Origin of the sequence: Shewanella sp. Isolate7, assembly GCF_022398425.1 — a bacterium.
Lineage (GTDB): Bacteria > Pseudomonadota > Gammaproteobacteria > Enterobacterales > Shewanellaceae > Shewanella.
This window is the reverse complement of sequence record NZ_JAKEVJ010000003.1, coordinates 1-57,671: the sequence shown is the minus strand read 5'-3', so window position 1 is coordinate 57,671 and position 57,671 is coordinate 1. Positions and strand designations below refer to the sequence as shown.

49 protein-coding genes and 1 pseudogene are annotated in these 57,671 nt (G+C 55.4%); 19 read left to right on the top strand and 31 right to left on the bottom strand.

The genetic code is table 11. The annotated features are described in order from the left end of the window. Window positions 1-670 precede the first annotated feature (670 nt). On the top strand, window positions 671-1,597 hold the full coding sequence (gene rarD, locus L1D47_RS01325) for an EamA family transporter RarD (RefSeq protein ID WP_239882286.1): 927 nt from the start codon (window positions 671-673) through the stop codon (window positions 1,595-1,597). On the opposite strand, the gene L1D47_RS01320 is transcribed toward rarD, so the two are convergent. Next, entirely contained in the window at window positions 1,517-2,152 is a 636-nt protein-coding gene (locus L1D47_RS01320) for an alpha/beta fold hydrolase (protein ID WP_239882260.1), read from the bottom strand. The two genes, rarD and L1D47_RS01320, sit on opposite strands and share 81 nt — an antisense overlap. A 106-nt stretch (window positions 2,153-2,258) precedes the next feature. Here L1D47_RS01320 and L1D47_RS01315 point away from each other — a divergent pair, with 106 nt between their 5' ends. Beyond that, the gene (locus L1D47_RS01315) at window positions 2,259-3,272 is read left to right on the top strand and encodes a class I SAM-dependent methyltransferase (RefSeq protein ID WP_239882259.1); all 1,014 of its coding nucleotides are present in this window, start codon (window positions 2,259-2,261) and stop codon (window positions 3,270-3,272) included. 467 nt (window positions 3,273-3,739) lie between these two features. Further along, window positions 3,740-4,909, top strand: coding sequence for an MFS transporter (locus L1D47_RS01310; protein WP_239882258.1), 1,170 nt, complete (start codon window positions 3,740-3,742; stop codon window positions 4,907-4,909). Here L1D47_RS01310 and L1D47_RS01305 read toward each other — a convergent pair. The 3 genes from L1D47_RS01305 to L1D47_RS01295 all read right to left on the bottom strand — a co-directional run bounded on the left by L1D47_RS01305 (window position 4,906) and on the right by L1D47_RS01295 (window position 7,818). Continuing rightward, window positions 4,906-5,586, bottom strand: a complete 681-nt coding sequence (locus L1D47_RS01305; protein ID WP_239882257.1) for a cation:proton antiporter — start codon at window positions 5,584-5,586, stop codon at window positions 4,906-4,908. The two genes, L1D47_RS01310 and L1D47_RS01305, sit on opposite strands and share 4 nt — an antisense overlap. A gap of 168 nt (window positions 5,587-5,754) precedes the next feature. Further along, window positions 5,755-6,285 carry a cation:proton antiporter gene (locus tag L1D47_RS01300; protein ID WP_239882256.1) on the bottom strand — a complete coding sequence of 177 codons (531 nt, stop codon included), beginning with the start codon at window positions 6,283-6,285 and terminating at the stop codon, window positions 5,755-5,757. 93 nt (window positions 6,286-6,378) lie between these two features. Further along, window positions 6,379-7,818 carry an MBL fold metallo-hydrolase gene (locus L1D47_RS01295; protein WP_239882255.1) on the bottom strand — a complete coding sequence of 480 codons (1,440 nt, stop codon included), beginning with the start codon at window positions 7,816-7,818 and terminating at the stop codon, window positions 6,379-6,381. Window positions 7,819-8,241: 423 nt separating this feature from the next. Between L1D47_RS01295 and L1D47_RS01290 the strand changes: the two genes are divergently transcribed. Together L1D47_RS01290 and L1D47_RS01285 are read left to right on the top strand one after the other, a co-directional pair. Next, a complete protein-coding gene (locus tag L1D47_RS01290) occupies window positions 8,242-10,185 on the top strand; it encodes a GGDEF domain-containing protein (protein WP_239882254.1) in 1,944 nt (647 codons plus the stop codon). A gap of 153 nt (window positions 10,186-10,338) precedes the next feature. Further along, entirely contained in the window at window positions 10,339-11,544 is a 1,206-nt protein-coding gene (locus L1D47_RS01285) for a GGDEF domain-containing protein (RefSeq protein ID WP_239882253.1), read from the top strand. Here the strand turns inward: L1D47_RS01285 and L1D47_RS01280 are convergent. From L1D47_RS01280 to L1D47_RS01255, 6 genes are all read right to left on the bottom strand, one after another. Further along, window positions 11,528-12,304 carry a Crp/Fnr family transcriptional regulator gene (locus tag L1D47_RS01280; RefSeq protein WP_041509915.1) on the bottom strand — a complete coding sequence of 259 codons (777 nt, stop codon included), beginning with the start codon at window positions 12,302-12,304 and terminating at the stop codon, window positions 11,528-11,530. The genes L1D47_RS01285 and L1D47_RS01280 overlap by 17 nt on opposite strands. 122 nt (window positions 12,305-12,426) lie before the next feature. Beyond that, on the bottom strand, window positions 12,427-12,879 hold the full coding sequence (locus tag L1D47_RS01275) for a copper chaperone PCu(A)C (RefSeq protein WP_041509914.1): 453 nt from the start codon (window positions 12,877-12,879) through the stop codon (window positions 12,427-12,429). Between the two features lie 20 nt (window positions 12,880-12,899). Continuing rightward, window positions 12,900-13,538, bottom strand: coding sequence for an SCO family protein (locus tag L1D47_RS01270; protein WP_239882252.1), 639 nt, complete (start codon window positions 13,536-13,538; stop codon window positions 12,900-12,902). Between the two features lie 359 nt (window positions 13,539-13,897). Further along, window positions 13,898-14,758, bottom strand: a complete 861-nt coding sequence (locus L1D47_RS01265) for a hypothetical protein (RefSeq protein ID WP_239882251.1) — start codon at window positions 14,756-14,758, stop codon at window positions 13,898-13,900. A gap of 64 nt (window positions 14,759-14,822) precedes the next feature. After that, window positions 14,823-16,001 (bottom strand): copper-containing nitrite reductase, encoded by a 1,179-nt coding sequence (gene nirK / locus L1D47_RS01260; RefSeq protein WP_239849477.1) that lies wholly within the window; start codon window positions 15,999-16,001, stop codon window positions 14,823-14,825. 403 nt (window positions 16,002-16,404) lie between these two features. Next, window positions 16,405-16,905 carry a MarR family transcriptional regulator gene (locus L1D47_RS01255; protein WP_041509911.1) on the bottom strand — a complete coding sequence of 167 codons (501 nt, stop codon included), beginning with the start codon at window positions 16,903-16,905 and terminating at the stop codon, window positions 16,405-16,407. Between the two features lie 189 nt (window positions 16,906-17,094). On the opposite strand from L1D47_RS01255, the gene L1D47_RS01250 reads away from it, so the two are divergent. Together L1D47_RS01250 and L1D47_RS01245 are read left to right on the top strand one after the other, a co-directional pair. Further along, a complete protein-coding gene (locus L1D47_RS01250) occupies window positions 17,095-17,991 on the top strand; it encodes an EamA family transporter (protein WP_239882250.1) in 897 nt (298 codons plus the stop codon). An 88-nt stretch (window positions 17,992-18,079) separates the two neighbouring features. Then, window positions 18,080-18,289: a molybdopterin-binding protein gene (locus L1D47_RS01245; RefSeq protein ID WP_041509909.1), complete on the top strand. Its 210-nt coding sequence runs from the start codon at window positions 18,080-18,082 to the stop codon at window positions 18,287-18,289. 262 nt (window positions 18,290-18,551) lie between these two features. On the opposite strand, the gene L1D47_RS01240 is transcribed toward L1D47_RS01245, so the two are convergent. Both L1D47_RS01240 and L1D47_RS01235 read right to left on the bottom strand, forming a co-directional pair. Further along, on the bottom strand, window positions 18,552-18,911 hold the full coding sequence (locus L1D47_RS01240; protein ID WP_239882249.1) for an aldehyde-activating protein: 360 nt from the start codon (window positions 18,909-18,911) through the stop codon (window positions 18,552-18,554). 136 nt (window positions 18,912-19,047) lie between these two features. Continuing rightward, the gene (locus tag L1D47_RS01235) at window positions 19,048-19,203 is read right to left on the bottom strand and encodes a hypothetical protein (protein WP_239882248.1); all 156 of its coding nucleotides are present in this window, start codon (window positions 19,201-19,203) and stop codon (window positions 19,048-19,050) included. Window positions 19,204-19,702: 499 nt separating this feature from the next. Here L1D47_RS01235 and L1D47_RS01230 point away from each other — a divergent pair, with 499 nt between their 5' ends. Next, the gene (locus L1D47_RS01230) at window positions 19,703-21,763 is read left to right on the top strand and encodes a TonB-dependent receptor (protein WP_239882247.1); all 2,061 of its coding nucleotides are present in this window, start codon (window positions 19,703-19,705) and stop codon (window positions 21,761-21,763) included. Window positions 21,764-21,838: 75 nt separating this feature from the next. On the opposite strand, the gene L1D47_RS01225 is transcribed toward L1D47_RS01230, so the two are convergent. The 5 genes from L1D47_RS01225 to yegS all read right to left on the bottom strand — a co-directional run bounded on the left by L1D47_RS01225 (window position 21,839) and on the right by yegS (window position 26,649). Then, window positions 21,839-22,819: a sensor domain-containing diguanylate cyclase gene (locus L1D47_RS01225; RefSeq protein ID WP_239882246.1), complete on the bottom strand. Its 981-nt coding sequence runs from the start codon at window positions 22,817-22,819 to the stop codon at window positions 21,839-21,841. A gap of 200 nt (window positions 22,820-23,019) precedes the next feature. Next, window positions 23,020-23,556, bottom strand: a complete 537-nt coding sequence (locus L1D47_RS01220; RefSeq protein WP_239882245.1) for a response regulator — start codon at window positions 23,554-23,556, stop codon at window positions 23,020-23,022. Continuing rightward, on the bottom strand, window positions 23,553-24,734 hold the full coding sequence (locus L1D47_RS01215) for a HAMP domain-containing sensor histidine kinase (protein WP_239882285.1): 1,182 nt from the start codon (window positions 24,732-24,734) through the stop codon (window positions 23,553-23,555). The genes L1D47_RS01220 and L1D47_RS01215 overlap by 4 nt, the downstream gene beginning before the upstream one ends. A 69-nt stretch (window positions 24,735-24,803) precedes the next feature. Then, entirely contained in the window at window positions 24,804-25,727 is a 924-nt protein-coding gene (locus L1D47_RS01210) for an SDR family oxidoreductase (protein ID WP_239882244.1), read from the bottom strand. 4 nt (window positions 25,728-25,731) lie between these two features. Beyond that, the gene (gene yegS / locus L1D47_RS01205) at window positions 25,732-26,649 is read right to left on the bottom strand and encodes a lipid kinase YegS (protein ID WP_239882243.1); all 918 of its coding nucleotides are present in this window, start codon (window positions 26,647-26,649) and stop codon (window positions 25,732-25,734) included. A 321-nt stretch (window positions 26,650-26,970) separates the two neighbouring features. Here yegS and L1D47_RS01200 point away from each other — a divergent pair, with 321 nt between their 5' ends. Both L1D47_RS01200 and L1D47_RS01195 read left to right on the top strand, forming a co-directional pair. Next, complete coding sequence (locus L1D47_RS01200) at window positions 26,971-27,630, top strand: MliC family protein (RefSeq protein ID WP_239882242.1); 660 nt, start codon at window positions 26,971-26,973, stop codon at window positions 27,628-27,630. A 1-nt stretch (window position 27,631) separates the two neighbouring features. After that, window positions 27,632-29,512 (top strand): alkaline phosphatase D family protein, encoded by a 1,881-nt coding sequence (locus tag L1D47_RS01195; RefSeq protein ID WP_239882241.1) that lies wholly within the window; start codon window positions 27,632-27,634, stop codon window positions 29,510-29,512. Between the two features lie 19 nt (window positions 29,513-29,531). Here the strand turns inward: L1D47_RS01195 and L1D47_RS01190 are convergent, their stop codons facing one another. From L1D47_RS01190 to L1D47_RS01180, 3 genes and pseudogenes are all read right to left on the bottom strand, one after another. Continuing rightward, window positions 29,532-30,440, bottom strand: a complete 909-nt coding sequence (locus L1D47_RS01190; RefSeq protein WP_239882240.1) for a pseudouridine synthase — start codon at window positions 30,438-30,440, stop codon at window positions 29,532-29,534. 281 nt (window positions 30,441-30,721) lie between these two features. After that, complete coding sequence (locus tag L1D47_RS01185) at window positions 30,722-31,300, bottom strand: LON peptidase substrate-binding domain-containing protein (protein ID WP_041509900.1); 579 nt, start codon at window positions 31,298-31,300, stop codon at window positions 30,722-30,724. 210 nt (window positions 31,301-31,510) lie between these two features. Continuing rightward, a pseudogene (locus L1D47_RS01180) lies at window positions 31,511-32,566 on the bottom strand (alpha/beta hydrolase). Between the two features lie 117 nt (window positions 32,567-32,683). Between L1D47_RS01180 and L1D47_RS01175 the strand changes: the two are divergent. The 4 genes from L1D47_RS01175 (at window position 32,684) to L1D47_RS01160 (ending at window position 37,667) form a co-directional block, all read left to right on the top strand. Next, the gene (locus L1D47_RS01175) at window positions 32,684-33,115 is read left to right on the top strand and encodes a hypothetical protein (RefSeq protein ID WP_239882239.1); all 432 of its coding nucleotides are present in this window, start codon (window positions 32,684-32,686) and stop codon (window positions 33,113-33,115) included. Between the two features lie 38 nt (window positions 33,116-33,153). After that, the gene (locus tag L1D47_RS01170; protein ID WP_239882238.1) at window positions 33,154-34,197 is read left to right on the top strand and encodes a DUF3080 family protein; all 1,044 of its coding nucleotides are present in this window, start codon (window positions 33,154-33,156) and stop codon (window positions 34,195-34,197) included. A gap of 103 nt (window positions 34,198-34,300) precedes the next feature. After that, the gene (locus L1D47_RS01165; RefSeq protein WP_239882237.1) at window positions 34,301-34,762 is read left to right on the top strand and encodes a YhcH/YjgK/YiaL family protein; all 462 of its coding nucleotides are present in this window, start codon (window positions 34,301-34,303) and stop codon (window positions 34,760-34,762) included. Between the two features lie 625 nt (window positions 34,763-35,387). Next, window positions 35,388-37,667: an aminotransferase class V-fold PLP-dependent enzyme gene (locus tag L1D47_RS01160; protein ID WP_239882236.1), complete on the top strand. Its 2,280-nt coding sequence runs from the start codon at window positions 35,388-35,390 to the stop codon at window positions 37,665-37,667. Between the two features lie 448 nt (window positions 37,668-38,115). Here the strand turns inward: L1D47_RS01160 and L1D47_RS01155 are convergent, their stop codons facing one another. The 7 genes from L1D47_RS01155 to L1D47_RS01125 all read right to left on the bottom strand — a co-directional run bounded on the left by L1D47_RS01155 (window position 38,116) and on the right by L1D47_RS01125 (window position 47,802). After that, a complete protein-coding gene (locus tag L1D47_RS01155; protein WP_239882284.1) occupies window positions 38,116-39,336 on the bottom strand; it encodes an OprO/OprP family phosphate-selective porin in 1,221 nt (406 codons plus the stop codon). Between the two features lie 855 nt (window positions 39,337-40,191). Beyond that, window positions 40,192-43,422 carry a CusA/CzcA family heavy metal efflux RND transporter gene (locus L1D47_RS01150; RefSeq protein ID WP_239882235.1) on the bottom strand — a complete coding sequence of 1,077 codons (3,231 nt, stop codon included), beginning with the start codon at window positions 43,420-43,422 and terminating at the stop codon, window positions 40,192-40,194. 12 nt (window positions 43,423-43,434) lie between these two features. Continuing rightward, the gene (locus L1D47_RS01145; protein ID WP_239882234.1) at window positions 43,435-44,694 is read right to left on the bottom strand and encodes an efflux RND transporter periplasmic adaptor subunit; all 1,260 of its coding nucleotides are present in this window, start codon (window positions 44,692-44,694) and stop codon (window positions 43,435-43,437) included. 61 nt (window positions 44,695-44,755) lie between these two features. Next, a complete protein-coding gene (locus L1D47_RS01140; RefSeq protein ID WP_239882233.1) occupies window positions 44,756-46,051 on the bottom strand; it encodes a TolC family protein in 1,296 nt (431 codons plus the stop codon). A gap of 206 nt (window positions 46,052-46,257) precedes the next feature. Beyond that, window positions 46,258-46,701, bottom strand: coding sequence for a hypothetical protein (locus L1D47_RS01135; RefSeq protein WP_239882232.1), 444 nt, complete (start codon window positions 46,699-46,701; stop codon window positions 46,258-46,260). Between the two features lie 485 nt (window positions 46,702-47,186). After that, window positions 47,187-47,369: a DUF3012 domain-containing protein gene (locus L1D47_RS01130; RefSeq protein WP_239882231.1), complete on the bottom strand. Its 183-nt coding sequence runs from the start codon at window positions 47,367-47,369 to the stop codon at window positions 47,187-47,189. Between the two features lie 49 nt (window positions 47,370-47,418). Then, window positions 47,419-47,802, bottom strand: a complete 384-nt coding sequence (locus L1D47_RS01125) for an STAS/SEC14 domain-containing protein (RefSeq protein WP_041509884.1) — start codon at window positions 47,800-47,802, stop codon at window positions 47,419-47,421. Window positions 47,803-47,912: 110 nt separating this feature from the next. Here L1D47_RS01125 and arfB point away from each other — a divergent pair, with 110 nt between their 5' ends. The 4 genes from arfB to accC all read left to right on the top strand — a co-directional run bounded on the left by arfB (window position 47,913) and on the right by accC (window position 50,765). Then, window positions 47,913-48,323: an alternative ribosome rescue aminoacyl-tRNA hydrolase ArfB gene (arfB, locus tag L1D47_RS01120; protein ID WP_239882230.1), complete on the top strand. Its 411-nt coding sequence runs from the start codon at window positions 47,913-47,915 to the stop codon at window positions 48,321-48,323. A gap of 116 nt (window positions 48,324-48,439) precedes the next feature. Next, entirely contained in the window at window positions 48,440-48,892 is a 453-nt protein-coding gene (gene aroQ, locus L1D47_RS01115) for a type II 3-dehydroquinate dehydratase (protein WP_239882229.1), read from the top strand. A gap of 6 nt (window positions 48,893-48,898) precedes the next feature. After that, window positions 48,899-49,330: an acetyl-CoA carboxylase biotin carboxyl carrier protein gene (gene accB / locus L1D47_RS01110; RefSeq protein WP_239882228.1), complete on the top strand. Its 432-nt coding sequence runs from the start codon at window positions 48,899-48,901 to the stop codon at window positions 49,328-49,330. An 82-nt stretch (window positions 49,331-49,412) separates the two neighbouring features. Then, on the top strand, window positions 49,413-50,765 hold the full coding sequence (gene accC / locus L1D47_RS01105) for an acetyl-CoA carboxylase biotin carboxylase subunit (RefSeq protein WP_239882283.1): 1,353 nt from the start codon (window positions 49,413-49,415) through the stop codon (window positions 50,763-50,765). A gap of 36 nt (window positions 50,766-50,801) precedes the next feature. Here the strand turns inward: accC and L1D47_RS01100 are convergent, their stop codons facing one another. From L1D47_RS01100 to L1D47_RS01085, 4 genes are all read right to left on the bottom strand, one after another. Then, entirely contained in the window at window positions 50,802-53,978 is a 3,177-nt protein-coding gene (locus tag L1D47_RS01100) for an HD domain-containing phosphohydrolase (protein ID WP_239882227.1), read from the bottom strand. Window positions 53,979-54,076: 98 nt separating this feature from the next. Continuing rightward, the gene (locus L1D47_RS01095) at window positions 54,077-55,129 is read right to left on the bottom strand and encodes an MJ1255/VC2487 family glycosyltransferase (RefSeq protein WP_239882226.1); all 1,053 of its coding nucleotides are present in this window, start codon (window positions 55,127-55,129) and stop codon (window positions 54,077-54,079) included. A gap of 25 nt (window positions 55,130-55,154) precedes the next feature. Next, the gene (locus tag L1D47_RS01090) at window positions 55,155-55,685 is read right to left on the bottom strand and encodes a phosphatase PAP2 family protein (RefSeq protein ID WP_239882225.1); all 531 of its coding nucleotides are present in this window, start codon (window positions 55,683-55,685) and stop codon (window positions 55,155-55,157) included. A 97-nt stretch (window positions 55,686-55,782) separates the two neighbouring features. Continuing rightward, complete coding sequence (locus L1D47_RS01085; RefSeq protein ID WP_033539479.1) at window positions 55,783-56,037, bottom strand: YgjV family protein; 255 nt, start codon at window positions 56,035-56,037, stop codon at window positions 55,783-55,785. 336 nt (window positions 56,038-56,373) lie between these two features. Here L1D47_RS01085 and rraA point away from each other — a divergent pair, with 336 nt between their 5' ends. Further along, entirely contained in the window at window positions 56,374-56,859 is a 486-nt protein-coding gene (rraA, locus tag L1D47_RS01080) for a ribonuclease E activity regulator RraA (RefSeq protein WP_011867166.1), read from the top strand. The last annotated feature ends 812 nt before the right edge of the window (window positions 56,860-57,671 follow it).

Here is a 57,671-nt window from a genome sequence, read left to right as displayed (position 1 = left end):
CGGCATAGTTATTCTATGTAAATAGCAGGCAACAAAGGGCAAGGCGCGTTTAGATGAACCCTTCGGGCAGCTTTTGTAGGCCATTTCTACGGCGTTATCGCCCGCTCATGTAGAATAACTACACTATACGGACTCTTCCTTGTATAAATAACCTACAAAGCGCTGCAGAAACAAACAGGAAAGGTCAACAGACCCTAGGCTTCGCATGCAAGTGTTTCCCCTTAAGCGATTTAGCCAGACTATTGCCAAAACCAAAACCAAAACCAAAACCAAAACCAAAACCAGCCAAGAGTGATCCATCTCACAGCCAAGTAGCCGCAGTAATGGGAAAATCTGCGCCACTTTCGGTCGGGATTTTCCCGGTAACCCCATGCACAGCTAACTAATACCAATCACAGTAAACATGTGATCAGAAATAGCGCAGGAAAAACGCTTGAGAACAAAGCAGGATTTTTAGATAAGTAGTTATTCTACAATTAAAAATACTAATACCGTTATCGAGCGTTTTAACAAGCTAGAATGATCAATTGTTTATTACGATTGGTATAAACCGCCTTCACGCGCTCATCAAGGCCCGAAACCTCGAAGGGAAACCGAGTTAAGCGATGGCAAAGTCGTGCATGACACACAAGCCAATGCAACCCAAAGCAAGATAACACCTAGAGTCCCTATGCCCAGCCACACCCAAGTTAGCGCCAAAGGCAATGCCCTGGCGATCGTCTCATTTCTACTGTGGGGACTCCTGCCCCTCTACTATCAGTTTCTGCCCGGTGCGGATATCACCGAGATGCTGGCGATACGCCTACTCTGCTCTGTGCCCTTCATGCTGCTGGTCTTTCTGCTACTCGGTAAGCCTCTGCCCAGTCTGGCAATACTCAAGGCCAACCTCCCCTCGGTAGCCTTGTGCGCCCTGGCGTCTGTCATCATGTGTGTCTCCTGGTACAGCTTCACCTGGGCACTCACCCATGGTCAGGTGTTGGCGGCGAGCCTGGGCTTCTTCATCAACCCGCTGTTTGCCATAGGATTAGGCGTGATCTTTCTAAAAGACAGGCTATCTGTCGCCCAGAAATGGGCTGTCATGCTTGGCGGATTGGGCATAGCTTACATGGTGATAGCCTATGGTCAGCTTCCCTGGCTGGCGCTACTCATGGGCAGCTTCTTCGCCCTCTATGGCCTGTGTAAGAAATATATCCACTTCGATTCGCTCACCTCAGTCACCATAGAGGCGGCCCTACTGACCCCCATCGCCGCCGGCTATCTGCTCTGGCTCAGCGCCACGGGCCAGAGTGAGGCGCTCTCGAGCGGTACCAGTACTCTGCTGCTCTACATCGGCTCGGCGCCCGTCACCCTGCTGCCGCTGATTTTCTTCGCCCTGGCGATTCGTCACACCAGCCTCTCCATGGTCGGCCTGTTGCAGTACATAGAACCCAGCTTGCACTTCTTGCTGGCGATCTTCCTGTTTAACGAGGCATTTGACAGCGTCAAGGCCGTGAGCTTTGCCCTCATCTGGCTGGGGCTAATCCTCTGCTCGCTGGAGGCCCTGCCCGGCCTGTGGCGCAGCCTCGCCAACCGGCGCCAGCTGAACCACTCCCGCTAAGATCTCGGCCACCACCCGGCGACTGAAGATCATCGACAGATGAAGCGGTCGCCAGATAACTCTATTGTCGGCGCCAGGCCAGTGAGAGCTGCGACTCGGCACTATGGTAAAGTCGATGGGTGTGCGAAACGAATAGAGGGCGATCCCGTTAAGCGACTCCTGGCTGCAGGCAAGCTGTGACAACAACTGACTCTTAGGGCGCAACTCACGCATCGCCCGCGACGGATAGGGCAGCCAGGCGAGATAGCTACCATGATGGGGAGAAGAGATGGAAAACAGCGCCCGGGTACGTTTATCCCCACCCAGGTGCTGCAGATAGTAACGGGCGACGATACCGCCCATGCTAAAACCTATGAGGCAAAGAGCCTCATCCTCGCCCAGGACCGACTGGATATAGCTTTGCAGCTGCTTAGCTGCGTAGGCGATTCCTCGCCGGCCATCTAAGGGACTCAGGGTCGGTGTCAGACACTCGTAGCCCTGGCGCTCAAATTGGCGACGCATCCACCCCATCACATGACCTGTATTAAAGATCCCATGCACCAACACCAGTTTCATCCCTAGGCCCTCATCCTCAACAACCGAGTAAATCACCCCCAAGGGGTAAATATTTGCTATGATCCGCGCTCACCTCAGCATACCACCGATTAGGGATCATAAGCTCATGTCGAACGCCGACCTGCTGCGCCAGGCGATCAGCCACAGAAGCGAGCTGCTCGCCGCGGCACAAGCCGCCAACACCAACTGCTTTCGCGTGTTTCACGGCACGGTCGAGGGGATAGATGGACTCACCATAGACCGCTATGGCGACGCCTGGCTGATCCAATCGTTTCACCAAAGTCTGACTCAGGAAGAACTGGATAGCCTAGGCGATGAGTTAACACACACCCAAGATCTTCCCGTCATCTACAATGATAGATCCAATAAAAACTCTCGTATTCTCAACCCGCTAACCCCCGAGCTCGACGCCTTTGCCCGCGACGAGCAGGAGATGAGCGAAAATGGCATCCGCTTCATCAGCAAGTTGCGTCACGAGGGACAAGATCCCCTGCTGTTTCTCGATATGCGTGTCGGCCGGGAATATGTGAAGGCCCACAGCCAAGGCAAGTCGGTACTGAACCTGTTTTCCTACACCTGTGGCATAGGTACGGCCGCGGCGGTTGGCGGCGCCGATTCGGTGACTAACGTAGACTTCTCCTCCTTTGCCCTGGCCGCAGGCCGTCGTAACGCCGAACTCAATGGGGTGAGCGACAAGTGCGAGTTTATTCAAAGCGATGCCTTTCCTGCCATGCGCCAACTGGCCGGGATGAAAGTTGGTGGACGTCGTAACCAGAAACTCCCCAGCTATCCTAAGCTGGCACCGCGTCAGTTCGATCTGGTGTTTCTCGACCCACCGCGTTTCGCCAAGAGTCCCTTCGGCACGGTAGATCTGATCAACGACTACCAGAGTCTGTTCAAACCCGCCATGCTGGCCACTAAGGCGGGCGGCACCATAGTCTGCTGCAACAACGTCGCCAAGGTGGAACGCCAGGCCTGGCTTGACGCCTTGATTCGCTGCGTCGAGAAACAGGGACGAAGGGTCGCGAGTCACCAATGGATCCACTGCCACCAAGACTTCCCCTCCTTCGACGGCAATCACCCGCTGAAGATAGTCGCCCTCACATTAGCCGAGGATTAACCGGCTCGCACAAAATCTGTCATGCTCATCCTTGGTTAAACTTAGCCAGGATGAGCATGGGGACGTTACAACGGGCATAAAAACGGTAAAAAACTGACCACAAACCTGAAGATTCACACCTTTAACCAATAAACCCCCAACCAGAAACAATAAATCAACAAAATACGAGCTACAAAGTCGCCAAAACAACCCTAGAAATTTAAAAACAGCTATCGAAAAACAAACCTAAAAATGATTTCCCCGAGAAGTTAAAGCGTACATTCCTTAATCGTCAAACCGATTTTGAGAGCATAAAACCTACTTTAAATACAAATTCTCTATCAAAAAACCATCAAACATCAAAATTCACTTTACTTGGCGCCTCACTCGCACTACATTTCGCTTCCCGCTAAACCCTTAATAAATGACGGCCTAACAAACATCCCCCTCCAAGCTGCCATTTACACAACTTAATTTGGAGATTATTGGTGTTAGACGTCGCCGATAACTGTAAATCGAACAATCCTACGGCACCCGTAATAGGCCTCTCTTTCTTTGCCGTCGCCTCCGGTTTTCTGATGAGCCTGATCCCCCTATCATTGGGCAACTTTGGCCTCTCGCCGGATCTCGCCCCCTGGCTCGCCAGCATCTTCTATCTGGGCCTGCTGCTGGGCGCGTTACGGGTAGAGCGACTTATCACCAAGATGGGCCACAGACGCGCCTTCGTCCTCTTTCTAACCCTACTCATTGCCAGCATAGTGGCCATGTTGTTATTGCCCCATGCTGGCATCTGGCTTGGTGCGCGCCTGTTGGCGGGTTTCGCCGTCGCGGGCGTATTTGTGGTGGTCGAATCCTGGCTGCTGATGGCAAACAGCATCAAGGCGCGTGCCAGACGACTGGGGATCTACATGGCTGCCCTCTATGGTGGCAGCGCCCTCGGCCAACTGGCCATCGGTGAGCTGGGCACCCAGGGGGTCTTACCCTATCTGTTTGTCATCGTCCTTCTCATGATGGCCATACTGGCACCTGTACTGTTCCGCTCCGGTGAGCCGGCCCATCAGGCTCAGCAGAGGCTCTCTTTTGCCGAGAGTGCCAGCCTGAGTCGCCCGGCCATCATAGGCTGCCTGGTCTCTGGCTTGCTGCTCGGCCCCATCTATGGACTGATGCCAGTCTATATCGACAATCAGGTCGACGAACCGACCCAGACGGGACTCTTGATGGCGGCGATCATCCTGGGGGGCATGGCGGTACAGCCGTTGATCAGCTATCTCTCGCCTAGAATGGATAAACGTCTGTTGATGGCCATGTATACCCTGGTGGGCCTGGTAGGTGTGGTCGGCGCTATCGAGACCAGCGCCTTGCAGCTCAAAGCGGTGAGCTACTTCATCCTGGGGGCGGCCAGTTTCGCGCTCTACCCTATCGCCATCTCGCTGGCTTGCGACAGACTACCGAGCACCAAGATAGTCTCGGCCACCGAGGTGATGTTGCTCTGCTATAGCCTGGGTTCTGTGGCGGGGCCACTGCTGGCGTTGACCCTGAGCGAAAAACGCCACGGTATGATGCTCTACCTGGCTATCTGCCTGCTGAGCACCTGTCTCTATATGTTGCTCAAGAGTGTCCAGAGGCTCGACGGCCAAACCGATAGCCTGCAGAGTTAGACCTTACTGTCCTCGCCATCGGCATCAGGCTCACCCTGCCGATGGCGTTTAGCATACCAGTTAGCCAGAGGCTGAGCCGAAAGGCCATGGGCCAGTATGCTCATCAACACTGTCACTGTCACCACGGCATAGAGGGTCTCGAACCCCTTGATGCTGCCCATCTCATGGGCGACGATCAACACATAGAGAATAGAGGCGATCCCGCGAGGGCCAAACCAGGCGATAAAGGCGCGGGTCGACAGGTCTAACTTGGTGCCGATCAGCGAGATCATCACAGGCAGCATGCGCAGCAAGGTCAGACTCAGCAGGGCATAGAGCATCACCTCCACTGTGACATAGGGCAGGGTCATGGGCACAAATGCCAGACCGAAGATAAAGAAGCTGATCAACACCAGCAGCTCCCCCTCACTCTCGGCAAAGTCTTTAATATGCCCCCTGGCCATCTTGCTGGTGTTACCGGCATAGAGACCGGCGAAGAAGGCGGCGATGAAACCATTACCCGAAAACGCCTCGGCCAGATAGAAGGCCAATATTGCCAACGCGATGGGGATCAGGTTGAGGTAGGTCTCCACCATGCCATCACGCTTAAAGCAGAAGGTTTGCAGCTTGGTGCCAAAATAACCGACGGCGCCGCCCACCAGGGCACCAAACAGGATCTGCTCCATCACATAAACCATCCAGTGTTGATCCTGAGCATCCCGTGCTTGCTCTGCGTGTGCTTAAAGTGGATAGATGCAAGGCGCAGTTTGCAGCGAATGGCCCTAGTCCTTCGCAAGAACTGTAACGCAGCAAATACCGCTGTAAGCCTCGCCCTGCGGGGCTTTGATAGCAACACCATTTCGGCGTTATTCAACTTCAGCAGGCCTCGGCATGCCCTCAGTTGAATGCCTTGAACTGTCGCTGCTATCAAAGCCAGAGCTGTGCGACGACTTGTTCGCCCCTTCCTTAGGGTCTGACACCACTGCCTTGCCAAGGGCCGCATCTGTGGGCGTCAGCAGCAGCGCTAACATCAAGAGATAGAGAAAGGGTTGGCCTGGAAAGAAGAGCCCGGCCACCAGGGTTCCCACGGCGACCGTGATAGGCAAACCAACAAACAGCAGGCGCGCCGGTAACTGCCATGACTGCTTCAGCAAGCCGAGATCCAGCAGGGCGGCATCGCTAAACAGCACCAACACCAGGGCGATCTCCACCATGATGGTGACAAACTCGGCGTCGACCTGCACCTGAGTCACATCCAATCCGAAGGGAGACAAGAACAGCCCAAAGCTGGTAAATACCATGGGCCCTGAGATATCGAAACGCGCCAGCCACTTAGAGATATAACCATAGAGCAATACGACTAAGGCAATGATAAGTATGACGATATGTTCATCCATTGAGGCTTTCCTTGGCAGTTTACAATTGGTGGACTTCTCGCACCTAAGCTAACAGAAATTATGTTCCATGGCGCTAACTGAAACGGACTATTCTCAGCCAGGCAACCAAACCAGTTCGGGCAAGGCGGTAAGATCTAAGGTATCACCCCGCTGGGCTATCACCACATGGGGAGAGCGGCTCCCTTCTGGCGCCAACTCAGCCTTGAGCCGCTCCAGGGCCTCACGCTCACCATGGATCAGTATCAGCGGCGGCGTGTGTTTAAAGTGTCGATACCAATGGATAAGCTCAGCCTGATCCGCGTGCGCCGACAGGCCGCCGACCGTATGTATCTTGGCCGCCACCGGAATATTGCGGCCATGTATGGTGAGTGACTCGGCGCCATCAACCAATAAACGCCCCGGCGTGCCTAAGGCCTGAAAGCCACAGATAATCACATCCGACTGAGGATTCGCCAGGTTATGTTCTAGGTGGCTGCGGATCCGGCCACCATTACACATGCCGCTCCCGGCTATGATGATCAAGCCCTGATGGATCTCGTTGAGCTCCATCGACTCCTGCGTGCTGTCGATAAAATCCACATTTGAGAGCAGCGGATGTTTACCCGGTGACAACCGGGTGAAACGCTTAAAGTCCTCATCCATCAGCTGATAGTTGGCCACATAGATCTGGGTCGCCTTGATCGCCATGGGGCTGTCTAGGCAGATACGCCAGTTGGACAGCGCCCACTCCTTGGCATAGAGATGAAACAGATAGAGCAGCTCCTGGGCCCGACCGACGGAAAATGCCGGCAGCAGAATGTTGCCGCGACTCTCCTTGATGGTCTTGGCAAAGATCGCCTTGAGCTCCTCAAGGGTATCGTCCCAACTGCGGTGCAACCGATCGCCATAGGTACTCTCCATCAACACCAGGTCGGCGTCATCAACAAGCGTGGGGTCATCCAGAATGGGCATCCCCGCCCGCCCCAGATCGCCACTAAACACCAGCTTCTTGCGCTCCTCCCCCTCGCCCAGCCACAACTCGACCACGGCTGAGCCTAGAATATGCCCGGCATCACACAGACGCGCCGTCAACTGGGGCACCACCTGTATAGATTGGCCATAGTCGAGCGCGACAAATTGCTTGATGACTAGAGCCACATCCTCCTCGTCGAACAAAGGCTCCAGCGGCGGCAGATCCATCTTCACCCGCTTCTTGTTAAGCCGCTCCACGTCGCGCACCTGCAACATGGCCGCATCTTGCAGCATCACCTCACACAACTCGACCGTCGCCTTATGGGTGTAGATGGGGCCGGTGAAGCCCGACTTGACCAGCAGAGGGAGGCGCCCCGAATGATCGATATGGGCATGGCTGAGCACCACGGCATGAATGTCCTTGGGCTCAAAAAGGAAGGGTTCGTGGTTGCGCAGGGCATCGAGCTTGCCTCCCTGGATCAGGCCGCAGTCGAGCAGCACCTGACGACCCGAGATATCGAGAAGATGACAGGACCCCGTCACCTCCTGGGCCGCGCCGAGAAAAGAGAGTGTCATCTGCATAACAATGTCCTGTGCATAACAGTGTCCTTAGTGTGCCCGCAACGAGCGAGGCAAAGGAAATACCAGATGCAAACGCGCCTGGAAAAATCTATCGGCTCATGATCAAAAGATAGTCTTTTTAATAGCTTCCAACCAGCTAACACGAGGTTTAATCGGCATCTACAGGCTGAACGGCTAAACATTAAAAGTGCTCGGGTTAAGTGAGAGTAAAGCTGGCACGTAGAAGCAGCTTTTTTTTAAGAAGTGCTCATCGGACACAACAAAGCGCTCTCTAGCCGAAAAGCCCAAAGCGAAATGATGAAGCGATAGCAAAAAAACTAACCATATCATGGGTCAAAAACAGCGAATGGGTAAAAGACAAAGATGACATCTATAGGTTATAGTTAATAAATCAGACGGCACACGCGCTTTTCAGGATCCCCTATGAAGCCCTATCAAGACGCTCTCTCATTGCTGGAGCAAGACCCACTCTTCAGCCAGACTCAGGTCAACACAGCCCAGCTTGCGGTGCCGGATGAGATGTTTAACGGCTGGCAGCAAACCTTAGATCTGCTGTCGGAAATCGTCGACACTCCGGCCATCCTGATCATGCGGGTGACGGAGAAAGATATCTCTGTCTTCACCACCAGCCATCATCCGGACAATCCCTATAAGCGCCATGACACAGAAAGCCTTGGCCACGGTCTCTACTGCGAGACAGTGATCAAGCGCCAAGCCGAGCTTGTGGTGCCCAACGCCCTCAAAGATAAGGATTGGGATCATAATCCCGACATCAAGCTGGGGATGATCGCCTACTGCGGCTTACCGCTCACCTGGCCCAACGGTCAGCCCTTCGGCACCCTGTGTATGCTGGACAACAAGGAGAGGGACTACGGCCGCACTTTTCGCCATCTACTGGCACGGTTTCAAAATGCCATCAATGCCAATCTCGCCAGCCTGTACCAGAGCGCCAAGCTCTTTCATCTCAACCAGATCTTAGAGACCAAGGTTCAGGAACGCACCCAGGAACTCACCAGGCTCAACAAGAAGTTATTAAGCGAGATAGAGCAGCGCACCTCAATTGAAAACTCGCTGCAATTTCATAAGGATCACGACCCATTGACCGGCCTTGCCAATCGGCTGGGCTTTGTGAACCAGCTATCGCAGCAGCTCAGTCAACCCGATGACTTGTCGACCTATGTGATCTATTTTGGCCTGCGCAACTTCAAGTCGATCAACGAGAGCTATGGCTATGTGGTCGGCGACAAGGTGTTGCAGCTCTTTAGCCAGCGTATCAAACGCATTCTAGATAAAGAGACCCTGTTTGCCCGCATCGCCGGCGCCGAATTCGTCATCGCCCACAGGGGCAAGAATCCCCTGGAGATCCCGCTGATCGACAGCATATTACAGACCGCCAATATCCCCTTCGCCCTGGCAGAGTTCAGCATCAAGATCCCCTGCTGCATTGGGGTTGCCGTCGCACCAACCGATGCCCAAGAGGCCTCGGAGCTGATGCAGAAAGCCGGTGCCGCCATGAGCATCAGCAAGGCCGAAGGCACGCCCTACAGCTTCTTTAACAAGTCGACCCAGACCAATATCGAACGCCGCTGCCTGCTGGAGTCACACCTGGTGGATGCCCTCAAGCATCAGGAGCTGAGCCTACATTATCAGCCGCTATTTAGCCTGCAACACAAACGAGTCATTGGCGCCGAGGCGCTGCTTCGCTGGCACAGCCCTCAGCTGGGCAATGTACCGCCGGATCAATTTATCAGCCTGGCGGAGCACAATGGTCAGATCATCGCCATAGGTAACTTCGTGCTGCATACCGCCATAGAACAGGCAGCCAAGTGGTTAAGCCAAGATCCCAACAGGCGCTTTCGGGTGGCGATCAACATCTCTCCGCTACAGTTTCGCGATACCGATTTTGCCGACTATATCGCCAACCTCTTAAGCCTGTACCACTTGCCTCCCTCCTCCCTGGAACTGGAGATCACCGAAGGGGTGCTGCTACAGGATGAGCAACTGGCGCAGCATATCATCGGCCGTCTGCAGGCCCTGGGGGTGAGGATCTCCCTCGACGACTTCGGCACCGGCTACTCCTCCCTGAGCTACCTGCAAAAATACTCCTTCGATACCCTGAAGATAGATCGCTGCTTCATCACTAATCTGGAGAAGAACGAGCAAGACAGGGAGCTGACCCGGGCTATTATCGCCATGGGCAAGAAACTGACGCTCAACGTGATCGCCGAAGGGGTGGAGACTCAGGCACAGGACGCCTTTATCCGCCAGGAGGAGTGCGACTTCGGCCAGGGTTATCTCTATGGCAGACCCGTGGATGCGCAAAGCTTCGAGCATGACTATCTGAGCGCTGACAGTGAATTGCCTTAGTCTCGGCTAAATGACCGCCTATTGATGAGCGCCAGTTAAACAGAAAATTGAGCGAGAATGAGCCCGTCGACAATCAAAGCAACAATTCATTAACAAACAGATTCACTCGACGCCGCGGCTGTTTTATAGTGTAGAAAAAGAAAAAGATTGCTTATGAATATTGACCCCATTGCCGAGCTGCTGGTGCTATTTATCTGCCTGCTCACCAGTACCTCTACCTTAGCCTGGGGCCTTATGGCCTACCCTTTAGGCATAGCTCCGCGCGCCAGCAGCTATTTCTCCCTTGGCAATGTGTTAATTCTATTCGGCGTACTGCTCACAACCCTCAGGGATCAGACGCCGAGTTATCTCTACTGGTTCGGCGCCGATATGCTGCTATTACTCGGTTTTGTGCTGCTCCGCAGCGGCACCCAGCGGCTGTTTCGCCTGCCTAGCAGTATCAAATTAGACGGCGCCCTGCTGCTCCTAACGGGGAGCTTGATGTTAACTCAGCCCCCGAGCGCAGAGGCCAGTGATACCCTAGGCATCTGTTTCTCCTTCATGGCAGCCAGCACCTTTCTGCTCATGGCCAGAGACAACCTGGTCGCCTTGGAAAACACAGTCAAACGCCCCATAGCCGTTGTCCTATTAAGCCCCATTGCCCTGATGGGAGTGGTTTTCGCACTAAGGGGCCTGTTACTGCTCACCGAGCCCACGCTAAAACCCCATCTGGTCAGTATTCAGAACGCAGATGCCATCCCCATGTTATGGCTGTACGTGGTGATGACCTTGTGGATCAACGTGATCATGATGGGCAACGCCCTCACCCGTCTGGTGCAGAAGATGCGCCAACAGGCAGACAGAGACTATCTCACAGGACTATGGAACCGACGCGCCATACAGCAGCAACTGGAGCAGCTGCACCAGCGCTGGCTCAGGGATGGTCAAGCCTATAGCCTGATCCTGTTCGATCTGGATTTTTTCAAACAGATTAACGACAAGTTTGGTCACTCGGCGGGGGATGCCGTGCTGGTCAAGACGGCAAAGCAGATTGGCAAGGTAACCCGTGCCATGGACATCTTCTGTCGTCTCGGCGGGGAGGAGTTTCTCATCGTCTTACCGACAACGAATAGCCATGTGGCGGAAATCATCGCCCAGAAACTGCAACAGACCCTGAGGCAATCCAGCCTCAACTGGCAGGGAGCCCTCATCCCCATCAGTGCCAGCTTCGGCATAGTCACCACGGCACCAGGCGATACGCCAGACAGCCTGTTGGCACTGGCCGATAAGGCGATGTACCGCGCCAAGGAGACTGGCAGAGATCGCTGCTGCAGTGCCCAGCAACAGCTAGGCGAGCCTAAGGCTACACCATCTCAATAGCAATCTGCTGACAGGGCGCCTTATTAGCACGAATAAGGGGCTCACTAGGATTCATCCCTTGATTGGCCAGGGGCAGGTTGGCGCTGGTATAGAGCTTAGCGAGATCGTTAATGTCTATGGCACCACGTGACTCGCTGATGATCCCTTCGGTTACCATCTTCTTCATCAGACGGGAAAAGGTTTCCGGCTGAATCGATAGGCGCGACGCCAGCACACGTTTAGGAATATCCAACTCGACCCGTCCCTGGTTGTCACCTATCTTTTGCATGTTGCGCAGCAGAAAAAGCAGCAGACGCGACTGGGCATTCTGCACCGAGAGCAGCTCTACCTCGTTAATATCCTTACGCAGTCTAACGCTCATCTCCGCCATCACGGCGATACAGGCATCGGGATTGCCCCTGAGCATGGCAAGATAAGCCTCGCTATCGAAGCTAACTAAGGTGCAGTGGGACACGGCCTGGGCCGACACGGGATAGGAGGCCTGACGGCTAAACATCAGGGCTTCGGCGAAGGTGCGTCCCTCGCGTACTACCTCTATCACCTTATCCTGCCCCTGCAGGCTGGTACGATAGAGTTGCAGATGCCCCTGGATCACTAAGTAGAAACGTTTGGCCAGATCCCCCTGATAGAACAAGTTTTCATGGGCGGCCAGGGTGATCTTGGCTGCCTGACCAAGCAGGCGACAAAGCTCCTCTTCGCCCAGTGTCGAAAACAGGTGGTGTTTGTGAATGCAGGCCTTAATCTGTGGATCGGTTATCATCGCGCCTTCCTTAGTCCTGTTGCTCCGTTAATCTAAATCACAACCTGCTGGCAAGTCGTGATCTAGATCATAATGAACAGGTATTTAGGATGAATCAAATCAAAAAGCGCGTGAAGGCATTTTTAGTGATGCATGCTATGGTCGTGAGCCTCTCCCTGGGCCGTCACTTTTGCCATCACAGACAGGATCTCACCATCGGCCAGGGTCAACGTAAGCGCCACCTCTTCGCCGAGCGCGGGCACCCCGGCGTTAAAGTCTGACATCATGCCGTGATAGCCACCGGGCGCCAGTTTTACCATGCCATGGGGCGGGATCTGAATCGCCTCAACGCCCTGCATGCGCATCACCTCATTCTCCATCAGAGTCTGGTGAAGCTCGACGATGCCTCTAGGGCTACTGATAGCCTTCAGCACCAGTGGTTTGTCGCTGGGGTTATGCAACGACAGGTAGACAGGCACGACCCGAGAGGTGGGCGGCATGCCGCGGATCCAGGCGTCGTGCACCATCAGCTCGCTGGCCTGAGCGGCGCCAATCCAGCTACAAAGCAAAACAAATAAACAGAATCGAGCTTTCATATAATTTCCTTCTTTCATGATTAAAGCAGACTCTCTATCTGCTGACGCATCTCATCTATGGGGGTACCTGTATAGAAGAAGCCACGTACCCGCTGTTTACCGTCGAGCACGAAGATCTTGGCGGTGTGGGAATAGAGATAACCCTGGCGCTTAGGCGCCTTGCTGTCTTCCAGACTCAGCTTCTTATACTCTGTCGTCACCTTCTCTTCGGCCAGCTTGGTGTAGTCGGCCTTAAAGAGCGCGGCCACTTCATCTATCTTCTCCCGCTCGTCGACCAGGCCGATAAAGCTGGGGTCAAAATAGCTGAGGTATTTATTCAGATGCTTGGGCGTGTCATAGTCGCTGTCGATGCTGATGAAGAGCACCTGAATACGCTCGCGGCTCTCGCTAGGGAGTTGATTCATCAGCTGACTGATATGCGCCATGGTGGTGGGGCAGATGTCGGCGCAGTTGGTGTAACCGAAAAACATCATCACCACCTTGTCGCTAAAGTCCGACAGGCGCACCTCGCCTCCCTTGCTGCTGCGCAGGCTAAAGTCGCCGCCAATCCCCTTGAGGATTGGCATGTTCGCCATGCTAGCGCCGCTAATCAGGCTACCTATGAGCAGCAGGCAGAGGCTCAGCACCAGATTAAACTTACGTTGAATAGCTTGTGTCATACTCAATTCCTTCTCTGTGAGACTAGGGCCTGTTGACCTTTCAAGTTTAATTTTTGTTCAATCTAAACGCGTTTTTGCGCGAGGCGAGAGCCATGAAGCATAGTTACTCTATGTGAATGGCGAACAACAAAGAAATCGTCTGGAACGATTTCTAACAGCGTCGCTGACCGCCTGCGGTGAAAGGCAGGAAGCCTTTCATAAAGTGCAGCGCGCGTTTAGATGAACCCGTTGGGCAGCGTTTGTAGGCCATTTCTACAGCGTTATCGCCAGTTTGTGTAGAGGACTACACGACACAGGCTCTGCCTTGTATAAATCACCTTCAAACTGCTGCAAAAACAAACGGCAAAGCTCAACAGACCCTAACAACGCACCTCGGCGCCGAGATCGGTTACCGGCGGCAGATACTCTGCGCGGTATAGCATAACCTTGGCCCCCTCGGGCGTAACGACCAGCAACATAGTGACGCCGACCCTCGCCAGTTCCACATCGCCGTCGCTATTGGTGGCGGTCCACTGATACTCAAAGCTCAGGCGGTATTGCCCATCCTCTGGTGTGAGGCTGTAATTCTTGATCACCCGGCGACTGTTACTGTGATTAAGGCTGTGCAGATAGGCGAGATACTGACTCGGGGTCTGGCTAGCATATTCCGGGCCGGTAAAGCTTGCATCTTTAGCCAGCAGACCGAGCAGAGTCACGTCATCGAGCTTGTCGAGCGACTCGGTCCAGCGGTATAACGCGGCGCGAACCAGGTTTATCTCTGCCGCAGGTCGATAGCGAGAGGTAAAATCATCATACTCGTTGACCAGGGTGACGCTGCTGCGCACCAGGCCTTGGCTATCCAGGCTCAGGCGCTGCACCACATATTGGCCCTGCACCTCTGTCTCGCCCTCGCCAGTAGCGGGGTTGGCAGAGAGATTAGGAGAAGTGAGCTGAAACTCTGTCTCCACCTCTACCTCTATGCCATCTTGGCTGCGGCTGATGAGGTTGATAGACATCAGATGATGGGCGCCGTTACCGGGTTGGCTACCGGCATACTCGGCGTGATCGACCAGATCCCTCTGTGGCGCAAGACGCTTGTCTGCTTGGCCCATATCCAGACTGGCATACCAGAGATACACGCTAGCCTCCAGGCCATAATCCACCTCGGCGGCCTCTGTGCGTGGACTCATAGAGACGAGTCCCAGCATCATCAGCAATCCCACCAGGAATAACCTTTGCATCTGCACCTCCCCAAGTCGTGATGATAGGTGGCTCGAGCCTAACCTAGACTCGAGCCTTGTGGCCTTAGGCCGTGGCTATGCTAGATGGCTTCTTGATCTGCACCATCAGGTTGTCATCCCACTCACCGTCGACCTTAATGTGGGCGGCGGCCCCTTTCATGATCGCCTCGATCAGGTTGTGGTTCACATAGGCATAGAGGCCTGGCTGACGGAAGTTATACAGGGCGGCACAGGCACTACCACCGGCGACCATCCAGGTTTCCAGGTTGGTCTGCGGCGCATCGGTGAAGGAACCGGCCGGCCAGACATAGTCGCCGTGTCCGCCGATGATGTGAGGACGGGTGTCACGGTTGGCCTGTGAGTGAATGAAGAGTACAGACTCACCCACCTTGGCGGTCATGGCATTCTTACCTGTCAGGGCACCCACACCACCGTTAAACACTACATGAGAAGGGGTAAGCGTCTTCATCACTTCCAGCACATCATTCATGCTGCCCATCACAGTGTCGTAGGCCTTGTATTTACCCTTGGCATCCTTAGGCACATAGAAGTCGGCTTCACCAATATAGTAGGCCTTATCATATTTGATTGGCTTGCCGGCGGCGTCTGTTAGTCCCTCACGAGGCAATACCATGATGGCACCGTGCATACCCATGGCCACGTGCCAAGGGATCATCACCCCGCCCGGCGCACAGTGATAGACGAAGGTACCCGCCTTGGTCGCCTTGAAGCGGAAGGTAACCTCCTGGCCAGGAGAAACCAGGGTCAATTCGCCGCCGCCCAGTGCACCTGTGGCAGCATGCAGGTCGATGTTGTGAGCCAGAGCATTGCTGGCAGGGTTAACCAGTGTCAACTCGACAAAGTCATGTTGATGGCAGACGATGAGCGGACCAGGCACGCTGCCATTGAAGGCGCACACCCAGGCCTTGGTGCCATTTTCCAGCTCTATCTGCTTCTCTTCTACCACCAGTTTCACCTGTACCACCTTGGGCTTACCCTTGGCGACCTGATCATGCTTAGGCACCATAGGTGGTGGCACTAACTCTTGAGTCACGCGTTCCAGCTGATCGGCCTTGTAGTTAGCCATGCGGTCCGACTTAGTCTGTGTGGTGGCCGAGGCACTGCCAGAAACCAGGCCTGCCGCCATACCCGCGCCCACTATGCCCAAACCGACTGAACCACTTAAGAAGCTACGACGTTGCTGATCGACATTGACTGCAGGGGTAGAAGATTGCTTTTTCATAAAATACTCCGTTGTTAGCGCATTTCACCAAAGGGGTTCAAACTGCCAGAGCCACTGTGATGAAGGTGTTATTACCTTGTTGCGCTAAGATTATTCCTTTGGCGCGGATTGAAATTGACTTTGGTCAAGTCGCTCAAGAAATTTCAATTTGGCTAAATTAGCCAAGAAAGGCGGCTAAATGTCGGCGAAAAAACGGGCATAAATTGAGGTAAAAATGCTCGCCAACCCAGACGGCAAGCGAGTTAAAAGGACAATAGAAAGCAAGTATCAGACTGTCAAAGTGACCAAGCGAGTCCCACCAGCCTAGACCAAGTGTATATTTTTATTTACAGGCGGAGTGGAAAGGAGCGATGAAAAAGTCGGCAGTCAGCAGCGGCTGTCCACCGACGGATGAAGGGCAAACTTAAGACTCAAATGCCTGCAACCAATGTTTAAACAGCGCATTAACTTGCTGTTTTTCATCGAGCGACAGGCGACTGGTTAACGCCTGCTGAACCGCCACATGGGCCAGGATAGCCTCGTCGATCAGTGCGAGCCCAGCCGCCGTCAGCCCGACACTGACGCTACGCCTGTCTTCCTGACTATGGCTGCGCGACACCAGTCCCTTCTTCTCCAGTCCGTCGACACGATTGGTCATGGCTCCCGAGGTGAGCATCATGGCCGCGAGCAGGTCAGACGGTGTCAAACGATAGGGTTCTCCCGAGCGGCGCAGGGTCGCCAACACATCGAACTCCCCCATGCTGATACCAAACTGCTTGTGGCAGGCGCTCACCTCTGCCTCCAGATGCTTGTGGATACGCATCAGACGGCCGAGAATCGCCATGGGTAGGGTATCGAGTTGCGGTTTCTCCTTGGCCCATTGGGCTGTGAGGCGATCGACGCCATCGAGGTGATCTGAGTTCATCTGCTCTCCGGGAACAATTGGGGTTAATGATTTCGACTTACTTATCCCGAGCTCAGGATAGTTAGGTGACGCGGCTACCACCGCGATTTATCTTCAGGTAAAGATAATTAATCCTGAGGTACTTTACAAGCAGAAACAAAAGGCGCAGACTAATATCTTCACATAAAGATACTTTTTATTGAGATAAATATGAACATCCTCCTTGCCATGATCCCCGCCTTCTTCTGGGGCACCACCTATGCGGTGACCCAATATACCCTGCCAGATTGGCCCCCCCTGTTATTGGGCGCCTTGCGGGCACTGCCGGCTGGCCTGATCCTGCTGGCAATCAAACCCAGCCTGCCCAAGCGTCAGGAGTGGAGCCTGCTGTTTCGACTGGGCTTTATCAATATCGCCGCCTTCTTTAGCCTGATCTTCGTCATGGCACTCACCCTGCCGTCGGCCATCTCTGGCGTGGGCATGATCTCGGTGCCGGTATTTGCCATGCTCTACCAGTGGCTGTTTCACGGACGTCGTCCCGGCCTGACCCAGGGCTTCTTCGGCCTGGTGCTGATCGCCCTGGCCTGGCTGTTGTTCAATCCCAACTCCATCAGTCTCAACCCCATAGGACTCCTGGCCATGCTGGCGGCCATAGCTTGTATCATTGTCGGCAGCGGCATCACTAAGGCACTAGGGAATCGTATGCATTGGTGGACGGTATTAACCTGGCAGCTGATCATAGGGGGTGTATTGCTTAGTCTGGCGGCAGGCGTTCATGCCTGGTTAGCGCCGCAGAACTATGCCGGCGCCCTGACACAACTGAGCCTAAGCAACGCCGTCGGCATAGGCTGGATTATCCTGCTCAATACCGTGCTGGGCTATATCATGTATGTGTGGCTGCTACAGCGCATGAGTGTGGTGGACTTTACCTTCGGTGGCATCGCCAATCCGGTCGCCGGTATTGTGTCGGGCATGGTGCTCATGGGCGAATCCTTCACGCCCCATCAGTACCTGCTGATGCTGGCCATGATAACCGCCTCCCTGATGCCACAGATCATCGGCCTGATCGGCGAACGCAGGCGTATCGCTCAGGCGAAATCCCAATAGGCTTCACAATAATCGACGTCGGAGTTCCCCCATAGTACGCAAAGGGTTACCATGGCTTTTTCATTATTTAACAGGAAGATAAATCAGTATGAAAATTAGCGCACGCAATAACCTAACCGGTAAGATCAAGGCAATTGAGGAAGGTTCGGTAAACAACGAAGTCGTGATCGAATTGGCTCCAGGCGTCGAGATCACCTCAGTGGTCACCAAGAGATCATGCCAAGAGTTGGGTCTGGTCGTGGGCGGCGAAGCCTATGCCATCATCAAGGCAAGCAATGTGATGATCGCCGTAGACTAAGGCCAGTTGACTTTTTGAGAACAAATTTTGTTCTCATTGAGCACGTTCAAATCGCGGCATAAGGCTTGAAGTAGTTATTCTATATAAAAGCCGAGTAACAAAGAGTTGAACGTGCTCAAGACGAACCCTGCAAAAATAAACTTGAAAGATAAACAGGCTCTAATCATTCTCTGAGAGATTGATTAAGGCATGGGATCTGTTTTAACGCCGTTTCTTAATCGCGGGTTAGAAAAGTGTCCTATGCCGAAACTCATTCCTGCCTCTAATCTAAATACTGCCAAGTATCGGCACCATCGAAATGACGGATGCGAATAGACTCCCCTAGCGGCTCGGTTGCCATCCTGAAATTGAGCGCTATCCTCGGCTCGCTCACCTTGTCCGTGGTCAGCGTATGGGTCACACAGCCACAGGTCCTGCAGTGATAGAAGAGCAAGTATTTATCCCCATGGCTGTAACCCGCGGTCGCGCCATCCGCTCGCGCGTTCAGGCTGACCTCCTTAGGGTCGAAATAGCCCCACAGGGCGGCATAACGGCTACAGATGGAGCAGTTGCAAGAGGTTAAGGTGTCCGGTGGTGTCGCTAGGGTCAGCTGTACCTGCCCACAATGACAAGAGAGTTGCATGCTAAAACGTCCTTATTTTTGAGTCATGCCTAACCTATAAGGTTAACCCTCTCATATCAAGGCGCGCTCTTTAAGTGCTATCTATCAAGACGAGCTTATCAAGCGATGACGCGCGAGTGTCGGTTACTGTTAGCCGTTAGTTATATCCCAGGACATAACAATCTGGCTCTTCATCTTTAAGATCTGTCTCGTTACCCGCCAGCATCTCCTGCAGCCATTGTCGACGTATCATGGCGCCGTGATCAGAATCGGTTTCGGTTACGCTACGCGCTGTGTTTGTTTCATGTTCCATAATCAATACCCAATTTATCTTAGCTCGCCGGTAAATCACCCAGCCCTAATTAAGCATTTGAGAGCACAACAAAACGCCCGCCGCGTTTAATTTATCAAACACTTGAATTTGATTAAAAGACTGAAAACTATTGATGTCAATGAATTTTATTGGTCATACAAATAAACCAAGAAAAGTGGCAAAGGAAATCATCAACCCAGCAAGAGATTGATTAATTTGATTTTTATAAAGTGAATTTTATATTCAATCTTACCAAAACAATAAACCAAGCCAGATTTATCCTTAAAATAATTAATCTTCAGACCATAAAAACCACTACTTACACACTGATTAATAAAGCAAACACTTGTTTGAATCTCTGCCTGATGGCGCCGAAATCCTGAATCTTAGATGCCAATCCCCTGGGGTGCGACACCTTGTCGCACTATCTGAGTTTGTCTTTGTCACGCCTAAACCGGGCTGCCAAAATGCCGCCACCTAATAACCTAAGAGCTCAAATATGATGGCGCTGTGTCTCTCTCACCTTACGCTCTCTATCGGCACAGCCTTGCTGACACTTCCTCTTGCCCAGGCTCAGGAAGCCGCATTCGAAATCATTGAAGTCCACGGTGCCCACCAGGGCAGCTACACCTCGGTAACCCCTGAGGCACAGGCGCCCGTCAGCGACATCAGCGGCTTGCTGACCCAGCTGCCGGGCACGGCCGTCAACGGTAACGGTCCACTGACCGGCATCGCCCAATATCGCGGCCTGTTCGGCGACAGGGTCAATACTCAGGTCAATGGCGTCTCCCTCGCCGGTGCAGGTCCCAACGCCATGGACACGCCGCTGAGTTATGCCAGCCTGATCAATAGTGAGCGTATCGAGATGCACCGTGGCATCGCTCCCGTCTCCGCCGGCACAGATACTCTTGGCGGTAGCATCAAGGTTATCGAGTCCCAGGCCAGCTTTAACGACACCCAAGGACGCGTCGCCGCCCAGTATCAGGGCAATGGCGCCCAGAGCCATCTTGGGGCTAAGGTCAATGTCGGTGGCAAAGAGCACGCCCTACTGGTCTATGGCGATCTCATGCATGGGGATGAGGATATGAAGTCCGGTAACGATCTTCGCATCTCCCCCAGCGGCTATGATAAACAGATCATCGGTGGCCAATATCGCTTTAACCTCAGTGACAAGGGGCTAGAGGATGAGTCCATCGCCATCGGCTATCAACACCTGGAAACCACAGAGGCGGGCACCCCGGCGCTGCCGATGGATATCGACTTCATCCGCACCGACAGGGTAAAGCTCGAAGGCCAGCACAGGCTCAACACCTGGGAACTCGACTGGCATCTCGCCTATAGCGATGCCAGACACGGCATGGACAACTTCAGCGAACGCCAGAAGCCTGAGAGTGCCAACGCCCGCTACAATAACGCCGAGAGCAAGAGCTATGATATGGCGCTGACCCTGGGCAGAGACGCCTGGCTATTTGGCCTCGACAGCCAGCTCAGCGAACACAACTCGGTGATCACAGATCCCACCAAACCCATGTTCAGGGTCGATAACTTCAACCAGGTGCAAAATGACACCTACAGCGCCTTCGCCCAGTGGCTACAGGAGTTCGATCTGTGGCACTGGCAGTTGGGCGCCAGGGTAAAACACTACCGCAGCGAAGCCGACGAGGTCAGTCACTCCATGGCCGGCGCCATGCCCGCTATCAAAGCCTTGATGGACAGATATAACCAGGCCGATCGCGCCCAGGCTCAAACTGGGGTGGATCTGGTGATCAACGGCCGTTACCACGTCAACGGGGAGTTAACCTGGATACTGGGGCTGGCCCGCAAACAAGACAGTGCCAGCTACCAGCAGAGATACCTGTGGATCCCGATGGAGTCCACAGGTGGACTCGCCGACGGTCGCACCTATGTGGGCAAGGTGGATCTCGACCTGGAAACCGCCTATCAGCTGGAGCTAGGTGCCGACTTCAACCGCCAGGGACTGAACATCAGCCCACGCATCTTCCTGCATCGTATCGACGATTATATCCAGGGAGTGAAGTCGAATGATCCTGCGGTGATCATGGCCGCCAACATGATGGGTAACCAAGATCCCATGGAATTTGCCAATGTCGATGCCCAGCTGTTGGGTATGGATATTAACGCCAGCTACGAGCTCACCGACCAATGGCAACTGGATCTTATGGCCAGCTATGTCAGTGGCGAGCGCCGCGACATCGACGATAACTTGTACCGCATTGCGCCGCCACGGGTAAATCTGGGGCTCAACTTCACAGAGGGTAACTGGTCGGCCCGCATCGAGGGGGTCATGGTGGCGGCTCAGGACAAGGTCTCACAGAGCCAGGCCGAGCAAACCAGCGCAGGCTACGGCCTGGTCAACCTGATGCTGGCCTACGACGGGCAGAACTGGCTGATTAAGGCGGGGATCAACAACCTGTTCGACATCGACTATGAAGATCACCTCGGCGGCTACAACCGGGTGTTCAATGCCGACCTAACGCCAGGACAACGCATGCCGGGCACAGGGCTCAATGCCTGGCTCACCGGCGAATATCGCTTCTAAAGCATTAACTCGTTTTGGGAACCCTCCACTGCGCTCCCGTCCCCGAGCACCCTGCACGCTCGGGGATTTTTTTATCTAGAGGGCCTGTTTATCGCGCTTACGCCTAAACATATCCTCATCGGCCTGCGCCAACAGGACATCCAGGCGGACATCCTGATCCGCTATCTTGTGGCCTATGGTCACAGAGACCTCGGGCAGATGGCTGTCGAGCATGGCATTATCCAGCCCCTTCATGATGCGCGTCTCGGTGGCAATCACATCCTCGTCATTTTGACACATGAGCAGCACCACAAACTCATCGCCACCGATGCGCCCCACCACGTCCGAGCCGCGTACACTCTGCTTGATGATCCCCGCCAGCAACTTGAGTACCTCGTCGCCCACCGAATGGCCGTGGCCGTCGTTGATCCCCTTGAAGTCGTCGACATCGATATAGAGCATCGCCAGACGGCTCTCGTTTCGCTGAGCAAGCTTCATGCGCTGCCTGGCGAGCCCCTTAAATCCACGACGATTATTGATATGGCACAGCTCATCCAGGTGGGCCAGTTGCTTGAGTTCACCATAGATATCCAGCAGGGCGAGATCCGCCTCGATGATCTCCTTGAGTTGGTGGATCAGCTCGAAATAGCTGGCCTGGTAATCTGTCTTGTCGCGATCCATCACGCAGAAGGTGCCGAAACAGCTACCATCGGGCCAAAACACCGGCACCCCGAGATAGGAGGAGAAGCCATCTTTCTGCACCTCGGGGTTGGTTTCCCAGCAGGGATCTATCTTGGCGTCGGGCACATAGAGATCCGAGCGGGTCTCGACGATACGCCGACAGAAGATATTGGTATCGGGTGCGATCACCACTCCCGGCGGGTAGGGATTGCTGACCTGTTTACTGGCGATGGTCACCTGAAATCCCTTGGGGGTATATTGCACCAGGAAGCTAGCCGGTGCGTTAAACACCTGGGCCAACAGGTTGACGGTTTTCTGCCATTTATCGAGTGAGATGAGATCGATAGGATTATCGAGAAGAAAGCGCTCACTGCTGTACAAAGAATCTGTCGACATCGTCTTTCCTTTTCTCAGGATAACGAAATCGCCTTCCTAGCGTCTCGACCTAAGGTCAAGCGCACCTGCCTGTGAACTAGCCATGTCTTAGAGCATAGAGGCCAACGGAGAGCAATTCAAACCCTAATAATAAACATAAAAAATACATCTTTTATCAAATTATGGGGCGAAAGACTCGCTAGGACAATGATCCAATCTGGTTATTGACTGATATCCAGCGGCTTCTTGAGTAACTTGCGTTGCAGGGTTCGCCTGTGCATCCCAAGTTGGCGCGCCGTCGCCGACACATTGCCCTTGTTGGCGGTCAACACCTGCTGCAGATGTTCCCACTCGACCCGCTTGGGACTCAGGGGCGCCTCATCCACCTCGGGAGCGATCGCCTTGGGCGCCTTGTCGTCCAGCACTTTGAGCAGGGTGGCGGTATCGGCAGGCTTGGTCAGGTAGTTGTCGGCGCCAAGGCGCATCGCCTCGACGGCGGTGGCTATGCTGGCATAGCCGGTCAACAACACCAACACCGCCTGGGGCACGGCGCCCTTGAGCGGGGTTATGAGCGCCAGGCCATTGTCGTCGGCCAGCTTCATGTCCAGCAGAATATGGCTGGGTTTAAACTGACGGGCCTTGAGTAGCGCCTGAGTGGCATCGTGCGCCAACGCGCACTCGTAACCGTGCTTGCTCATGCGCCGCGCCAGGATCCCGGCAAAGCTCGGTTCATCTTCGATGATCAAGAGTCGTTTCATGCCCCCCCCTGTATCGGCAAATAGACCTGGGCCACGGCGCCGCCATCCACATGACTGCCGAGGATCAATCGCCCGCCGAGACGCTCCAGGCTCGCATGACTAAGCAAGAGGGCAACGCCCATCCCCTTGGGCTGTTCGACGATCTGATGGCCAAGCTGCTGCAACAACGGCGCCGGGATACCCGAACCAAAGTCACGCACCCCAAGCACCAGCTCATCCCCCTGACGCTGAGCCGAGAAGGTCACCCTCTGCTCGCCTGTCGTTTCCTGACTCGCCCTGGCGCCATTCTCGATGAGCGCCAGTAACGCGGGCTGCAGACTGGCGTCGACCCTTAGCCGAAGCTTGTCCAAGCCTTTAACAGACTGAAGCGATAGATTCACCGCCGGCATCAGCAGGTTGACCTGCTCAGTTAGGCCGCTCAGCACTTGCTCGGCCGACTCCAGGCGCTGCGCGCCCTCGCGGATCGATTCGGTAGCGCTGCGCAGCGCCGTCAGTGTGGATTCGCACACCGCCAGTGCAGACTTCATCTCCTGCAGCGCAGGACTATCGCCCTCCTCCTGCAACTCATCTACCAGTAACCTCAGGCTAGCCAATGGGGTCGCCAGCCGATGAGCCATCTGCGCCGAGGCGGTACCTAGGGCGATCAACTTCTCCTGACGTAACTGGGCCTCGCGCATAAAGGCGAGCTGTGCATCCTGACGCCGCATACGTTTGGCCAGCAAGGCCACACTCGTGGTCAACACCAAAGATGAGATGATAAAGTTGACCCACATCCCCAGATAGTGAGACTGCATGTCCATGCCGTGGTGACTCATGGCACTCTGGGGCATGTTAAACAGCATCAGGCTGTAGGCCACATTCGACAGCAGGGCCAGAGACCAGGGGGCCCAGAAGGGCAGCAGCACGGCGGCAATGGCTATCGGCAAGAGTAACAGGGAGATAAAGGCGTTGGTGGCACCACCGGAAAAGTAGAGCCAGGAGATCCATAACAGGGTGTCGAGCACCAGGGCGATAAACAGCCCCGAGTCGCTGCTGAGCAGGGGCTTTCTCAGCCAGAAGGTAAAGCTTAAATAGAACCCCTCGAGGATCAGGGTCAGGTTCAGCGCCGGACTGTGAAGCGACAAGCCAAAGGTGTCGGCAAACAGGAAGGTGAGACAGAGTTTCAGCATCAGGGCCATGATGCGCAGCAGGGCCAGTTGGTCGGCGGCGCGGTAGCGGCCGTAACTCAGAGTCGTCACATTAGATTCCTATTTCATATCAAAGGCTAATCCTATCTTCGCCAGGGCATCGCCCGAGCGGGACAGGCTGTATTTTACCCCCTGTTCGAAATCGATTTCACTCTTTATTGCCAAAGAGTTGAGGCGCGCCATGCTCAGGCTGCAATCCTTCGGCCGCTGGGCACTGTCGTTGGGAGATGACAGGGACGAAACATGCCGGCAGCTCAGCCCCAAGAGCTCCGCCATCTTGTTGAGCATCTGATACTTGGTCATCCGCTCGCTCCCGCTGAAATGATAGATGCCCGCCACATCACCTAACCGCTGCTGGCGCGCCACCAACTTAACCAGGGCGCCGGCAATATCCAGGGTTGAGGTGGGGCTGCGCACCGCCCAGTCATCTTGCGAGCTCGGCGTCTGAGTCGCCAACAGCTTTAGCATCACCAACACCGCCGACTCCTCTATCGACTCGACCGGCCCATAGAGGATCGGCAGGCGCAGCACGGCAAAGTCGCCGGAGGCATCTAGCAGTGCCAGCTCTCCCTGACGCTTGGTTTCGCCGTAAAAGTTCAGTGGATTAGTCTGCGCCTCCTCGCCGTAATCGGGCGAGGTACCGTCGAACACATAGTCGGTAGAGATATAACAGACCCAGGCGCCATTGGCCTTGGCGGCCATGGCAAGCTGCCGGGTGGCGGCCAGGTTAAGCGCCTTTGCCGCCGACGGGTCACGCTCGGACGCATCGGGCCGCCGCTCGGCCGCGCAGTGTAATATCACATCCGGTCTATGGGTCTGGATAAACTGGCTCACCGCCTGTGCATCGGTCAGATCCAGTCTATGCATGCCCGCTTCGGCCCGCGAATAACCGCAGGCCAGCACTGTCACCGCTTCATCGGCAAATCTCTCGACCAAGGCTCTACCCAAGAGGCCTGTGGCGCCTGTGATCATTATCTTCAACATCAATTCACTTCTCTGTTATTGGCTTGCTGCCCGGCTGGAGCATGGGACAATCCTTGGGCAGCACCATGGCAATCGCCGCTGCCTGCACCTCGAAATCCACCCGCGACTCGGCGATGGGCTCGCCATCGAGATTAATGGGCATGGGCGGGGTGGAGCGCCAGCTGGCCTGGGTATCGCGATGATACTTCACATACTGATTATCGACCTTAGGCGCCTGCAGCTCGGCGATCACCTGCGCCAGGGCCTCGATGGGAAAGTGATGCAGGGCCACCAGATCCATCAGGCCATCGTTGATATAGGCATCCGGCGCCAACAGCTGACCACCACCGGCCTGACGTCCGTTACACACGGCGCCCACCAGCAGCTGCTGGGTACTGGCCTCGCCATGAATAATAAACTCGCCGTCATAGGGCTTGAAGTTAAGCGCCTGCACCAGCCCGGACAGGGTATAGGCACCGCCCCCGAGAAAGTGTTTCAGCGCCACCGGCGTGTTGGCCGTGACCTGGGCACCGAAACCGCCGCTGGCGATATTCACCACATACCTGTCATTGGCCCGAATCACATCGACGCCATAGGCCTCTCCCTGGGCCGCCAGACGCAGCGCTTCCTCGAAGTCGCCTGGCACCCTGGCCGCGGTAGCAAAGTCGTTGGCCGTCCCCATAGGCAAGAGTGCCAGCTCGCAGCGTTCGTCGCTGGTATGCCGCATCAGGGCGTCCACCAACTCATTCACCGTGCCGTCACCACCCGCCGCGACAAGGCGATGGCAGCCTTCGGCTATCGCCTCATCCACCAGCCGGGCCACATCCCCGGTTTCAAAGGTCACGCGCACCTGAATCTCGTGATCGGCCCGCACCCTGTCGATCGCCTGACGAAGCACCTCGTCACCGGCCTTCTTACCATTGAGTATGATGCGAAGTTTCATTGCTAATCTCCTGCCTGGAGCCACCTATTCACTCATCATAGCAGCAAGACAGTATCGGCTAAACTGGACTCACACCTATGTGCCCCATGAAGCGAGTTTAATCTCTCGTGTCATATCTAAGTTCTGTTTTGGCCTGCTGACCTCTCTAAACACGCCCAGCCCTGGATTGTTCACAGCTCACAGCGTGCAAGCATGCGTCATAGCCCTCGACTCGCGCCAAACACTTGTAGATAAACAGGCGCCATGGATTTGCCGCGCCCGGCGCAACAGGATATGCTCATGTGTTATCAAGGATATCTGGCCCAAGCTTGGAGCTTAACCATGAACAGATTATTGTTAGTCGTCGTTGCGGGCGTACTGCTACCGGCCTGCAGCCTGCAGGCCTCTCAAGCTCTAACTCACACTCAAGCTCAGCATCAGAGCACTGCCGAGACGACAGACAGCCACAGGAGTCACCCCAGCTTCGACTGTGACAGCGATAAGCTTTCCAGCATAGAGACCCTAATCTGCCATGACGCTGATCTGGCCGCGCTTGACCAACAGATGTCCAAGGTGTTCCAGGCAGCCAGCACCAAGGCCGTCAACGAGCATCCACCCATGTTGAAAGCCGAACAACGCGGCTGGATAAAGGGCCGTAACGAGTGCTGGAAGAGTGAAGATAAAACACAGTGCGTGCGCGACAACTACCAGATGCGTATCGCCGAACTGCAAGCCAGATATCATCTTATCGCCCCCACTGCCGAGGTCAGCTACCAATGCGACGGTATCGCCGCCAAACAGGTGATGGTCAGCTATTTCGCCACCGAGCCTGCAACCCTCATCGCCGAATTTGGCGATAGCGTCTCGCTCATGGTCAGCCAGCCTAGCGCCAGCGGCAGCCGCTATCAGGGACGCAACGAAGCGCTGTGGGAACACCATGGCGAGGCGCGCATCACCTGGGGCTATGGCGCCGACCCTATGATCTGCACCCTCGCCGACTGATATGACACTACCTCTGCTGCTGACCGGGCCCATGCTGCGTCACTGCGACGCAGACCATTTCACTCTCACCCTGGTGACCAGTGCGCCGCTGTCACAGTTAACGCTCACCCTGGGCGAGACTCGGCACTTGCTTGAGGGGGACGCCGTCGAGTGTCTCGAACTCGGCACTCACGCCTTCTTCTATTTGATCCATCTTAGCCAGCCCGGACTCAACCCTGTCGACACGAGTATTCCCTACCGGCTCAGCGACAGCCAACATGGGGATCTGCTCGCACCGATCGAGCAACTGACCTATGGCGACAGCGAATGCCCGGATTTCGTGATAAAGCCTGAGATAGACACCCTGCTGCACGGCTCTTGTCGCAACGCTCATCATCACAGCAGCGATGCTATGGTCGCCGCCGATACCCAAGTGGAAATCGCGCCAGATGCGGCAAAACGGCCGGCGCTGATGATGCTCAGCGGCGATCAGATCTATGTCGACGATGTCGCCGGCCCCATGCTATTCGCCATCGGCAAGGTCATAAAAAAATTAGGCCTGTACGAGGAGGAGTTTCAGCAGGCACCACTCGGCCACAGTAAGCAGATAAGCTATCATCCGGCGGCCATGTATCAACGCCACAAGAAGCTACTGCCTCGCACCGAATATCCTGCGGGCAGCGCACTGGTACGTTGGTATATCAATCACCCCATCTTCACCTCATCGAGCGCCGAGAATCACCTGGTGAGTCTGTCCGAGATAGTCGCCCTCTACCTGCTTAGCTGGTCACCCGAGCTGTGGCAGTTGATCGATATCCCCAAGGAGGTGACAGGCCTGTCACCCAGCAATCAGCAGAGATGGCAGAAGGAGTGGCTACACCTGCTGGAGTTTAAGGCGGGGCTGACCAAGGTGCGTCGCCTGCTGGCACATCTGCCCACCTACATGATCTTCGACGATCACGACATCACAGACGACTGGAACCTCACCGCCAAATGGGAACAGGCGGCCTATGGCCACCCCTTCTCGAAACGCATCATAGGCAATGCACTGATCGGTTATCTGGTGTTTCAGGGCCTGGGGAATCAAAAGCGCAAGTTTAGCGGCGACATTCTGCCCCAGCTCAAGCAGTTTCTCGTCAGTCGCGAGGAGGCGCAACACGACGCCTTAATCGAGGCGCTACTGGATTTTGACGAGTGGCACTACAGCCTCAATACCTCCCCCAAGTTGGTGGTACTGGACACCCGCACCCAGCGTTGGCGCAGCGAGTCTAACCTGGCCAAGCCATCTGGTCTGATGGACTGGGAAGCCCTGATGGAGCTTCAGCAGCAGTTAGTGGGACAGGAGAAGGTGATTATCGTCTCGGCGGCGCCCATGTTCGGCGTAAAGCTGATCGAGGCGGTGCAGCGCGCCGCCACCTTTATCGGCGCCTCCCTCCTGGTGGACGCCGAAAACTGGATGGCCCACCCCGGCACGGCCAACACCCTGCTGAGCATCTTCCTGCATCGTAAGACGCCCCAGCAGTTCGTGATCCTTTCGGGCGATGTGCATTACTCCTTCGCCTACGACATAGGGATCCGCTTTCGCACTCAGGGACCGCAGATCTATCAGATCACCTCGAGCGGCATCAAGAATCAGTTTCCCGAGAAGCTGTTACCCGTATTCGACAAATTGAACGGCTGGCTCTATGGTCACTTCTCGCCGCTCAACTGGTTTACCAAACGCAAACGCATGTCGATTCGCGGTCGACGCCCCAACGGCATGCGCAGTCAGCGGCTGATCAACGCCAGTGGCATAGGTGTGGTGAGCTTCGCTAAAGATGGCGCCCCCTCGAAAATCGCCGTGCTCCATGGCGACATGAGTACCACTGAGTTCCTGCCGCCACGCCAGTCTCGTAACGGCTAAGTCTTATCCGGCGAGGCCTCTAGAGTGAGAGTTCCGGCAGGCTGATATCCAGCTGCCGATCCGTCACAGGATCCGTGAAAGCCAGGCGACGCGCCAGCAGCTTCATCGGCTGTTCATAATCCTCACTGCCTTTGGGCTGAAGAACGGGATAGAAGTTGTCGTTGAGAATAGGCATGCCCAGGCTGTTCATGTGCAGCCGCAGTTGGTGGGTCTTACCTGTGACCGGCATCAGCTCGAAGCGACCTATCTCCCCCTCGACGCTCACCAGGGCGATCTCCGAGTGACTATTGGCCTCACCCTCGACGATGCGCATGGTGAAGCTGGGGCTTCCCTTGTCGATACGATTCTTCACCGTCCAACGCTTGGGCAGGCCGAGTTTCCCGGCGTTATGCTCCGCCAGTAACTCAGGAGTGAGCCGCGCCAAGGCCTGGTATTCCTTGGTAATCTGCCCATGACGAAACAACCCATGATAGGCGTCGCGGCGCTCACTCTGCTTGACCAGCAGCACAATGCCCGCGGTGGCGCGATCCAGCCGATGGGCGGCGATCAGCTGATCACAATCGGTACGTACCCTTAGACGGTTGATTAAACACTGATTAATTACCTCTCCCCCGGGGTGCAGGGCCATGAAGTGCGCCTTGTTGGCCAGCACTATCTGCTCATCTTGATACAGAATAGACTCGCTATAGGGAGGCGTCACCTCATGGGCGACCTCGCGGTAGTAATACACCTTCTGTTGTGGCCGATAGGCGGTGCTGAGTGCCAGCGCCTGACCGTCTTGCCAATGCACCTTGCCCGCATTGAAACGCTCTCGCCAGACGTCAGCTGGAATATTATCGAACCGCTGACAGAAATAGTCGTAAACGCTCGCCGGGGGATTGGCTGTTTGAGGTAAGACGATAAAGGAGGCTTGAGCCGCGCGCACCATGACAGAAAGGCCTAAAGATGAAGGAGCGACCATGGTAACAAAAATTGCCGCCCGGATGAGAGCAAATTATCCCAATCACAATGAGTGAGTGTTCAAATCTAGCGCAGAAAAAACCTTTGAGAACCAGACAGGATTTTCGATGACAAGGGCCTGTTGATCTTTAGCGTTCACGCTTGCAGCATTCTGTATCGCTTTTATACAAGTCCTAGCCACTCTGCAATCGAAAAGAGCAACGCCCTCATCGAGCGTTTTAACCGGCTAGGATGACCATGAGATCGGTATTACTGCCCCGCGTGGGACTTGATCAGCTCCAGCACGAAATCCATAGTCTTATGGCAATCGGGCTGATTGACCAGCACCTGCTTATCACGGTTATAAAGCGGTAGCACCTCGAGCCAACGCTGGCTGACCCAAGTAGCATCTTCCAGATGCAGATCACCATAGAGCTCCTGTAGGGCGGGGTTGACCAGATAGAACTGCTCTAATGCTGCACTGATCAGCTCAAATTCACCCTTGATGGGCTCTTCGCGCCAATTGCTGCAACTCAGAGTTCTGGCTATCCAGTTACCGTCACGTCGCTTGGCCGCCGAGAAGATCTTCACCCTCTGCTTACCTTCCAGCACCAGGCCCAGACAGTCGTCTTCGAGTTGATTGAAATCTATGATCTCGCACTGAGTCGCCAGTGGATAACAGGGGGGATTCGCCTGAGGGCGAGACATGGCAAAGGCTAGCGGAAAGTGCCCCTTGAGCACCTCGGCAATCAGTTTCAAGCTGCTAGGCCCCGCCACTCGTATCTCTATTCTGCCATCGGGCAAAAGTAGTTCGTCGCGGGTGATCAACGCCATCTCTTGAGTCAACATAGCAACCTCCTCCCCCTTGGTGGGTGATCGCCGTGAGTGTCGAGTCAGTACGACTAAAAAATAACCAAGGAGCAATAATGATAAAGTGTAGCAGTTGTCGAAATTACTGCTCGAAATGCCATTATTGGATCGGCGATGCCATACCAATCAAAATACCCGGTCCTTCGCTTATTAGACCCTAAAAGATTCCCTTTTGTTGCAGCCAATTAATTAGAAAGTGTTAATGTAACGCATAATATCACCACTTTTTAATACCTTATCTAAGTCTTCTGCCAGTACTTCACTCATCTGCGCCGCCTGTCGCCAATAGCGCATCCGCTCCTCCGTACTCAGGCGGCTGAAGTCATTTCTGTCGGGCAACTTGCCATAGGGAAGTTGCTTTAAATAGGCCTCGCTAGGGGCCAAGATCAGGGCGTTGTCATAGTTGCGTTTGGCGCTGCGCCAGGGCAGCGACTTGTCGAACCAGCCGGGCAGAATCTTGCTGTAGAAGTGGGGATAAAGCGTCAGCCCTGGCGCATGGGCCAGTGGCAGATCGAAGTGATAGTCTGTGATGCCACCGTCGTAGTAGTGGCCGACAGGCGCACCCTCGATACGCGTCACAGGTGCCAGTACCCAAGGGATAGAGCCGGTGGCCAGCAAGACCGGGGCGATGTTCTCCCCGGTGAGGGGAAGATGACGACCCGGCAGATCCCTTAACTCGTTATAGGGTGAGGCGGCGCCGCCGCTACCAAACAGATAACGTTCAAAATGCCATCCCAGGGTCCGCCGACTCAGCAGATTAGTGACCGCAGTGGTGGCAAGGCCAGCCCCCAGGGCGGCCCTGTGAGACAGGCGGTTGAGATGACGGCCACGACAGGCGATGAAATGGCTCTTGATCACAGGATTGCCGACGATATCCGCCCCCTACTGCGCCCCCAATATGCCCGAGACGCTCCCCGCCACCGTATGCGACACCTCGCTTGCGCTGGGTTTGGTCTCGTAACGCTGGCCAATATATTCCCGCTCCAGGCGCTCGTAGGCCGCCAAGGGATCTTGCTGTGCCAAACAGGCCAGACGCCAGGCACCAGAAGAGGCGCCCAGGGTATGGAGCGGAGTCTGTCTCGCCTTGAAGAAGGTGCCAAACAGATACTTATCCAGCGCGGCGATACCTAGCCATTTGGGCCCACCCGACGCCACCAACACCTGGGTAAATAGCTCGGGTTTCAGTCCCTGCTCGGCGATCTGTTTGTAGGCTTTCGGCCCGGCGAGAAAACGTAACTTAAGCACCTAACTCGGCTCCCTGAATTTATCTGTGTGCATGCCAAAAGCCATTCTATAAGAATTGCACTAAACTTGTCAGCGCGATTAAAATAGGCCGGTGGCAGGAGGTCACTAAGGAACAAAATGGACGACACGGTAAAAATTAAGCCCAACCAAACACTCGCCTACGGCATCATCACGCTGACGGCCAGCCTGTTTATCATTAAGCAGCTCTTTTTGAGTGACTTAGACGGTGAATGGCTACTCTTCATGGGTTACTGCCTGGTCATGCTTGTGTGGGCTGGCGCCCTGCTGAAACAAGAGATCATTTTTACCCCCCAAGCGATCGCCTTTGCCAATATTCCTCTCACGGGCAGTGCTTCCCTTGGCAAGCAGAGCCTAATCGCCTATAGAGATATTATCCGTTGCCATGCCAGACTCGAAGGCCTGGAGATAGTGACCGACACTGAGGCCATCAGGGTTAGCCTATCACTCAACGACAGGCTCATCTCCCGCCTCAGTGCTGGCTTTGAGGCCCACGGCCTGCAGCTGACCCTTGAGACAAGCGAGCAATAGAGACGAGTCTAAGGCCAACAATCTCTTAAGGGGGCAACTTGCCGCAGACTCACGTCACCTCGATGCTCAAGACCCTTATGTTCATCAGCCTCTTGCTGTCGCTAGCTGGCTGTCAGCGAGCCAAGGATGTAGATTATCTCTGGCAAGACTATAGTCAGCGCCTGGCCCATGTGATCGACCAAGCCTACTCACCGCCTCCTTTCGAGCCACTACAACTCGGCAAGGCCAAAATAACAGAGCAGGCCCCTATCACCATCTCGATACTCGAGACTCTGTCTCTGGGTCACTGTCCCTTAGGTCGCCTCATCGCAGACCACAACAGCACGCTCGGCAAGGTGGCCCCCCCCCCCAGCCAGCAACTCATCTACCAGATAAAGTTTATTCAACTGGCGCCCGCCTGCATCGACACCCTAGAGCCCAGCCCACTGAAGACTAAGCTGACGCGCGCGCTTGAGCAGAAACAAGATAATGCGATGCAATACTTTAATCGGGTGCTCACCAGAGACAGGAGTATCACTAAGAGTCTGTTTATCGGCTACGACTCTCTGGTGCTCGGCGAGATGCGCGCCGGTCGCTTCGAGCTCGAGTCGGCCATAGGCCAGCTGCTTAGCATCAAGCGCAACATCACTCAGGGGCTGTGGCAGCAGATAGACACGACGCAGATAGAACCCGCGCTCGCCCTCATGGCCCACCAAACGCTTCTGCAGAGGTACTTGCGAGCCCTGGCCTACAGCCAGGCGCAGCTCCTTTCCCTCAACGACTATCTGTCAACACATAGCGCGTCGGTCGCCTACCGCCCCGGTCATGCCAACCGCAAACAGGAGATACTGCAAAATGTGTTTCATAAATACTACCTGGCGCAAACCCAGGCCTATCTGTCGCAGCTCAACCAGCTACATTACCGCCTGAGTGAGCCGCTACTTTCCCTGTTCGAAGGCAGCAGCCATCAGCCCTTCATCGACCACTATTTCGGCCAGCAGCCTGATGCCCTGCCAGAGCAGCTCAAGACCCAGATGCGCAGACATGTGAAGTGGTGGCAGGCCTTTAGGCAGAGCTGCAACATTCAGCCGCCCAGCCGCTAGGGCAAAGATCGACACGTGCTAATGCTGAAGCTATCTTGCCCGTCGAAAAGCCTGCTACACTGTTGCCACTTTAATTGCATCTTACCAGCCTGAGCATCCAACCATGATCTTAGACACCCTAGATAACCTGGTACATTACACCCACCTGGGGCCGCGCATTGCCAAGGCGCTGCTGCACCTCAAGGAGACAGACTTTACTCAGCTGCCCGTGGGCAACTATGAGCTTGAAGGCAAAGATATCTTTGTCATCGTCAACGACTATGAAACCAAGCCCAGAGAGGTAGAGCCCTTCGAGGTGCATCGTAAATATATCGACGTCCAGTATGTGGTGAGCGGCGAGGAGGAGTTTGGCTATCTGCCTCTGGCGGATCAGACACCAACTAAGCCCTATTATGACAAGCATGACTACGCCGAATATGACTATGAGTCCAACAAGGCGCGCGCCGCCTTTATCCCCTTCAAGGCGGGGATGTTTGCCCTCTTCTTTCCCCAGGACATGCATATGCCTGGCGTCTCGGCGACCCCGCAGGCGGTGAGAAAGGTGGTGATCAAGGTCAAGATCTAATCCCCCTGATGCCCGCGCATGTCGCGGGCATGTTCACTTCCCGTCGCCCATTCAGTCGGCCATTCAATAGCCCATTCATCTGATACAAATTGTCACCCCCTCTGTTGGAGATATCAGCTCTTAGGCAAATCAGCTAGGAGGCGCAATAGATCTTGTGCAAATTAGCTTATCTGCGCCCTAGGGCCTGTTGACCTTTTGAGAACAAATTTTGTTCTAATTGAGCACGTTCAAATCGCGGCAGGAGGCTTGGAGTATAGTTATTCTATATAAAAGCCGAGTAACAAAGCGTTGAACGTGCTCAAGACGAACCCTGCGGGCAGCGTCTGTATCATTTTTCTACTGCGTTATCGCTCATTTATGTAGCACACTAAATTACAATCGCTCTGCCTTGTATAAAATCGATACAGAATGCTGCAAAAATGAACGCGAAAGATAAACAGGTCCTAGCGCCTCTCACCAAATCCCCCACCGTCCTTCAACAACACACATTTCGCCCTATGGGCGGCAAAAACATGATCTTGATCATTACTCACAAGCTGCTAATATAGCCACATCGAATTACATATACCAATTTGTTATATGAGAATTTTTTCTAATAATAAAAATAATCAGCAGCGAGTATCCCATGCATCACACATCCCCGCTTAGCCAGATCTACCTCGACGCCAACGCGACTACGCCCGTTTTACCCCAGGCCGCCAAGGCAGCGCTTGGCGCCATGGAGGAGCTTTTCGGCAACCCCTCGAGCAGCCATATCACAGGCCTGAAGGCCAAGAGCCTGATGGAGCAGACCCGCCTGCGGGCCAAACAGCTGCTGGGCAGCGCTCAGGGCAAACTCATCTTTACCAGCGGCGCCACAGAAGGCATTCAGACCGCCATCCTCTCAGCCCTCATCAAGGCCAAGGCCAGCCTGGAGCCAAACAGGCAATACAGCCTGCTCTATGGTGCCACCGAACATAAGGCGGTGCCCAACTCCCTTGCCCACTGGAATGAGCTGCTGGAGATAGGCGCCCAGCTCAAGGCGATTCCGGTCGATGAGCATGGCGAGCTGGATCGCGACTTCATCGCCAAAGAGGTGCCCAACGCCCTGATGATCTGCACCATGGCGGTCAACAACGAAACCGGCGTGTATCAAGATCTCGATGCCCTGGATACCTGCATTCGTCAGCACAATCCTGAGGTGTTCTGGATGGTGGATTGTGTCCAGGCGCTGGGTAAACGCCCGCTGGCACTGGCGCAAACCAGCATAGATTATGCCCCCTTCAGCGGTCATAAGCTCTATGCACCCAAGGGGATCGGCCTGGTCTATATTCGCGATGGCGCGCCTTTCACCCCTTTTATCGCCGGCGGTGGTCAGGAAGGCGGACTGAGATCGGGTACCGAGAACCTGCCGGGCATGGCGGCGCTCAACGAGGTGTTCGCCATGCTACTGGCCGAGCAAGACAGCGCCTTCTATGGCCATGCAACGCTTAAAGGCTACCGCGAGCAGCTCGCTCAGGCGCTACGCCGCGCCTTCCCGACGCTGGTGTTTAACCATAGCTTCGATAACAGCGTGCCCACCACCTTAAACTTCGCCGTGCCCGGCTTTAGCAGCAAGGAGATCATGGATCTATTCGACGCCGCCAATATCCGCGTCAGCTCAGGCTCGGCCTGCAGCTCAAAGGTGACCCGCAGCTTCGTGCTCGACGCCATGGGGCTGCCCGCCTGGCAGAGCGAGTCGGCCATTCGCCTCTCATTCGGCCCGGCCATGACCCAGGCTGAGGTCGATCAGGCCTGCGAGCGCATCCAGTCTGCCGCTAACGCCTTGGGCAACAGCTGCCTGACCTTGAGCGGCAATGACGCCCTTACAGATAAACAGCCGCTTAACGGGTTGGTTCATCTCAAGTCGGGCTCAAGCTGCAGCTGGATCTACGCCGATCAGCAGAGCAAACAAGCCGTGGTGATCGATCCCCTGCCCGAGCTGAGTAGCCGTATCGACACCCTGCTGCAGTGCCAGCAGCTAGCTCCCATCGCCTTTATCGATACCCACGGCCACGCCGATCACGTCTCGGGACGTGTGGAGTTGGCCACACGTTATCTACCCGAGCAGTCAAGCGATCATCTTGGCTGGCCAGAGGCACATCAGATCGCTGAGATAGGCGCCAGACCGGCGCAGATGATAAGCCTTGGCGCCCTGTCGCTGGTAAAGCTGGCCACCCCTGGCCACACCAATGACAGCATCAGCCTGCTGCTGTGCTCGCCCCAGGGCGAGGTGATCTACGCCTTCTGCGGCGATCTCGTCTTGATGGGCAGCCTGGGACGCACCAACTTCGACACCAGCTGCGCCAAGCAGATGTACAACAGCCTCAAGCTACTACACAGCCTGATAGGCGAAGACACCCTGCTCTGCCCGAGCCACGACTACAACAACGAGTTCACCACCAGCTTCGCCGCCGAATTTAGGGTTAACCCGCTGCTCAACGAGACGATTAACGGCGCCCTCTCCATGACGCAATTTGAGCAGCACAAGGCCAGACTCGATACCCATCTCAGGGATGAAGCCGGCAGCGAGATCATCTGCGGCGCCTACACAGGCGATTGCGACAAGGCCAAGGTGAAGGAGTACGACAGCCAGACGCTCAGGCTGCAAGTAGGTCAGTCACCTGAGATTAAGCTGCTGGATATTCGCGAGCCCCATGAATACGCCCTGCAACATGAGCTGGGCGCCCTGGGTGAGCAGACCATCAACGTGCCAATGACCAGGCTGGTGCAGTTCGTACAGGAGCACAAACAGGAGAGTGATGCCGAGTGGGTACTGGTATGCCGTAGCGGCAGTCGTTCACTGGTGGCGGCCCAGGCGCTGCACAGACTCGGCTTTAACAAGATAGCCCACCTCAAGGGCGGCTATGCGTTAAGCGACAGCTAAGGAAGGTGCGAATAAGTCCCGTACTTGCTCTGCGTGTGCTTAAAGTGGATAGATGCAAGGCACAGTTTGCAGCGAATGGCCCTAGTCCTTCGCAAGAACTGTAACGCAGCAAATACCGCTGTAAGCCTCGCCCTGCGGGGCTTTGATAGCAACACCATTTCGGCGTTATTCAACTTCAGCAGGCCTCGCCCTAATACCAATCGTAATAAACAATTGATCATTCTAGCTTGTTAAAACGCTCGATAACGGTATTAGTATTTTTAATTGTAGAATAACTACTTATCTAAAAATCCTGCTTTGTTCTCAAGCGTTTTTCCTGCGCTATTTCTGATCACATGTTTACTGTGATTGGTATAAACCCTAAGCTCACCCTCGCCGATGGGCAGAAAAAAACCGCATCCTGTCCTGTTAAGATGCGGTTTTTTATTTGGCGGCTAGGCCAAGCAGGCTAGAAATAGTAGCCGAAGTTGATGTTAAAGCGCTTATTAGTGCCGCCATCACCCACCATAGAGCCGCCGATGAAAGGCTGATTCTCGGCGACCACAAAGTCAAAGTAGGTATACAGGCCACCCGCGGTAACCGCCACCCCAGTCACGTTCATGAAGGTGTCTTCCTGACCACTCGGCTTGTCGGTGATCAAGGAATAATCGTTATAGAAGGTCAGGTTTGATACTGGCCCCCACTTTACCGGCAGGCTATAGGCAAGGTCGGCCACATAACTGGTCGCCTCGGCCGGGATAGAATCGTAGAAGGCATAGGCGGCGACCACCATACGCTCTACATCCATGCCATCGACATCATACTTGTAGTCGGTGAGCTGCAACTTAAGGTTCCAGCGATCATAGTTAAGCACCCCATGTACCGCCGCGGCAACCTGGTCACCGTTGGTGCCGTTTTCTATCTCAAGCTGACCTATCTGACCCGACACGCCTAGCTCAAGCTTAACCTCGTCGAATTGAAAGTTATGGCTGTAACGGGCATTGAAGGTGTTCTTCTCACCAGCTGCATAGCCAGCGGTTGGCGCATCGTATATCCCCTCGCCCGCTAGGCGAACGCCTACTACATCATAGGCATATCTGTGGGTGCGATCCGACACGTAGCCATCCAGGCCACCTTGCTCGTCATTCTTGTAGAAGGCGAGATCAAGTCGATTGCTGTCACTCTTATAGGTGTAGTTCAGACCCAAGTCGTAATCGTCTTCGAGACCCAGGTAGAAGTTAGAACTGAAGAAGTAGTTGTTCGAGGCATAGGTCAGGATACCGAACGGCACCTGGGTCACCCCTATCTTACCCTGCTGCTCCTCATCGAAGTTATAGCCGACCCAGGCATGATGGATCACATTCATATATTCGAACCAACGATACTGGGCAGAGAAGATAACGTCGTCCAGATTACCGTTTACATCGATACGGAAGAGGTCGAAGTCGAAATCACCGCCGCGATCGGTATTGGCGTCCGAATAGTCCTCATAGGAATATTGGAAACGGGCCGCGCCGCCAAACTTGATAGACTTATCCATCTCCTTCTCTTCGGGCGCCTGCTCTTTCTCGGCTTCCAACTGCTCGATACGCGCCTTGAGCGCCTTAAGCTCTTCATCCACTGTCGTGGCGCCAGCATTGGCACTCAGGACCAGCGCGATACAACTAGCTGCAAGTGTATAGCGAATCATCATTCATCCTCTTTGATTTATTTAGTTTTCTGCTTTTAAGCTGCCATCAACATCATGAGTATAGAAACCAGAGCACACTTAGGCCAAAAGCAACTAACCCGCTTAGTCAGGCAAGTAGATAGTCACCATTGAAACCAGAGGCCTCATACGCTTAGCAAAATGAATAAACATCGAACTAAAACAATTTGCACTCAAATCATGAAAGTTATTAGTATTATTATCGACGACAGCAAAGATGTGACCCAAATCGAACAAAAATGAGTTCACTCTGAGCATTAGGTGAAACAATTTAACACATTTCACCAAAAAACTACAGAAAATTGCGATACAACAAGGATAAAGCGTCGGTAAAAATGCAGAAAACTAGTTACAGATCAAATCAAAATGAGAGATAACTGGAGGGGACGTAAGCATCTATCGCTAAGCTCTGCTTCAACCATTATCTAGGGTGTATGAGGTTTGTCCATCTAGCGGCATATAGCTCAAAGCGTATCAATCCTCCATGCCCTAGGCAGGCAAGACCATCGAGCTAAAGCCAATTGAAATGACAGTTTAATACAGCACTTTGAAACAGCACTTTGGAGCAGTATTTTGAAGTTGTACTTTGAAGCAGTACTTTAGATCAGTACTTTGAAAGAGCAGCTTGAAAAGACGAAAAAGCGCGGCCTCCTGCCGCGCGTGTTCACTTTAGGGAATTCCCCTTAGGGTCTCTCCTCACAAGGTTAGTAATGAGCGGAGACTGAAAAGAGGAGGTCTCATTCCCCCAAGCTTCACCAAGGAGACATGACTGCGATGGCAAACTGAAAACATCGCCGCCTCCGGCCCTCCCTGGCCCCTATGAATCACTTCATCTTGCTAATCTAAGGCTTCCAGTTCCTTGTCGGCCTTAAGCGCCTTGGTCTGATATAGCCAACGATACAGGGTCGGCAAAACCAGTAGCGTCAGGGCGGTAGAACTGAACAGGCCGCCGATGATCACCACGGCCAGCGGCTTTTGGATCTCGCTCCCCACGCCGCTCGACAACAGGATAGGGATCAGGCCCAGCGCCGAGGTCAGGGCGGTCATCAACACGGGACGCAAGCGTCCCACAGTGCCTTCATACACGCTGGTGTAGAGGGCTTCTCCCGAGGCCCGCCTCTGGTTGATCGAATCCACCAATACCACGCCATTGAGCACCGCCACCCCGAACAAGGTGATAAAGCCGATAGAGCTAGGCACAGACAGATAGGTGCCACTGATATAGAGGGCCACCACGCCGCCAATCAGCGCCAGCGGCACGTTAGCCATGATCAGGCCCACCTGTTTGATGGAGCCGAAGGAGAAGTAGAGTAGCAACGCGATCAGGGCGATGGAGATGGGCACCACCAGCATCAACTTCTGCTGAGCCCGCTGCTGGTTCTCATACTGACCACCGACCACGACCGTGTAGCCAGGTGGCAAATCCGCCTGGGGCACTATGGCGTAGATATCCTTCACCACAGAACCCATGTCACGTCCCGACACGTTGGCCTGTACCACAACACGGCGCTGCACGTCGTCGCGACGAATATTGGGTGGCGCCATCTCGACTACCACATCGGCCACCTCGCCCAGGCGTACGGTCGCACCATTTACACCGCTAAGCAGGAGATCTTCCAGCGCATCGGGCGCGCTGCGATATTGGCTGGCCAGGCGCACATTGATGTCGTATCTGGCGTTACCGTCGATCACCTGCCCGGCACTGACACCGCCTATACCCTGACTCACCAGGCTCATCACCTCATCGACGCTGATGCCGTAGCGGGCCAGCAGATCGCGCTTGGGACGCACCACCAGCTGGGCCTCGCCAGAAACCTGCTCCAGGGAGACGTCGACTGCCCCTTCAATACCAGACACCAGCTCGCTGAGTTCTTGCCCCTTGCTGGATAACACCTCGAGATCCGGGCCAAACAGCTTGATCGCCAGCTGTGCCTTCACCCCCGAAAGCAGCTCATCGACGCGGGTGGCAATGGGCTGAGAGAAGGTAAACAACAGACCCGGGAAGACACTCAGCTTCTCCTCCATCTTGCGCTGCAACTCTAGACGGGTCTCGGCGTGTTCCCACTCCTCGATCGGCTTAAGGCCGATATAGACCTCTATGTTACTCACAGGCTCTGGATCGCCACCCAGTTCGGGGGCCCCGATACGGCTCAGGGCATAGTCGACCTCGGGGAAGGTCATCAACATAGCCTCTAGCTTGGGGGCCACATCCAGCGAGGTGGTCAGGCTCGCCGTCGGTGCCAGGGTCACCCTCAGGTTGATGGTGCCCTCCTCCAGCTCGGGTACAAACTCGGTACCCAGTCTCGGCAGCAGCGCCATGCTTAGCCCAAACAGCATGATCGCGGTCAACACCACCAGCTTAGGGCGGGCCAGCGTCGCGCTAAGCAGCCTACGATAGACAGCCTCCACAGGCTTGAGTACCGGGCTCTCCCTCAGGGTGACGCCACGCTTAAATAGGTAGACAGCCAGGGCAGGCACGCCAATCAAGGCGACAAACAGCGCCGCCACCATGGCCAGTATGATGCTCACCGCCATCGGCTGAAACAGCTTGCCCTCTACCCCTTCCAGAGCGAACAGCGGGGCGAACACCACTATGATGATGGCAGTCGCGAAGAAGATGGGGCTGCACACCTCTTTGGCGGCCAGCATCACCCGCAGGGCGATACCGCCGCGCTCACCCGCTCCCTGGCCATCTTCCTCGCCGTGGTGAGGATCGACTTCGCCCGAGGCGCGCGCCCGCGCCGTATCAAGATGGCGCCTGTCGGGCTGAGTCAGGTGCTTGAAGATATTTTCCACCATCACCACAGAGCCATCCACCAGCATACCTATTGCCACCGCCAGCCCGCCGAGGGACATGAGGTTGGCAGACATGCCAAAGTAGGCCATGACGAGCAACGCTAGGCCGATGGAGACGGGAATAGAGAGCAACACCAAAGCCGTCGCCCGCAGATTCACCAGAAACAGCGCAAGGATCACCACGATAAACACAAAGGCCATCAGGAGGGCGTCGCGCACCGTCTCGACCGCCTTGTTCACCAGGTCGGCCTGATCGTAGAACACCTCGAATGAGACGCCCTTGGGCAGGGCCTGCTCTATCATGGCGGTACGGGCCGATATATCGTCAATGGTCGCCTTGGTGTTGGCCCCCATGCGTTTAAGCACCACGCCGGCAACCACTTCGCCCAGTGCCTGCGGCGTACCGCTATCGTCACGGCGGGTCATGGTCACCGCCCCCACCCGGATCTCGGCGCCAAAGTCTACCCTGGCGATATCCCCCACACGTACCGGCGTGCCGCCAGCCTCGGTGAGCGGGATCTGGGCGATGGCCTCCAGGCCCGCCTTGCCGGCGGGTAACAGGCCGTAGCCACGTACCACTAATTGCTCCTGACCCTGGTCCATAAACCAACCGCCGGCGTTGCGGTTATTGCTCTCCAATGCCTGGGTCACCTGATCCATGGAGAGACCATAGCTGCGCAGCTTGTTAGGCTCCAGCTGCACCTGATACTGACGCACCTCACCGCCGAAGGAGAGCACGTCGGTTACGCCGCCCACCGGCATCATGATGAGCTTCACCAGATAATCGTTGAGGCTCCTCAGCTCGGCCGCATCTATGCCGGACTCGGGCGTCGCCCGTAGGATGTACTGATAGATCTGTCCCAAACCCGAGGTGTTGGGGCCAATTTCAGGCACGCCCACGCCATCGGGAATCATCTCTCTGGCGGCCTGCAACTGCTCAAACACCTGCTGACGGGCAAAGTAGATATCCGTGCCCTCGGCAAACACCACGGTCACAATAGAGAGACCCGTGCGCGATAAGGAGCGCACCTCGGTCACCGACGGCAGGGCATACATGGCCGATTCCACCGGATAGCTGATCAGCTTCTCCACTTCCTCGGCCGCCAGCCCCTCGGCGGCGGTATTGACCGTCACCTGCACATTGGTGACATCGGGAAAGGCATCGAGATTGAGCCTAGGTAACATGGCGACACTGGCAATCACCCCACAGAGCAGCGCCAGGGCCACCAGAAGCCGATTGCGTATCGCGCTATCGATAATTTTCTGAAGCATAGGAGCTACCTCTTAGTGATTGTGAATGTCGAAGCCAGACTTGGCCTGCTCTGAGGCCAGGAAGAAGGCGCCCGAGACCACCACCCGCATGTCCGGGCTAAGCCCCTGCACCAGGTTCATGCCGCGTTGGCGCTCACTCACCTCCACCTCGACGGCCTCGAAGCCCTCACCCTCTTCGACAAACACCTGCCAGTCGCCGTCACCGCCACGGGTCAGCGCGGCATCGGGCAATATCACCCCATCCTGGCTTTCATCGGCCAGATAGATCTCGGCAAACTGCCCGGCGTGTAGCACATGGCCAGGGTTGGCGAAGGCCACCAGGATCTGCTCGGTACGGGTGACGGCATCGATCTCATGGGAGCGGCCGAGCACCTCGGCCTCCAGGCTGAACTCACCCACCTTCACCAGTGCCTTGCTGCCCACCTTGATCTGCTGGGACTGGGTGGGCGTCACCTGGGCCTCGACCCAGAGGTGAGACTCGTCGGTGAGCTGCATCAGCGCGGTGCCACCAGCAAATACTTGTCCACGCATGGCCACATCCTGCTGCACTCGGCCAGCCAGCGGTGCCAGCAGCTGATAGCGACCTATGGTCTCGGGATCCGATTCCAGCGCCTCGATCTGCGCCGGCGTCATCTTAAGGGCCTCGAGTATGGCGCGCTTAAGCTCGGCATCCACCTGAGCCTGCAGGCGGCGACTGGCGCTTACCGCGCTTTGGCTCATGCGTTTGACCCGGCTCCACTCGGCGGCGGCATTGATATAATCCGCCTGTGCCTGGGCCACCGCCGCGCCCCCTAGCGTCAGCAGGGGCTGGCCCTTGGTTACCTCCTGACCCGGCACCACATGGCGGGCCAGCACGCGCACCTCTGACTGAGGCGCCAGGGTGACGGTGCGCTCTCTGTCCACCACCAGGGTGGCGGTGGCAACCGCGGCCAGACTAAAGCCCTGGCGGCTAATGGGCGCCACACGAATACCGGCGAGCTGGCGCTGGGCCTCGGTGAGCACTAGCTCACCACCATGAGCCTCTTGGTCGCCATGACCCTCCTCACCGCCAAGGCTTTCCGCATCGCCATGCCCCTCGCTCTGATTCTTGGTCTGCTCTGGTGCCGACTCTTGTGTCAGCGGCTTCTTGTCCGACTCGGCGCCATGGTCATGCCCCTCGGCGCCGAGGGCGACCCCGCCCATGGCCGTCATCGTCAGCAGGGCGCCAAAGCCCATGGCCCGCATCAGCGGGTTAACCCGTAGAAAACCTGTCTTATTTGATTGATTGTTCATAATTTTCACCTAAATTCTTTAGCCTTATCTTTCGGTTCGCTCAGTCAATGCCGAAAGAGGATTAAACGCCTTCACGACTGACTTGACGCTGTAGGTATTCCTCCAGCTGGCCGCTCTGAGCCATCCAGTCGAGCCAGCTGCGATACAGGGCACTCTCGAGGGCCACTCCCGCCAGATAGCTGCTGGCCAGCTGCCGCTGCCCCTGCAGGTAGTCGCCTGTGCTGATGTCGCCCGCACGCCATTGCTGGGTCAGGGCGTCCTGCACACCGGCGCCGGAGGTGAGCACCAACTCACGCCACTGGCGGTAACGCTGCTGCAGTCTGGGCAGGCTTAGGTGAAAGAGTTTGGCGGCCTGGGTGAGGCTGCGCTCACGGGCCAGATAGTCTTGCTCGGCGATGGCGACCTGTGTGCCGGCCGCCGCCTTGGCTTCGCGGTAGTTGTTGCGGATCTGAATAGGGATAGAGAGCCCCACGCCTAGCTTGTTCTCCTCTCCCTCTCGCTCGGCGCTCAGGCTGATGCTGGGATCGGCGCTGGTATCTGCCGCCACCTGCTGGCTGGCAAGTTTGGCCATCATCACCTGCTGGTAGGCGCCGGCCAGTGCGGGCAGCTCGGGGCCAACCTCGCCACTCGCCTCTATGCTGAGGGCGCCTATAAATTCGGCGAAGGGTAGTGCCAGCTCACCAAAGCGGCTCAATACGCTGGCATCGGCGGCAAGCGATGCCTGCTCGGCATTCGCCAGTTCGGCGGCCTTACTGGCGAGATCCAGCTGCATCAGCTGCAGCTCGGCCCGTGACAGGGCTCCCGCCTCAAGCTGTTGCCGGGCGATGGCAAGCTGCTGCCTTGCTCTCTCTAGCTGTTGCCCCTGAAAGGCCAGCAACTTGGCCTGCTGAGCCTGCTCCACCAGCGCCATCAGGAGGTCACCGTAGAGCTGGCTGCGCGCCAGGCGATTGTCTGCCAGCAGGATCTCGGCCTCGAGCTGGGCGATACGCTTGGCCACCCCGCGCTTGTCGCCCCAATCCAGAGTCTGACTCACCTCCAGGGTGTAGGTATCTTCGCTGGCATTTTGGTAGCTCACCCCCAGCTCGGGGTTATAGACGGGCCTATCTGCGGCCTCGACCAAGAGCCTGGCCTGACGAATCTTGGCCTGCTGCGCCTGGATCTCGGGCAGTTGATTTACCTTGGCCATCAGGGGGGCCAGCCACCCCTGAAAACCTGTTTCATCGATCTGCGCCAGCAGCGGCGCGGCTGCCATGTCACCAGATTCGGCGTGCTTTTGCTCGCCGTAAAGGGGCTCGGCGTAGAGGGGCGCGCACCATATGGCGCCCAGCAATGCGGTGGCGATTAAGGTCTTTCTCATCGCAATTCCTAATCTTAAGGATCAGGGTTTTCTGTCGCCTTTCGCCATAAGTAACAAGCCATAAGCCATGCAGGTGAACGGTCTGTGACAACACAAAGCGCCACAACCGCTAGGCGGACAGTTGACAGAAAACACCCGATAAAAAACGGTCACCTCACAGAACCTGTGACATTCACCAGGCCTGAAAAGGCATATTTTTTAACAGATTAAGAAAGAAGGATCGGCGGACGATAGGCCGCTTGTTGCTCCGGGGAAAGGTAGTGCAATCTGGCGCTCGCAGGCTCGTCGCTCACGGGCACAGAAGGGGTGAGTGTCAGCAGAGAGACTAAGGTCACATGACCGCCATGGCACTGGCAGTCGAGGCAGAGATCGAAGGTCTGAGTCTCTGTCTTGCTGATCTGATGTTGATGAGGTTTCTCTACTCCTGATTCCAGCTCTGGCTCATCGAAGGCGCACTGACAATCGATACATTGCGCCAGGCTTACCACCTCGGCGGTAAACTGCAAGTGGGGATGGGTTTCGCTCTCCTCTTCATGGCTACCAAGATGCAGCTGATGCGCGCCAAGATTCGCCCCTGCAAACTGCAGTGCGACGACGGCTATCATCATCAAGGCTAACTTGTGAACCAGTTGTGGAAAGAAGAGGCTCAAGCAAACTCCAAAAGGAAAAAGCGTAAAAGGTCGGGAAGTCAGACCCAGGGGTTGGCAAATAGTTCCAAGACTAGCGATTAAATAACGGGGCTCTCGTCCCATCATGCCAACCAGGTCACACAGCTAGGGACTGTCTAGGGCCTGTCATTGCTGTTCGGTCTAAACGCATTTTATATGCGACCTTGCAGCTTACAGGAAAGCTCGACAGCCCTAGGGCCTGTTGATCTTTCAAGTTTAATTTTTGTTCAATCTAAACGCGTTTTGCGCGAGGCGAGAGCCATGAAGCATAGTTACTCTATGTGAATGGCGAACAACAAAGTGCAGCGCGCGTTTAGATGAACCCGTAGGGCAGCGTTTGTAGACCATTTCTACGGTGTTATCGCCAGTTTGTGTAGGATACCACACGGCACAGGCTCTGCCTTGTATAAATCACCTTCAAACTGCTGCAAAAACAAACGGCAAAGATCAACAGGCCCTAGCTTTCATTACTTAAATACGCAGTGCTTGGTGTAGTCGGCGGCTTCGTTGACCGTCCAGTCACCCTTAGGCTTATCTTCCATCTGCTTACACCACTTTTCGCTACCCACCTCGGGAGCACAACCTGAAAGCGATGCCATCAGAGCCAGAGCCAGCGCGGCAGACGTCAGAGAGAGTGAAGATTTTAACATGAAGAGATTCCTTAAGGATGTCAGATAGTAATATTACCAGTCCTGGAGCCTAAGACTCCTGCTCGATCGGACAACTCAGTTTGGCGGTGATCCACTCGATAGCCTGGGGTTTATCTTCAAGAGCATACCACGCCACCTCCCCCTGCATAAAGGGGCCCATTAGGCGCACCGCATTACCAAACCAATCGGGGCCGCCCACCAGCACCAAGGCATCGAACCTGGGCAGTTGCAGCTCACCCACGCCCGAGAGCGACTGGCTCTCCCAACCTTCCAGCAGCACATCGGCCTCGATATAGAGACACACCTTACCCGAGGCCTGCTGATATTCCTCAATGATCGGGACTATCTTGCGGCAATAGTCCTGGGTCGACAATCGCCCGCTGGCAAATAAACTGATCACCCCATTGGTGATATCGGCGATTTGACATAACATACTCACACTCCGAGAAGGCGCCTAATTTGGCGACCATTTTGCATCATTTTGACAGGCCAATGATACAGGTCTAGATCAAATAAGCCGAACATGCCGACAAGCGAGCTCAGATGATACGGATCTCTCAACGCGTCCAACTAGCCGATAACGAAGTGGAATGGCAATTCATCCGTTCCAGTGGCGCCGGCGGTCAGCACCTCAACAAGGTTTCTACCGCGGCCCAGCTGATCTTCGACATCCGCCAATCCTCCCTGCCCGAGTTCTATCAACAGCGCCTGCTGGCTAAGTCGGATCATCGCATCACTCAAAGTGGCAAGATCATCATCAAGTGCCAGGCCAGTCGCAGCCAGGACGCCAATCGTCAGACGGCGTTGGAGCAGTTTATCGCCCTGGTGGCCAGCGTAGGTCACACCGCCAAGAAACGGGTCGCGACTAAACCCACCAAGGCCAGCCAGCGCAGGCGGGTCGATAGCAAGAAACAGCGCGGCGCCACCAAGGCCCTCAGGCAGAAGCAGTTCTAATCCGTCCTCACTCTTTGCCTCATCTTGATTTTTGCTAACGAGACGCCAAAATCGCCGATAAGTGTGCTAAGTTGCAGGTATCTGACTTAAAAGACTGAATCCATAAGGTGTTGTGCATGAGTAAAGCGGTGAAAATTCTCCTGGTAAACGGCCCCAACCTCAACCTGCTGGGTCGACGCGAACCCGGCCACTATGGTCATCACACCCTGGCGCAGATCGTCGAGCAGCTACAGTGCTTGGCAGCCGAGCAAGGCGCCAGCCTGGATCATATTCAATCCAACGCCGAACATGAGCTGATCGACGCCATACATCAGAGCGACGCCGACTTCATCATCATCAATCCGGCGGCCTTTACCCACACCAGCGTGGCACTCAGAGACGCCCTGCTCGGCGTCGCCATCCCCTTTATCGAGGTACATCTCTCCAACGTACATGCCAGAGAGGCCTTCAGGCATCACTCCTACTTCTCCGACAAGGCGGTGGGCGTCATCTGCGGCCTGGGCGAGCAGGGCTACCGCTACGCCCTGGACTCGGCCATTGCCCGCGTCAGAGCCAGCCAGGAGAAGTAGCCTGCCATGGATATTCGCAAGATAAAGAAACTGATTGAGCTGGTGCAGGCATCGGATATCACTGAGCTGGAGATCAAGGAGGGCGAGGAGTCTATTCGCCTCTGCCGTCAGGTGTCCGGTGCGCCGAACACTCAAACCCCAGGCGTCACCCTCGCGAGCGAGACAGAGCCCGAGACGCAAGCCAGTCAAACCGAATTTGAGGATGAGACCCTGCTGCGCTCCCCCATGGTAGGCACCTTCTATCTCTCCCCCGCGGTCGATGCCGCCCCTCTGGTGGCACTGGGTCAGCGGGTCGAGCAGGGGGAGCCTGTCTGCATCATAGAGGCGATGAAGATGATGAATCAGATCCAGGCGCCGCACGCAGGCGTAGTGAAGGCGATCCTCTGCCACAGCGGCGATGGCGTCGAGTTCGATCAACCTCTGATGGTGATTGAATGATGAATCTCGAACAATGATTGTCGAATGATGGTGATCGAATAGGGATAAAACCAACACCCAGGAGGCTCAGGTGTCACAAGCGATGCGCTCATTCAACAAGGTCTTGATCGCCAATCGCGGCGAAATCGCCCTGCGCATCATACGCGCCTGTCGCCAGCTGGGCATAAAGACGGTCGCCGTCTACGCCAGCGCCGACAAGGACAGTGATCACCTGAGACTCGCCGACGAGACTATCTGCATCGGTCCAGCCCCTGCCAGAGAAAGTTACCTCAATATTGCCGCCATCCTCGGCGCCGCAGATCTAACAAAGGTCGATGCCATCCATCCGGGTTACGGCTTTCTGGCGGAAAATGCCGACTTCGCCCAGCAAGTCACCGACAGCGGCTTTCATTTTATCGGCCCCAGCCCCGAGACCATACGCCTGATGGGCGACAAGGTCAGCGCCATCGCGGTCATGAGGGCGGCGGGCGTGCCGACCGTGCCCGGCTCAGACGGCCTGCTAGGAGACGATGATGCCGACAACCTCAAGCTCGCCAGAGACATAGGCTACCCGCTGATCATCAAGGCCACCGCAGGCGGTGGCGGCAAGGGGATGCGGATCGTCGAGGCGGAGGCCGGGCTGCTTAATGGCATCGCCCTCACCCGCCAGGAGGCCGAGGCCGACTTCTGCAATGGTGGCGTCTATCTGGAGAAGTATCTCACCCGGCCACGCCATATTGAGGTGCAGGTGCTGTGCGATCATCACGGGCACTGCATTTCGCTCGGCGAGCGAGACTGCTCGCTGCAGAGGGCCCAGCAGAAGGTGATCGAGTCCGCCCCGGCGCCAGGTTTGACGCCAGAGCAGCGCGAACAGATAGGCCAAAGCTGCATAGAGGCTTGTCAGGCCATAGGCTATCGCGGTGCAGGCACCTTAGAGTTTCTCTATCAGGATGGCGAGTTCTACTTCATGGAGATGAACACCCGCATCCAGGTGGAACACACCATTACCGAGATGGTCACCGGCGTGGATCTGCTTGCCCTGCAGCTCAAGGTCGCCCAGGGCGAGCCCCTAAATTTAAATCAGCAGTTAATCGCACCTAAGGGTCACGCCATCGAGTGTCGCATCAACGCCGAAGACCCGGCCAGCTTCGCCCCCTCACCAGGCCGGATAGACAAGCTACAGGTGCCCGGCGGGCTCGGGGTGCGTTGGGATTCCCACCTCTGCGCTGGTGCCAGCGTGCCGCCCCATTACGATGCCATGGTCGCCAAGTTGATCGCCTGGGGGGATGACAGGCCAGAGACGATCGCCCGCATGCGCACCGCCCTGGATGAACTGACTATCACAGGCATTAAGACCAATGTGCCGCTGCTCAAGGCACTGCTCGCCGACCCGCAAGTGCAGCGAGGCGAGGCCTCGATTCACTACCTGGAAGATACCTTGTTGCCTGGAAAATAAGTACCTGCAAGACTTCAAAACTAGCTCCAGTCTCGACTAGGCCGCCAGGTACTTGTCGATATCCACCTCGTCGATCTGCTCCGCCGCCAGATAACGATTAGCGTACTCGAGATAGATGCCACTTGAGAGGAACAGCTTAAACACCTCGCCGTCAACATGCTGGTCGAGCACCATCTTATGCAGAATATCGATGGCGACACTCAACGGCTTGGCCTTCTTGTAGGGTCTGTCGGCAGCGGTGAGCGCCTCGAAGATATCCGCCAGCACAAGTATGCGCTCGGGGATCGACAGGTCGTCGCCACTGAGCTTTCTGGGGTAGCCAGTGCCGATCAGCGTCTCGTGATGGGTCGAGGCATAACGAGGCACACGCGCCAGCTCCGGCGGGAAGGGTAAGTTCTCCAGCATCTTGATAGTGCTGGTAATATGCTGATTGATCTTGAACCTATCCTCATCGGTCAGGGTACCGCGGCAGATACTCAGGTTATAGATCTCCCCCTGATTATAGAGCGCCTCGGGCACAGTCATCTTGATGCCAAACTTAGGGTCGAACACCTCGGGGCGATGGCGAGGGACCACATGCTCTGGCTTGTCGGCCAGCAGCTGCTCTGTCACCGGCAGGCTGACCTCCTTGGCAAACTCGGGATAGTTGAGCTCCTCCACCGGCGAGAGGCCGAGACGATCGTCAAAGTGACGCTGCCAGGTGATTTGCGACAGCGCCTTTAACCTGTCGATATCGGCTTGATCCATGAACTCGCCGCCCACGTTGGCCCCGGCGATGAAGGCAAAGTCTTCCCTCAGTTGCTCGCGGCGTTGGTTCAGCTCCGCTTTATGCTCGGTCTCAAGCTCGGGGCGCTCTAAGCACTGCTTAAGGTAGTGAATCTCGGCGTCGCGCCACAACACCTCAAAACGCATGCGCACCTCGTGGATGCGGTTATAGATCAGCTCCAGCTTGCTGCCCTTGTCCACGATATGCTCAGGCGTGGTGATCTTGCCGCAGTCGTGGAGCCAGGCGGCGATGCGAAACTCCCTGTGTTCGTCGGCGTTCTTGAAGCGAAATTCCTTGAAGGCGGGCAGATCCGACTTGGCCGCATACTCGGCCAGCATCAAGCCTAGCTCGGGCACCCGGTTACAGTGACCTGCGGTGTAGGGAGACTTGTCATCGATCGCCTGGGCGATCAGCTTGATGAAGGCGTCCATCAGCGCCTTATGGTCTTGCTCATGCTGACGAATCGACTCGGCCATATCCACCAGGGAAACCGCCAGCTCGTCGATCTCCTTGATATAGGAATCTACCTTAGCCACCTCGTCATAGCGGCGAAACTTCACCTTGAGGTTTTCCAGTGCCAGCTGCTTGATCGGCGAGATAATGGGCGAGGCAAACACCCAGGAAAACGGCAGCGCCAGCAGCAGGCAGAGCCCTGTGATGGCTATCGACTGCTTCACCTTATCCAGGCTCGATGCCAGCAACATCTCTTGGGGCACCAAGATGGCAAAAAACTCCTGTTCGGCGGCGTTACTGCCAAGGGGAGAGACATAGACGAAACTGGGCTCGCCGTTGATCGAGGTGGCGATCAGCTGCTGCTGACGGCTGGGATCGACGGCGATATCGATAAGCGCCTTGTAGGGCACGGTTCCCTGCACCCTGGCCGGTGCCACCTGCAGCCCCTCGGCAAACCACTTATTGCGCAGCGCCTGCATCTGCTCTGGCGTGATATTGGCAACCGCCTTATTGATCAGCGAGATAAGGGCGGCATCCTCCGAATGCATCACTATGCTTAGCCCCGCCTTAACCTCCACGGGAGCGTAATCTAAGTCCTCATGAAACTGCAAGCCATCGATATAATATTGCTGCGCCGTGTAGCGCAACACTATGCTATTGTCGATAGCGGCATAGGCCCGCCCCTCTTTCACCGCCAGTAAGATCCCTCGGGTCGAGGAGATCTCAACCACCTGGATGTCAGGGAAATATTGCCTGATGATAGGAACGATCGACCAGCCCTCAGGGATCGCCACCCGCTTGCCCGCCAGCTGAGCCACATGCCTAATCGACGGCTCTCCGGGCCGGGTCACGGCGGCGAAGGGCATGCTCAAAAATGACTGACTAAAGACCCCTAACGAGCGATTGGCCTCGCTGTTAAGCACAGAGTGCAGCAGGTTGATCTCCCGTGCCTTGAACTTATCGACAAATTCCGGCCAGGTGAAGCCATTGTTGTAGTTGATGGTTAGCCCCGTCATCTCGGCCACCAGATTGAGCAGGTCTATGCTGTAGCCCATGGGGCGACCGGCCACGGCAAAGTCTATGGGGGGCCAGTCGGTCTCGTTGGAGGCGATAAGCGCCGGCGTATTGGCCACCAGCGCCTGCTCCTCTGGCGTGAGGGTAAGCGGCTGAGCGGCAGGAATATCGACCAAGGCGGCCTGCTGACGATTAGAGGCCACCAGGGCGCCGCTGGCACGATAGACAAAGACTTCACGCCCCGCCTCATCGCCGCCTCCCAGCTGTATCAGGTAGTCATCCAGACTCGACAGGGCGACGTCCACTGCCAGCACGGCATCGCTGCCAGGCAGGCGGATAGAATAGGTGATACCGGGAGCCTGCAGGTTCTGAAACAGATAGGGTTCGGTCTTAAACACCTTGTCACGGCGCGCATCGATAAACCAGGGGCGGATGCTGGCATCGTAATCTGTGGGCTCCATGCGGCTCGCGCGCTGATTAAAGTCTGCATCGAGATAATGAAAGGCGCGAATACGCCCCTCGCCCTTGCCCTGAATGGCGATGATCACCCAGCGATCCTCCAAGGAGGCCTTGAGCTGGCGCCGCACTATGGGGTGGGCATCGAGATTCACCAACTCGAACAGATCGCCGTCCGGGCTGCCCAGGTAGATGGCATAGATAAACTTTGCCGAGCGCATCGCCTGACCGAATACCTGCTTGGCCTCTCGGGTCAGCCCCATGGGGGTATAGAGCCCCTCGAAGTTGGCGACCAGCTTAGTGGTGTTAATAGCCTGGCTGTCGAGCTGACTCAGGTAGCTGCCTGTGCTGTCGGCGCTCTGGTTGTAGAGCTTGAGGCTGGCCTCGGTGGCCAACCGCTGCCCGAAATAATATTGCAGGCCGATCGCCACCGCGGCGGTGAATAGTGTGGCAATGATAAAGGTGCCCACCACAGTGACGCGTATGGTAAGCCGCTTAGGTTTGGCTAAGGTGAGACCCAGCATGCGATGTCCTTTCCCATGAGTATCCGACTCAATGAGTATAACCAGATATCCGCAGCTCTCACCATAAAAAGCGAGTTAACATCCTAAAAAATCACATATTAGGGACTTTTCTTGCGCCATGATTCCGGCAGTTCCACCTGCTGCCACAGCTCCTGGCACAATACCTCGCCCTGATGCCAATTGCCCTGCTTGAGCCAAGAAACCAGGGCATCTCCCACCTGGGGATAGGCGATAGGCTCGGGCTTAGGCGCCCGCAGCCAGCGCTTCACAGCCGCAGGATCGAGCCACTTCATGCTCTCGGCCGCCCCCAGCAGCTCAAGCGCCGCCACGTTAGAGAGCTGCTCGAACTGACCGTGCAGCGGCTTGACCAACAGCTTCTTGCCCAGGGTCAGCGCCTCACTGGCCAGCTCGAATCCGGCACTGGCGATCACCCCACCGCACTGCGCCAGCTTGGCCTTGAAGCCGTCACGATTAAAGCCAGACCAGATAACATGCTCGGCGCAGCCCAGGGGCGCAGCCGAGCCATGAAACACATGAAAGCGATACTCGTCAAAGTCCCTGAGTAACGCGTTGATATCCTCGGGCGACTCGAACGGCAGATAGACCAGAATGTCGTGGGAGTTATAGCTCACCAGCTCGCTCACCTCCACGAAAGGCGGCAGCAGCGGGAAGCCAAAATGATGCCAGTGGCAGCCCAGCGCTCGATCGACCGGCGCAAAATAGTTGAGCAGCATCTGATTAAACCAGCCGTTACCCACCTTGGGCACATCGTATTGCAGCGCCGCCTGATGGCTCACGCCGATAGAGGGCACCCCCTGAAGCCGTGCCGCCCAGGCAGAGACAGGTTCGAAGTCGTTAAGCACCAAGTCATAGCCGCTGAGATCTAGGCCGCGCACATCTTTGACCAGGGCGCTCAGGGAGTTCTGCAGCGCCGTCTTGGCGATGCTGACACAGCCATTTTGAGTCGCAAAGGTTAACCCGGCCTGGGTGCGATACTCGCCGAAACACTGCATGTCGAAATAATCTTGACTGTCACGACCGGAAAAGAAGAAATCGACATCGACCTGCTGATTTTTAAGGGCCGTCGCCATGACTCTGGCACGACTGAGATGGCCATTCCCTGTGCCTTGCACGCCGTAAAGAATACGCATGTTTGTGCTGACTCCTGCTAGTGATTTATTGCCCGACGAGCGGTAATGCCAGGTAGCAACTCGTCACGCCCAGAAGGGCCCCCGCCAGAATGTCCAGCGGGTAATGCACGCCCAAGATGATACGCGAAACACCTATGATCGTCGCCCAACCGAAGACCAGCCAGGCAAAAGCGGGATAACACCAGGCGATGGCGCAGGCCATCACAAAGGCCGCCGCCGTGTGGCCCGAAGGCAGGCTAAATTTATCCGATGGCTCGAAGGTCTGCATCAGGCTATCGCCGCCGGACAGAGGCTGATGACAGGGACGCGTACGCCGAATACTGTTCTTGAGCACCAGATAGAGGGGCAGCTCTATGATGAAGGCGGCGAGCGCCAGGTTGAACAGTGTCTCCCCCCGCTCATCGAGCAGCAGCAAGAACACACACAAATAGAGATAGTAAGGCCCGTCGCCCGTGGCCGAGATAAGCCTGGCCTTAGGGTTTAGACGGTAAGCCACGCCATAGGCGTTGATCGCGGCAAAGGCCTGACGATCTAGCTTAGCTAAGGTCTGAAACATAAAAGGCTCCGGATCATTAAGGTATGATCAGGAGCCTAAAAACTCGCTATGACGCCTAGGTGACATCTAGCCTAAATATTTATGACAGGGATAAGCCTTATGCCTCGGCGGTATTGCCCACCTGAGACTTAGCGCGGAATAACTTCACTAAGTGATAGATATTGATACAGGCGACAAAGGCGTTCATGCCGGCCACAGGCCAGGCCGAGATATAGATCCCGTAGATCACAAACAGTGTACAGCCGGTAAAGTTAAGACATCTTAGCCAAACTATATCTTTCATCATCAAAGAGATAGCCACCATCACCGAGGCGGAATAGCCGATTAGTTCAATTGTGTTTGAAGCTTCCATAAGGCACCTTCTTAAGGCCCTCTGCCGTCCATAAGCTAACTGGGGGATCCGTGCCCCTAAAGCAAGTTAAAGTTAAGTTAATCGTTGACTACCTACATGCTAACAAATTTAGCCCCAGCTTGTAATTAAAATACGTTATTTAATGACCTTGGTCATGTTTTTTGCACAATAAGAAAGCAATGAAAGAAAGATTACAACAACTTAGCCAAACGGCGCTATTATCACCAATAGCGTGAGTTATAACGCTTTTCTTTTTAAGAATCCCTTATATACTGGCTGGTAACAATATATTGCTGATTTATCCCAGTAAAATGCCTCTCTACAGGAGTATGACTTATGGAATACAACACCTCAGAACTTTGTGACACTTACATTGATGTGGTCGATGTTGTTGAGCCCATGTTCAGTAATTACGGTGGTTGTAGCTCTTTCGGCGGTTCAATTAGCACCATTAAATGCTTCGAAGACAATGGATTAATCGCTGAAGTACTGCAACAAGATGGCGAAGGCAAGGTATTGCTGGTCGACGGCGGCGGATCCCTGCGTCGTGCATTGGTCGATGCCAACATCGCCGAGATAGCCGTGGCAAATAACTGGGAAGGCATTATCGTTTATGGTTCGGTGCGCGACGTCGACGCACTGGAAGATCTCGACATAGGTATTCAGGCCCTGGCCTCCATTCCCGTCGGTGCAGACGGCCATGGCGTAGGCGAACTGGAGATCCCGGTTAACTTCGGCGGCGTTACCTTCCTGCCAGCCGACCATATCTACGCCGACAACACAGGCATCATCCTGTCACCCGAGCCGTTAGATATCGATTAAGCTGACGCCCGAAATGGCATGATGATTTTGGCTTAGCCATCTAATCGTAAAAGGACGACCGAGAGTCGTCCTTTTTTGTGGCCTATCGATGGCCCCCTTCTCTCACCGTAATAGGTATTGTCTGTTGCGGGTGGCACATGGCAATAGCTATTTAAGCATCAACCCTAGTTAAAGTTTAAAAGGGTCCTTTAAACCATAACTTCATGGTGTACTTATCACCTACGGTAGGTGCTGCGCAAGGATGCGCCAATGCCGTGATCACACGGATGTGAAGGAACGGCCTTATGTGCAGGTACTGCTGAGGCACGCTGACTCTTTTTAAACATTTTGCCTTTGGCTTGGTGGATGCCGGTCAGAGTTTATGAAGTCGAACCTTCATTGCAATTAATAGCCTGCGGCTCACTTATGTGCAGATACTGCCTCGGGACGCTATACGTCATCCCTGACCGCTTAACGAAAACATCCCTGTTTTCGATACCCTCAGCAGCATCTACACTGGGTTATCAATCTCTTCGATTGAGCCGCATTTGGTCCCCATCATCCTGTCAAAGCTAAGTTGCTTATGTCGAGTAGACGACACTTGTTACCAAGTGCCGCCCCTCTAAGAACCGTACGTGCAACTTTCACTGCATACGGCTCAAGCCTCCACTAAGGCATCATTGATACCCAGCAACTTATAACGCAGTCGGGACAGGCTCTTTCCAAGAGTTACGAGCTAGCCTTTTAGATTTTCTCTTCACCAAATATTCTTGGTATTGAGGGTCAAAAGGGGTCGCTGCATTCTTGATTTTTACGTGTCGCTCGATGGGCAC

Bases quoted from the DNA above. Each gene is read 5' to 3' on its own strand.
- rarD (WP_239882286.1), top strand. From the start codon at position 671: ATGCCCAGCCACACCCAAGTTAGCGCCAAAGGCAATGCCCTGGCGATC.
- L1D47_RS01320 (WP_239882260.1), bottom strand. From the start codon at position 2,152: ATGAAACTGGTGTTGGTGCATGGGATCTTTAATACAGGTCATGTGATG.
- L1D47_RS01315 (WP_239882259.1), top strand. From the start codon at position 2,259: ATGTCGAACGCCGACCTGCTGCGCCAGGCGATCAGCCACAGAAGCGAG.
- L1D47_RS01305 (WP_239882257.1), bottom strand. From the start codon at position 5,586: ATGGTTTATGTGATGGAGCAGATCCTGTTTGGTGCCCTGGTGGGCGGC.
- L1D47_RS01300 (WP_239882256.1), bottom strand. From the start codon at position 6,285: ATGGATGAACATATCGTCATACTTATCATTGCCTTAGTCGTATTGCTC.
- L1D47_RS01295 (WP_239882255.1), bottom strand. From the start codon at position 7,818: ATGCAGATGACACTCTCTTTTCTCGGCGCGGCCCAGGAGGTGACGGGG.
- L1D47_RS01290 (WP_239882254.1), top strand. From the start codon at position 8,242: ATGAAGCCCTATCAAGACGCTCTCTCATTGCTGGAGCAAGACCCACTC.
- L1D47_RS01285 (WP_239882253.1), top strand. From the start codon at position 10,339: ATGAATATTGACCCCATTGCCGAGCTGCTGGTGCTATTTATCTGCCTG.
- L1D47_RS01280 (WP_041509915.1), bottom strand. From the start codon at position 12,304: ATGATAACCGATCCACAGATTAAGGCCTGCATTCACAAACACCACCTG.
- L1D47_RS01275 (WP_041509914.1), bottom strand. From the start codon at position 12,879: ATGAAAGCTCGATTCTGTTTATTTGTTTTGCTTTGTAGCTGGATTGGC.
- L1D47_RS01270 (WP_239882252.1), bottom strand. From the start codon at position 13,538: ATGACACAAGCTATTCAACGTAAGTTTAATCTGGTGCTGAGCCTCTGC.
- L1D47_RS01265 (WP_239882251.1), bottom strand. From the start codon at position 14,758: ATGCAAAGGTTATTCCTGGTGGGATTGCTGATGATGCTGGGACTCGTC.
- nirK (WP_239849477.1), bottom strand. From the start codon at position 16,001: ATGAAAAAGCAATCTTCTACCCCTGCAGTCAATGTCGATCAGCAACGT.
- L1D47_RS01255 (WP_041509911.1), bottom strand. From the start codon at position 16,905: ATGAACTCAGATCACCTCGATGGCGTCGATCGCCTCACAGCCCAATGG.
- L1D47_RS01250 (WP_239882250.1), top strand. From the start codon at position 17,095: ATGAACATCCTCCTTGCCATGATCCCCGCCTTCTTCTGGGGCACCACC.
- L1D47_RS01245 (WP_041509909.1), top strand. From the start codon at position 18,080: ATGAAAATTAGCGCACGCAATAACCTAACCGGTAAGATCAAGGCAATT.
- L1D47_RS01240 (WP_239882249.1), bottom strand. From the start codon at position 18,911: ATGCAACTCTCTTGTCATTGTGGGCAGGTACAGCTGACCCTAGCGACA.
- L1D47_RS01235 (WP_239882248.1), bottom strand. From the start codon at position 19,203: ATGGAACATGAAACAAACACAGCGCGTAGCGTAACCGAAACCGATTCT.
- L1D47_RS01230 (WP_239882247.1), top strand. From the start codon at position 19,703: ATGATGGCGCTGTGTCTCTCTCACCTTACGCTCTCTATCGGCACAGCC.
- L1D47_RS01225 (WP_239882246.1), bottom strand. From the start codon at position 22,819: ATGTCGACAGATTCTTTGTACAGCAGTGAGCGCTTTCTTCTCGATAAT.
- L1D47_RS01220 (WP_239882245.1), bottom strand. From the start codon at position 23,556: ATGAAACGACTCTTGATCATCGAAGATGAACCGAGCTTTGCCGGGATC.
- L1D47_RS01215 (WP_239882285.1), bottom strand. From the start codon at position 24,734: ATGGCCCTGATGCTGAAACTCTGTCTCACCTTCCTGTTTGCCGACACC.
- L1D47_RS01210 (WP_239882244.1), bottom strand. From the start codon at position 25,727: ATGTTGAAGATAATGATCACAGGCGCCACAGGCCTCTTGGGTAGAGCC.
- yegS (WP_239882243.1), bottom strand. From the start codon at position 26,649: ATGAAACTTCGCATCATACTCAATGGTAAGAAGGCCGGTGACGAGGTG.
- L1D47_RS01200 (WP_239882242.1), top strand. From the start codon at position 26,971: ATGAACAGATTATTGTTAGTCGTCGTTGCGGGCGTACTGCTACCGGCC.
- L1D47_RS01195 (WP_239882241.1), top strand. From the start codon at position 27,632: ATGACACTACCTCTGCTGCTGACCGGGCCCATGCTGCGTCACTGCGAC.
- L1D47_RS01190 (WP_239882240.1), bottom strand. From the start codon at position 30,440: ATGGTGCGCGCGGCTCAAGCCTCCTTTATCGTCTTACCTCAAACAGCC.
- L1D47_RS01185 (WP_041509900.1), bottom strand. From the start codon at position 31,300: ATGTTGACTCAAGAGATGGCGTTGATCACCCGCGACGAACTACTTTTG.
- L1D47_RS01175 (WP_239882239.1), top strand. From the start codon at position 32,684: ATGGACGACACGGTAAAAATTAAGCCCAACCAAACACTCGCCTACGGC.
- L1D47_RS01165 (WP_239882237.1), top strand. From the start codon at position 34,301: ATGATCTTAGACACCCTAGATAACCTGGTACATTACACCCACCTGGGG.
- L1D47_RS01160 (WP_239882236.1), top strand. From the start codon at position 35,388: ATGCATCACACATCCCCGCTTAGCCAGATCTACCTCGACGCCAACGCG.
- L1D47_RS01155 (WP_239882284.1), bottom strand. From the start codon at position 39,336: ATGATTCGCTATACACTTGCAGCTAGTTGTATCGCGCTGGTCCTGAGT.
- L1D47_RS01150 (WP_239882235.1), bottom strand. From the start codon at position 43,422: ATGCTTCAGAAAATTATCGATAGCGCGATACGCAATCGGCTTCTGGTG.
- L1D47_RS01145 (WP_239882234.1), bottom strand. From the start codon at position 44,694: ATGAACAATCAATCAAATAAGACAGGTTTTCTACGGGTTAACCCGCTG.
- L1D47_RS01140 (WP_239882233.1), bottom strand. From the start codon at position 46,051: ATGAGAAAGACCTTAATCGCCACCGCATTGCTGGGCGCCATATGGTGC.
- L1D47_RS01130 (WP_239882231.1), bottom strand. From the start codon at position 47,369: ATGTTAAAATCTTCACTCTCTCTGACGTCTGCCGCGCTGGCTCTGGCT.
- L1D47_RS01125 (WP_041509884.1), bottom strand. From the start codon at position 47,802: ATGTTATGTCAAATCGCCGATATCACCAATGGGGTGATCAGTTTATTT.
- arfB (WP_239882230.1), top strand. From the start codon at position 47,913: ATGATACGGATCTCTCAACGCGTCCAACTAGCCGATAACGAAGTGGAA.
- aroQ (WP_239882229.1), top strand. From the start codon at position 48,440: ATGAGTAAAGCGGTGAAAATTCTCCTGGTAAACGGCCCCAACCTCAAC.
- accB (WP_239882228.1), top strand. From the start codon at position 48,899: ATGGATATTCGCAAGATAAAGAAACTGATTGAGCTGGTGCAGGCATCG.
- accC (WP_239882283.1), top strand. From the start codon at position 49,413: ATGCGCTCATTCAACAAGGTCTTGATCGCCAATCGCGGCGAAATCGCC.
- L1D47_RS01100 (WP_239882227.1), bottom strand. From the start codon at position 53,978: ATGCTGGGTCTCACCTTAGCCAAACCTAAGCGGCTTACCATACGCGTC.
- L1D47_RS01095 (WP_239882226.1), bottom strand. From the start codon at position 55,129: ATGCGTATTCTTTACGGCGTGCAAGGCACAGGGAATGGCCATCTCAGT.
- L1D47_RS01090 (WP_239882225.1), bottom strand. From the start codon at position 55,685: ATGTTTCAGACCTTAGCTAAGCTAGATCGTCAGGCCTTTGCCGCGATC.
- L1D47_RS01085 (WP_033539479.1), bottom strand. From the start codon at position 56,037: ATGGAAGCTTCAAACACAATTGAACTAATCGGCTATTCCGCCTCGGTG.
- rraA (WP_011867166.1), top strand. From the start codon at position 56,374: ATGGAATACAACACCTCAGAACTTTGTGACACTTACATTGATGTGGTC.